This window comes from Pseudoclavibacter helvolus (assembly GCF_014191305.1).
GTDB classification, from domain to species: Bacteria; Actinomycetota; Actinomycetes; order Actinomycetales; family Microbacteriaceae; genus Pseudoclavibacter; species Pseudoclavibacter helvolus.
Genome location: NZ_JACHWJ010000004.1, coordinates 1 through 56804 on the forward strand (window position 1 = coordinate 1; position 56804 = coordinate 56804).

Below are 56804 nucleotides of genomic sequence, written 5' to 3' on the forward strand. Positions count from 1 at the left end.
TGTGCCTGGGACCTCGAGGTCCGGTTCGACGGCGGCCCGTCGGCCCGCTGCGGCGGACTCGGAGCCAGCCGCGGGCGGTGGCCTCTCGCGACGCGGGCTGCTCGGGCTGCTCGGCGCGGGCGCGGCGGGCATTGCTGCTGGTGGTGCAGGCGGGTACGGCATCGCCGCCGCAACCGGTGCGGGTGCCACGTCCCATGCGGGCAGCGGCACCCAGTACCCCTTCAACGGCGAGCACCAGGCCGGCATCGTCACGCCGGCGCAGGATCGCCTCCACTTCGCGACCTTCGACGTGCGCGAGGGCACCACCCGCGAGGAGCTCGTCGAGCTGCTGCAGGACTGGAGCTACGCGTCGTCCCGCCTCGTGCAGGGCCTCGACGTCTCCGCCTCCGGCGCCGTCGGCGGATCACCCCTAGCCCCACCTGACGACACGGGCGAGGCCATGGGCCTGCCGCCGTCGGCGCTCACCATCACGTTTGGCTTCGGGCCGACGCTCTTCGTCGACGGTGACGGCGTCGACCGCTTTCGGCTCGCGAGCAAACAGCCGGCGAAGCTCACGCAGCTCCCTCGGTTCTCTGGTGACGCGCTCGAGAGCGAGCTCTCCGGCGGCGACCTCTGCATTCAGGCATGTGCCGACGACCCGCAGGTCGCGGTGCACGCCATTCGCAACCTCACGCGCATCGGCTTCGGCCGCGTGATCCTCCGTTGGTCGCAGTTGGGCTTCGGCCGCACCTCGTCGACGTCGACGAGCCAGGCCACACCGCGCAACCTCTTCGGCTTCAAGGACGGCACTGCCAACGTCAAGGCCGAGGAGACGAGCGCGACCGCCGAGCACGTGTGGGTCGCGCTCGGCGACGGGGCCGACTGGCTGGCCGGGGGTTCCTTCCTGGTGGCGCGGCGCATCCGCATGATGATCGAGTCGTGGGACCGGGTGAGGCTCGAGGAGCAGGAGCAGATCATCGGCCGCGACAAGCGGGCCGGGGCTCCACTCAGTGGGGGCGAGGAGTTCACTGAGCCCGACTTCGTCGTCGAGAGCAACACCACGTTCGGGCAACCAGCAATCGACGCGAACTCGCACGTCGCCCTCTCTCACCCCACGAAGAACGCTGGAGCTCGGCTGCTGCGCCGCGGCTACAACTTCGTCGACGGCAACGACGAGCTCGGTCGACTCAACGCCGGACTCTTCTTCCTGTCGTACCAGCGGGACCCGGAGCAGTTCATCCGCGTGCAGCAGTCGCTCAGCACCGACCTGCTCAACGAGTACATCAAGCACACGGGCAGCGGAATCTGGGCGATCCCTCCCGGCGCCCGCGAAGGCGGCTTCGTGGGGGAGACTCTGTTCGCCTGAACAGCGCATAGCCGCCGCCCAGGCTTCTCATAGGCTCTTCATAGATGAACGAGGAGACTAGAGGCATGCCTGCAACCGATCAGTCGAGCTCACGGCTCGGCCCGATGCTCAAGGCGGCCGACGGGTCCGCCATCCGAGTGCTTGTCGTCGACGACGAGCCCTCGCTCACCGACCTCCTCAGAATGGCTTTGCGCTACGAGGGGTGGGAGGTTCGCACGGCAGCGGACGGTGCATCCGCTGTGAAGGTCGCGCGCGAGTTCAAGCCGCACGCCGCCGTGCTCGACATCATGCTGCCCGACACCGACGGGCTTACTCTGCTGCACCGCATCCGCGCCGACGACGAGACGCTTCCCGTGCTGTTCCTCACCGCGAAGGATGCACTCGCCGACCGCCTCGCCGGGCTCACGGCGGGTGGGGACGACTACGTCACGAAGCCCTTCAGCCTCGAAGAGGTCATCGCGCGCGTGCGCGGCCTCGTTCGGCGCTCCATGCTGACGCAGGGTGGGGCGAACGACCCGGTCCTGCGCGTCGGCGACCTCAGCCTCGACGAGGAGAGCTACGAAGTTCGCCGGGGTGAGGACCTCATCGAGCTCACCGCCACCGAGTTCGAGCTGCTGCGCTTTCTCATGCGCAACCCGCGACGCGTGCTGTCGAAAGCGCAGATCCTCGACCACGTGTGGAGCTATGACTTCGGCGGACGCGAGACCGTCGTTGAGCTCTACATCTCCTACCTGCGCAAGAAGGTGGATGCTGGCCGCGAGCCCATGATCAGCACCGTGCGCGGTGTGGGGTACATGCTCAAGGCCGCGGAATGAGCTCTGCAGGGGGAGCGCCTGAGGCGACCCCCTCAGCGCCCGTTACAACCTCGGCGTCCTCGCGCGCCTCGACCTCTTCGCGCGCGCCGCTGACGCTCCGGCGTCGCCTCGTGCTGGGGCTCGTCGCGACCCTCGTCATCGTGACCGCCACCATCGGCGCCGTGAGCGTGACGCTGCTGCACAACGTGCTCGTCGACCGGCTCGATCAGCAGCTGTCGTCGGCGAGCGACCGCGGGCGGGAGGGGGCTGGAGGGCCTGGCGGCTCCGGCGGGCCGCTCTCGATCACCCCCAACGCGACGTTCGTGCTGAAGCTGCCAGGGCAGGCGGAAGGGACCGTCGGTGCCGTCATCGACAGCGGCACAGTCATCTCGGCCGGCGCACTGAACAGCCTCGGCGAAGTCGTCTTGATCTCGGAGAGCATCGCGGAGTCGCTCGCGACCGTGCCGCAGGACGGCCAGGCGCACACGGTGACCGTCGACGGCATCGGGGAGGTTCGCGCGCAGGCAAGTGAAGGGCCAGCCGGCTACGGCGTCGTCATCGCGTTGCCGTTGGGCGACGTCAACGCGACCACGACCACGTTGAGTCTCATGATCGCGCTCATCGGGCTGCTCGGCATCGCGCTTGCCGCGCTCTTCACGTCCAGGTGGATTCGCGCATCCATGGCCCCGCTCGAACGAGTTGAGCACCTCGCGACGAGCATCTCGAAGCTGCCGCTCACGTCGGGCGACGCGGCCCTCGACGTGCGAGTCGAGCCCAGGGACGCCGACCCCCGGACCGAGGTCGGTCGAATGGGGCAGGCCTTCAACACGATGCTCGGGCACATCTCGCGCGCGTTCACCGCGCGGGAGGCGAGCGAGGCGAAGATGCGCCAGTTCGTCGCGGATGCGAGCCACGAGCTGCGCACGCCGCTCGCTTCCATCCGCGGTTATTCGGAGCTGACCCGCCGCAGCCGCGCCGACCTGCCAGAGGACACGGCACGGGCGCTGGAGCGCATCGACTCGGAATCGGTGCGCATGACGGCGCTTGTCGAGGAGCTGCTGCTGCTCGCTCGACTCGATGAAGGCGTCGAGACGGAGCACGTCCCTGTCGACCTATCGCTCATCGCGCTCGAGTCGATCGGCGACGCGCACGCCGCCTGGCCGGATCACAAGTGGAACCTCGACATCCCAGGGGTCGCCATCGAGGTGGCAGGCAACGAGGCGCAGCTGCGTCGAGTCGTGTCGAACCTGCTGGCCAACGCCAACGCACACACCCCGGCCGGTACCAACGTCTCGCTGACGCTCGGCGTCGACGGCGGGCAGGCGGCGCTGAGCGTTGTTGACGACGGCCCAGGCATCGACCCCGGCGTGCTCGAGCACCTCTTCGAGCGCTTCGTGCGTGGCGACGTCTCGCGTACGCGCGGCGAGACGGAGGCCAGTGCCATCCCGGTCACGCGGGGCACGGGCCTCGGCCTCTCGATCGTCAAGAGCGTCGTGGATGCGCACGGCGGCACGATCGCCGTCGACAGCAAGCCAGGCGAAACACGCTTCACAGTGCGGCTACCTCTGGCTGGTCCGCCCCTGAAGGCGTAGCTCAAGCCACCGCCGTTATCGATCGCTGCCAGTCAAGTTGCCCTTTCCGCGGCGCGCTGAAGGGCGAATCGACTGGCAGCGATCTGCTTCCGTGCGCGGGTCGGCGCGGCGCCTCACCTCGCGGCGTCGACCGTGTGGCGGCTCGAGTCGAGGCGGTCAGGCGGAGCGGGTGAGGCTCAGGAAGCGGTAGCGGATGCCCGTGCGGGACTCGAGCCAGCCTTCTGACGGCTCGCGAGCATCCACCCGCCACTCGTCGCCAGACCAGTCGGGGGCGTAGGCGTCGCCAGCGACCTCGAGGTCGATCTCGGTCACTTCGAGGCGGTCGGCGCTAGCGATGGCCTCGCGGTAGAGCTCGCCGCCGCCCATGATCCAGGCTTCGGTGGGAGCGCCCACGGTGCTGCCGTCAAGGGCAGAGCCAGCTCCGTCGGAGTCGGAGCCGGAGCCGGAGCCGGAGCCGCTGAAGCTCCCGGCCAGGGCGATCGCATCCTCGAGCGACCCTGCACGCTCGGCGCCCGCGGCAACCCACTCGTCCTGCCGGGTCACGACGATGTTGCGCCGCCCGGGCAGCGGCCGGAATCGTTCGGGAAGCGAGTCCCAGGTCTTGCGCCCCATGATGACGGGGTGCTTCACCGTAACGGCTTTGAAGTGCGCCAGGTCCTCAGGCACATGCCACGGGATGCCGCCCTCGGCGCCGATCACACGGCCATTCGCCTGCGCCCAGACCAGCCCGACCGTCAGGCCGTCGCCGGCGACGCCCTCTGTCTCCGCACGGACAACATCCGCCGCCCAGGTCGCGCCTGCCGCGTCGCTCATACGGCGATCGCCGCGCGGATCGTGGGGTGGTGCTGGTAGTTCGCGACCTCGAAGTCCTCGAACTCGTAGTCGAAGATCGTGTCAGGCGTGCGGTGGATGCGCAGCTGCGGGTACGGGTACGGGTCACGCGTGAGCTGCTCCCGCACCTGCTCCTCGTGGTTGTCGTAAATGTGGACGTCGCCGCCCGTCCACACGAACTCGCCGGGCTCGAGGCCCGTCTGCTGCGCAACCATGAGCGTCAGCATGGCGTAGGAGGCGATGTTGAACGGAACGCCGAGGAAGAGGTCGGCGCTGCGCTGGTAGAGCTGGCATGAGAGCTTGCCGTCGGCGACGTAGAACTGGAACAGCGCGTGGCACGGGGGCAGTGCCATGGTCGAGATCTCGGCGGGGTTCCAGGCGGTGACGATGTGTCGGCGCGAGTCGGGGTTGGCGCGGATCTGCGCGACGACCTGCTCGATCTGGTCGATGTGCCCGCCCTCGGGGGTGGGCCAGGAGCGCCACTGCACGCCGTAGACGGGGCCGAGGTCGCCGTTCTCGTCGGCCCACTCGTCCCAGATCTTCACTCCGCGCTCTTGCAGCCAACCGACGTTCGAGTCGCCGCGCAGGAACCACAGCAGCTCGTAGGCGATCGACTTGAAGTGCACGCGCTTCGTCGTGATGAGCGGGAAGCTCTCCGACAGGTCGAACCGCAGCTGGCGGCCGAACACGCTGCGCGTCCCCGTGCCGGTGCGGTCGGACTTGTGCGCGCCGTTCTCGAGGACGTCGCGCAGCAGGTCTTCGTACGGGGTCAGGATCTCCGAAGTCACGTCCCGAGGATACGCCCCGGCGGGTCTCTGGTGACCCGTTGTGCACAGGTCAAGTCGCCAGGTGACATTCTCGGCTCATCCACCGTGAGCCGGCGCCGATGGGCACCCTCGACCTCGGATGGGCGACCGGTTCGGGAGACTCGAGGGAGGGGCACCTACGCTCGTGGGATGAGCGTTCCCGCCACGAACCAGTCCGCGCCCGCCCGCCTCCTCATCGCTGGCTTCGGCAAACTCGGGGCGCGTCTGGCCGAGCGTTATTCGGCCAGGGGCACGCAGGTGTTCGGTGTGCGCCGCGGCGAAGTCGACGGCGGGCCAGGCGTGAAACTCCTTCGCGCCAACCTCGCCGACCCCGAACTGCCGCCCCTCGCCCTGCCCGGCGTCGACGCGCTGGTGGTCACCCTCCCGCCGCCCGTCATCGACGGGGAAATCGCCCCCGCCGGGTATTTGCGCTCGCTCGAGAACCTCGCGGCTGGTCTGCCGAGCATTCCTGGGCGGGTCGTGTTTGTATCGTCCACTCGCGTATTCGAAGGGCGCGGCGACGGCACCGAGATCAGCGAAGCGGACGCGCCCGCACCGACCTCCGTGAGGGCCCGTTCGCTCGTGAATGGCGAACGGAGCGCGGTTGACTTGTTTGGCGCATCCATCATTCGGCCCTCGGGGATTTACGGGCCGGGCCGGGACAGCCTCATCCGGCGGGTCCTAGCGGGGGACCCGATCCAGTACGCGCGCCGCACGAACCGGGTGCACGAGAGCGACCTCGTGCGCGCGATCGAGGCGATGCTCGACCGCGCCGACGCCCCCACGCTCCTGCACGCGACCGACGCCGGACCCGCGCCCCTCGGCGACGTGGCCACCTTCGTGGCCGAGCAGCTTGGGGCCCCCGCGCCCCCGCGCATCCACCCCGAAGAGCCGAGCGGCACTCTCCTGAGCGGCAAGCGGATGCACGCCCTCCTCTGCTCGCTTGACTACCCGAGCTACCGGGACGGGTACGCGGAAATCATCCGCGCGCGTGGGCGGCACTAAGCGCGGCTAGCCGGTCCGCGCCTCAGGCGCTTGGTGCCCGCGTCGCCTCCTCAAGCAGCTCCACGACGTGCCGGTAGCTTTCACCGGTGGCTCGGCTCATGCCCATCTCGCAGGTGCGGTTGCAGGAGGCGTGCGCATCGGCGCCGAGGCTTGCCACTTCGGCTGCCTCCGCCACTGTGGCCGAGGCGGTCAGCTCCGGGTGGAGCATGCCGCGGTCGCCGGCGAACCCGCAGCAGCCCCACGAGTCGGGCACGGTGACGGTGCTGGCGACGGCGGCGCCAACCGCATTCAGCGCAGGGTTGAGACCCATCTGCGTTGAGGAGCAGGTTGGATGCAGCACCAACGACTCGACGACCGGCTCGACGGTACCGAGCTTCGGCAGCACAACCCTCGCGACAAACGAGACGAGATCTTCAACCGAGGCACTGAGCCCGGCCCCCTCGACGATGTGCGCGAAACCCTCGGTGCAGCTGGACGCGTCGCTGATGATCGGCAGGGCGCCGTCGTTGCTCGCGACGCGGATCGCCTCGGCAACCCGCGTCGACATCGTCTTGTGGCCGCCCGTGTACCCCTTCGACGACCAGGGGGTTCCGCAGCAGAGCGACTCGATGCCCTGCGGGACCAAAACGCGCACCCCGGCGCGCTCGAGGAGACGCTCGAACGCGCTCGCGACGCCGATTCCGGTGCCCTCCGCCCCGAACATGCTGTTGACGCAGGCCGGTAGGTACACGGCGACGGGGTCGCCGTTGCCGGCCCCGATCGTCCCGGCGAGTGGTCGCCTGGCGCTCCCGCCTGCGGGCAGGTCGTCGGCGTACTGCGGCAGCATGTCGGCGCCCACGAGGGCGCGACCCACGTTCGTGGTGCCGGTCACGAGTGGCGCTGGCAGTGCATCCGCGACGGTCAGCGCCATCGAACCGGCACGCGTTACCGGCCCCCAGGCCTTCGCCGCGAGCTGCCAGCCAGCCGCCAGAACCGGGTTCTGGCGCTCGCGGCGCAGGCGCTTCACGAGCTGACCGGTGTCGATGAGCACCGGGCAGGCCGTCACGCACATGCTGTCGACGGCGCAGGTGTCGATGCCGGAGTAGTCGTAGTCGCGCTCGAGCTCGGCGAGCAGCTCGCGGCTGCCGTCAGCCTCAGCGCGCGCCATGGCGCGACGCGTGACGATGCGCTGCCTCGGCGTGAGCGTCAGGTTCTTGCTTGGGCACACCGGCTCGCAGTACCCACACTCGACGCAGCGGTCGGCCTCAACCTCGATGGTCTCGGCGTGCTTGAGGTCTTTGAGGTGGGCGTTCGGGTCGTCGTTGATGATGACCCCCGGGTTCAGCATGCCAGTCGGGTCGCACAGCCGCTTCAGCTGCACCATGACGTCGTAAATCTCGTCACCGTACTGGCGGCGAACATAGGGTGCCATGACGCGCCCGGTGCCGTGCTCGGCCTTGAGGTTGCCGTGCGCGCCAAGCACAAGCTCGACCATGTCTTCCGTGAAGTCGACGTAGCGCCCAAGCGCCTCGTCGCCTTCGAAGCGGTCAGTGAGCATGAAGTGGATGTTGCCGTCCTTCGCGTGCCCGAAGATGACGCTGTCGCGGTAGTTGTATTTCGCGAAGAGGTCCTGCAGGGCGTCGCAGGTTGGTGCCAGCGACGGCACCGGCACAACGATGTCCTCGAGCAGCGCCGTCGTGCCCGTCGGGCGGGCCCCGGCGACCGAGGCGTAGAGCCCCTTGCGGAGCTTCCACGCGGTGGCCCGCTCCACCGGGTTTGTTGAGAGGCGCACCGGGGAGCGGAGGTCGAAACCGCCGAGCGCACCCTGGCCGCCTGCGGCAAGCTCGTCCAGCTCAGCGCGGCTGTCGGCGTGGTACTCGATCAGCAGGGCGGCCTCGCCCGCCACCTCGAAGCCACGGATCTCGGCCGGTGCGTCGTCGAAACTCTGCCCGACGCGGATGCTCGTGGCATCCATCAGCTCGAGGGTTGCGGCCCTCGTCGCCACGAGTTCCGGGAGCGCCCTGGTCGCCTCGTCGAGAGACGAGAAGATCGCGAGCCCCGTCGTGATCTCGCGGCGGATGGGTACGCAGCGGTACGTTGCCTCGGCCACAAACGCGAGTGTGCCCTCGCTGCCGATGATGAGGTGCGCAAGCAGTTGCACGGGCGACTCGAAGTCAAGGAAGGCGTTGACCGCGTACCCCATCGTGTTTTTCATCGCGAACTGCCTCGCGATGATCGACACGGAGGTCGGGTTGTCGAGCACACGCCGCCGCAACCGCAGGAGCCCGTCAACGAGCGCGGGTTCCTGGGCCCGGAGTTGTGCATCCGCGTCCGCCGCCGCCGTGTTGATGGTGGTGCCGCTCGGAAGAACGATGATCATCGATTCAAGCGTCTGGTAGGTGTTCTCGGTGATGCCGCAAGCCATGCCGCTCGAGTTGTTTGCCACGACGCCCCCGATTGTGCACGCCGCCTCGCTGGCCGGGTCTGGCCCAAGTCGGTAGCCGTGCCGCAGGAGCCGACCGTTCACCTGACGGACGGTTGCCCCCGGTTGCACCCGCACGCGGGCGCCGCCGTCGAGGACTTCGATGCGCTTAAACCGCTGGCGCACGTCAACCAAGAGGTCGTCACCCGATGCCTGCCCGGAGAGGCTTGTCCCACCCGATCGGAACGTGACGCGCGTCTGGGTGGCGCTCGCCGCGCGCAGAATCGCAGCAACCTCAGCGGTGTCGGCCGCGATGACGACCGCCTGCGGGGTGAGGAGGAAGTGCGAGGCGTCGCTCGCGTTTGCAACCCGGTCGATCGCGCGCCGCTTGATGCGCTCGCCGTCGCCCACGGCGGCAGCAACCAGCGAGTGGATGCTCCCATCGCCGGCCTGGACGGGCGTCGACTCGCTTGGGGTCAGGGTCTGGGTCACGGCCATGCCGGCACCATCCAGCTCAGGATCGGGGTGGACTGCAGGTAGATGAAGCCGGTGAAGAGGACCAGCATCCCGAGGCTCCACCCGATGAGCTTCCGGAAGATGTCGCCCTCCTTGCCCGCCATGCCGACCGCGGCTGCCGCAACGGCGAGGTTCTGCGGCGACAGCATCTTGCCGAGCACACCCGCCGACGAGTTCGCCGACGCCATGAGCACGGGGTCGAGCCCGGCCTGCGTCGCCGCCGTGACCTGCAGCAGGCCAAAGAGGGAGTTGGAGGAGGTGTCGGAGCCGGTGATGGCCACACCAACCCAGCCGATGAGCGGCGAGAGCAGCGCAAAGAATCCGCCGGCAGAGGCGAGCGCAAAGCCGAGGCTCTGCGTCTGCCCGGAGAGGTTCATGACAAAGGAGAGGGCAAGCACGGCGACGACGGTGATGATCGTGAAGCGCAGCTGGTGGATGGTCTCCGTGAAGGCGCCGAGGGCCCGCCGCGGCGAGATCTTGTAGAGCGCCGTGACGATGATGCCCGAAAGGAGCAGGAGCGTGCCCGTGGCGCCGATGTGGCCAAGCTTGAAGGTCATCGCGCCGACGGGGTCGCCGGCCGGGCTGACCACGTCGAGGCCGGGCCACTGGAACACAAACGTGCCGTTGACGCTCAGCCACTCCTTGATGACGGGGATCTGGCTGACCGAGAAGACCGCGATGATGACGACGTACGGCAGGACCGCGTACCAGGTCAGCTTGCGCTCGCTGTACTTGCTCTTGTCGATCGTCTGCTCGCTCTCCGAGGCGAGCACCGTGCGCGTGACCGTGGTTGTCGTGGAGCCGCCACCCCGGTTTGGCGTTGCGCCGGCGTTGGTTCCGCCGCCGTTGTTGCTCGTGCCGGAGGCTGTGCGGCCTGTCGTGTGGCCAGCGGATGCGGCCGGCTCGGTGCCGTCAGCGGCTCCGGCAAGCGACTGCTCGCCTTCCCCGTCCTCGGGGAACGAGAGCGGCACCTTCGGCTGCCAGACGCGCAGCATGAGGAGCACCGCGGCCACCGTCACGACTGCGGCGACGATGTCGGTGATCTCGACGGCGATGTAGTTCGCGGTCACGAACTGGGCGAGGCCAAACACGACACCAGCGACAAGCGCGACGGGCCAGGTCTGCCGGACCCCGCGCATCCCGTCAACCAGGAAAACAAGGATGAGCGGCACGATGACGGCCACAAACGGCGTCTGGCGGCCGGCCATCTGCGAGAGCACGTCGATATCGATGCCGGTGACCGCGCTGAGCGTGATGATGGGGGCAGCCATCGCGCCGAACGCCACCGGGGCGGTGTTCGCGAGGAGGGAGACAACCGCGGCCTTGAGGGGCTTCATGCCCGCTGCCATCAGCATGGCCGCGGAGATCGCGACCGGGGCGCCGAAGCCCGCCAGCGATTCGAGGAGCGCGCCGAAGCAGAACGCGATGAGGATCGCGAGTACTCGCTGGTCGTCGCTCACGGCACGCACCCGCTCGCCGAGAACCTCAAACCAGCCGGTGACAACGCTGAGGCGGTACACCCAGAGCGCGGTGACCAGGATCCAGAGGATCGGGACGACGCCGTAGAGCGCGCCCTCCGCGGTGGCGCTAAGTGCCTGCAGCGGCGGCATTTGCCAGACCGAGATGGCCAGGATGATCGAGAGGGCCAGGCTGACCAGTGCGGCCTTCCACGCCTTCACCCGGAACACTCCGAGCAGCACAAACAGGGTGACGAGTGGCACGACGGCAACCAACGCCGAGAGGCCAAGCGACCCGAAGACCGGGTCGAGAATCTGTTGGAACACGCGTGTCTCCTCATTGAGCGGTGTGTGTTGTTGGCGCGGAACCGATGACCGATTCGCGACAAGTCATATTGTTAGACAAGTTTGCATGTTAGTCAAGTGTGCGTTCAGGGTTCGCTGGCGTACGCTTCGGTCCGAGGCTCGCGAGTGCCGGCCTCATGAAACCCGTCTCGTGGAATCCGCCTCGTGAAACGCAAGGAGCAGTCGTGCCGTCACTCCTGGGAGTCGTCTCGGTCATCGAGGCCGTCACCGCCGATCTGCGGCAGCGCATCCTCACGGGCGAGCTGCAGCCGGGTGCGCCCCTCGCCGAGGTTGAAGTCTCAATCGAGTACGACGTTGCACGTCCCACCGCCAAGGCGGCCATTGAAAACCTCGTGCGCGACCGGCTCCTCGAGCGGCGCGCGCACAAGACCGCCCGCGTGCTGCGCATGAACCCAGAAGACGCTCGCGATATCTACCGAACTCGAGCCATCGTCGAGGCTGAGGTGCTGCGTGAGCTTGCAGAAAAACGCCTCGTGCCGAGCCACGCACGCGAAGCGAACGAAGCCATCAAGGCGCTCGCGGGCGCATCGCCCCGCGACATTGTCGAGCCAGACATGCGCTTCCATCGCTCGTTGGTCGACGCGCTTGCTAGTGAACGCACCAGTCGTATGTACGACTCGCTCGCCTCCGAAGTGGTCTTCTGCATGTCGCAGGTGCAGGGCGCTGAACTCCTGCCCGCGGGACTGATCGCCGCCGAACACGAGCACCTCCTCGAACTCATCGAGGCGGGTGAGGGAGATCGTGCAGCCGAGGTCCTCCGCGTGCATATCGGGCGTGCGCGCGAGCGCCTCGCCGAGCGCCTCGGCGGCGAAGCCGGCCCGGAGGCCGCCGCGCCGCCCGCTACCGAGGTTGTGTTCACGCAGTAGCGCTCGCGGGTCGCGGCGCGACGCGACGCGGTAATACTGGTCGGGGCGCCATCTGGCGCAACGCTCCGCCGCAGTCGACTCACCCGAAGGAGCCAGGTGTCCGATCTCATCCTCATCGCAGGCACGATCGTGACGATGGATGCGCAGCATCCGCGCGCATCCGCCGTCGCCGTCTCGGACGGCAAGATCGTCGCCGTTGGGACCCTCGCCGAATGCGCCGAAGTGCTGCCGGGCGCCCGGGTCGTCGACAGCGGCGTGCCCGTGCTCATGCCCGGCTTCGTCGACCCGCACAGCCACCCGTTCCTGAGCGGCCTCGCGACGCAGCTCCCCGCCCTGTCGATCGCGCCGTGGAAGGCGCCGACCTGGGGCGAGGTGCTGAGCATCTTCTCGCAGGCGATGGCCGAGCACGACGCGGATGCTCCCCTCCTCTTCAACGGCTTCGACGCGCTCCTGCACGGCAAGCCAGCCCCGACCGCCGCAGACCTCGACGCGATCTTCGGCGACCGCGTCGCGGTCGTCGTCGACAACTCTGGGCACGCCTGCTCCTTCACGTCGGCGCTCGTCCGGAGTCGCGGCTGGGACGCGAACCCTCCCGCAGACCCGGTCGGCGGCTCCTTCGCTCGAGACGCCGAGGGCGCCCTGACCGGCATCTCGTTCGAGATCCCCGCGAATACAGCGGTGCTCGGACCCGTCTTGCAGCAGCTCGGCGGGAACCCGCTCGGCAGTGCCGCCGAGTACTACGCGCTCATGGCGCGCGCCGGCATCACCTCGACCTCCGATATGACCTTCTCGGGCGATCTCGCCCCCGCCTACGAAGCGCTCGCTGCCATGCCGTCTTCGCCACTGCGCGTGAGCCTGTGGGAGGTCTCGACGGCACCTGCCCCCGGGGCCAAGGCCACGTTCGCCGCGGGGGAGGAGCGCCTCGTCAAGCAGGGGGTGAAGCTCTGGACGGACGGCTCCCCGTGGATCGGCAACATCGCGATCTCGTTCCCGTGTATTGCGAGCGACGCGACGAAGCGGGCCGGCATCCACCCCGCGACGGCGGGCGGCGCATCCGCCATGAACTACTCGCGAGAGCAGGTGAATGCGACCCTTGACGCGTGCGCGCCGCTCGGCTGGCAGATGTCCTTCCACGCCAACGGCGACCTCGCCATCGACTTCGCGCTCGATGCCTACGAGCGAGCACTCGCCGAGCATGGCCTGCTCGGCACTGACCATCGCTGGCGAATCGAGCACGCGGGGGCTGGCCGCCGAGACCAGTTCGAGCGGGCCGCGCACCTCGGCGTACACGTGTCGCTCGCGCCGTTCCAGTACTACTACTGGGGCGACCTCCTCGACGGCGAGATGTTCGCTCCCGAGCACGGGTCCCGCTGGCAGGCGTTCGCAGACGCGGTCGATGCGGGAGTGGTCGTCTCGCTGCACAACGACGGATCCGTGTCGCCGCCTACGCCCATCCTGAACGTGCAGACGGCCACGACCCGCCGCACGAGCAGCGGGCGCATCCATTCCCCGAACCAGGCGATCTCCGTGGATGCGGCGCTCAAGGCGCACACGATCGACGCGGCACGTACCCTTCACCGCGAGCATCTCGTCGGCTCGATCGCGGTGGGCAAGCTCGCCGACTTCGTCGAGCTGAGCGCGGACCCGTACGCCGTGACGCCCCGCTACCTGGATGAACGGGTCAAGGTGCTCGGAACCTGGGTCGACGGCTCGCGGATCGAGCTGCCGGAGTTCCTCGCCGCGGCCCACGCCAGCGACCCTGCCCCGCACGCGCACCACGCGGCGCGCGGTCACACCGGGCACGGCTGCTGACTCGCGCGGGCCCGCCTGACGAGAGCGGTGGCTCAGAAGGTGCCGCCCGCTTCGTCAATTTAGGGGCGATTTGACGACGGCGCCTCGATGGCGGGGCCGGCGCCCCCGGAGTGAGGAGGCGGCCCGTGGGGGCGGCGCCCGCTTTGCCCCTAAATTGGCGCGGACAGCGGACAGCGGACAGTGGACGGCGGGGCGAGGGGAGTTGCATGAACGTTGAGACGGCGGGCGGCCGAGGTGGGTGTGCCCGGAAGCATCCGTCTAGCCCCTAGCCCCTAGCCCCTAGTCGCGGATGCGGCGACGTTCCCAGGCGAGCGCGATGTGGTCGCGCATCTCGCGGGCGGCTGCGTCGCTGTCGCCCGCCTCGATGGCGTCGTACACGCGCTGGTGCTCTTCGAGGGTGAGCCGCACGGCGTCGGCGCCAGGAGCTCCGTAGTAGCGGCTGCTCTCGCCGGCGCGCTTCGAGAGGCTGCGGGCGATGCCGGAGGCGAGGCGGTCGCCGGCGACATCCATGACGGCGAAGTGGAAGGCGACGTCAGCGGCTGCGAACGCGTCGCGCTCTTCCGCTGTGGCGTGCATGGTGTCGAGGTGGTCGTGGATGACGCGCAGCTCGTCGTCGCTCCTCGCGCTCGCAGCGGCCGCGGCGATGCTCGACTCGAGCTGCCCGCGCACGACGGCGAGCTCGTCGAGGATGCCGAGCGTCTCGTCGTTCTCGATCATGGTGCCGAGGACAACCTTGTCGAGGATGTTCCATTCCGACTGCGGGGCGATCTGCGTCCCGCGCCCTTGCACGACGGAGACCATCCCCTTTTCCTCGAGCCGCTTCATGGATTCGCGGATGACGGTGCGGCTCACGCCGAAGTTCTCGCAGAGCTCGGTCTCGGTGGGGAGGAGGTCGCCTGGTGCGACCTCTCCGGTGACGATGGCGGAGACGAGGTCGTGCACAACTTGCACGCCGAGCCTCGCGGCGGGCGTGCGGTGGGCGCCGAGCCGGGGCGTCGTGGTGCTGGACATGCGGCGATTGTAGTCACGAACCCGCGCCTGGAGAGGCGCACACGGGCAAAGTGACGAAAAACATATGACGAATAAATCATGTGATGTATGCTGAATGTCCCATCTGAAGATCAAGGACGATATGAAGATCACCGGCTTCCGTTTGCTCACGACCAGGCACGACTGGGGGCGGTCCATCGGCGACGTCAACGGCCACATCCGCGCCGCGGTCACCGACGTCCCCATCGTGATCCTCGAGACGGACGAGGGGGTCGAGGGTATTGGTATCGGCTCGCACGCCGACGTCGCGAGGCTCTTCCCGGCGCTCGAGGGTGAGGGGCCGCGCGGGGTCTCCGCGCTCTTTGACCGGATGCTCGCCCAGGTCTTCAAGTCGGGTCACGCGGGCGCGACCTACGGTGGCGTCGCAACGCTCGACGCTGCACTCTGGGACCTCAAGGCGAAGCTCGCCGGCGGACAGCTCTGGCGTCTGCTCGGCGGTCGCGACAGGTTCGTGCCCGGGTACGCATCCGGCCTCGATATCGCGCTCGACGACGGCGAGCTCGTCGCCTTCTACGAGGACTTCGCCGAGCGCGGCTACGTGGCAGGCAAGCTCAAGGGCGGCGTCGACCCGGTCGCCGACCTGCGCAGGCTGCGTCTCCTGCACGGAGTGCTCGGACGCAACACCCCGAGCCCAGGCCTCATGCTCGACGCGAACGAGTCGTGGCAGGTGAAGCAGGCCGTGCGCTACGTGGCGGCGATCGAGAGTGAGATCGACCTGCTCTGGGTCGAGGAGCCGTTGCGGCGGTGGGATGCCCTTGGCCACGCCCGCCTGTCGGCGGCGGTGCGCGCTGCGGTCGCGACGGGGGAGAACCTGACGGGTGTTGACCAGTTCCGTCCGCTCTTCGACGCTGGCGCTCCGGACATCGTGCAGGCCGGCGCGATCTGGGGCGTCACGCATGTGCTGCGACTCGCCTATGCCGCGAACGCGCGAAACCTGCCCGTGAGCCCTGTTGGCTACAATACGAACCCCGCCGTCGCGGCGGCCATGACGGCCGTGCCCAACCACCTCACGACCGAGGTGCAGGCGCTGCACTGGGCGCACGGTATGAGCGTCGACCAGGAGTTCGCCGATGGCGGCATCGTGCTCGGTGACGCGGTCGGGGCAGGTATCTCGATCGACGAGGCTGCGATCGTGGATGCTGGGCGTGGCTGGGCGGAACCAGCCGGCCCGCACATGCGCCCGTCTCGCGCGGGCCTCAGGGTTGTGCTCGACGGCATCGAGCGCTGAGCGGATGCGCGCTCCGCGACTCCCGAAGAACCCGCCGCGCGGGACTTGCGGCGCAGTCGCCACATCGATACATTAGATGCAATGGCAGCGCTACCAGTAGCGCTCACATGGCTCGGACTTCCCCGGTCCAGAAGCACACGCTCACGCAACGGCGCGAAGGAGTCGCAGTGTCCACGAGTTCCCTTGAAGCACAGGCTCAGGAGGCCGAGGTCGGCAGCGGCGCGCTCCTCCCGGACGGCCCCGTGCGTGCCCGCTCCGCGAAGATCGGCGCCATCGGCGCTGGCGCCATCATGGCAGACCAGCATCTCGCCGCCTACAACGAGGCCGGATTCCCCGTCGTCGCCATCGCCTCCCGCACGAAGGGGAACGCCGAGCGCGTCGCCGAGCGGTGGAACATCCCGACCGTGCACGACACCCCGGAGCTCCTCATCGAGGACCCGGACGGCGCGGTGCTCATGCTCGGCACGATGTTCGCTCCCATCGTCGACCGCGACCAGCCGGACCACGGCTTCACGCACCACGCCGGTGACGTCGTTCGCATCTCTTCGCCAGCCCTCGGTAGTCTGGTGGGCCAGGTACAGAGCAGTGAGGGGTGTGCGCCGTGGACATTCGGGGTCGCAGCGCTCATGCGCAATCTGGCGGCCAGAAGGCTCCTGTGACCAGGCGGTCGACGCAGAAGGTGACGCTCACCGACGTCGCCGCGTCTGCGGGAGTGTCGCCGCAGACCGTCTCCCGCGTGCTCCGGACGCCGGAGCTCGTGTCGGCTGACACTCTCGAGCGCGTGCAGTCGGCGATCGGTGCGCTCGGCTATGTGCCGAACCTGGCGGCGTCGAACCTGGCGTCGAACCGCTCGATGACGGTCGCGGCGATTGTCCCGTCCATCTCTGCATCGGTGTTCGCCGATGCGTTGCACGGCCTCGAGGCGACGCTCTCGCCCTCCGGCTACCAGCTCTTCATCGGTACGACCGGGTACAGCCCGGAGCACGAGGAGGAGCTTGTGCGGGCTTTCCTCGGGCGGCGACCGGATGGCATGTTCATCGTCGGCGCCCAGCACACGGATGCGGCGGCAACGCTGCTGCGCGCGTCCGGCATCCCGGTGGTCGAAGCGTGGGACTCGAGCGAGAACCCCGTCGACAACCTCATCGGCTTCTCCAACGAGGATGCGATCCGGGCGCTGGTCGAATATGTGCAGGGCAAGGGATACGCGCACCCGACGTTCGCTGGCTCGTTCCAGTCGGGCGACTTCCGTGCGGCCGCGAGGCGCGCGAGCTTCGAGGCGTCCGTCGCCGAGCTGTATCCGGGTGAGACGGTGCGCGTCGTCGACTCCGGGGTCGCCGCCGTCGACCTCGAGACGGGACGCGACCTGCTCGACGCGGCGCTGCGCGAGCATCCCGAAACCGACGCGCTCATGTTTGCGAGCGACGTGTTCGCCGCCGGCGCCGTGCTGGAGTGCGCCCGCCGCGGCGTTTCCGTTCCCGGCGAGCTTGCAGTGACGGGCTTCGGCGACTTCGAGCTGTCGTCGCACCTCACGCCGACGCTCACGACCGTCGCGGTGCCCAACCGCGAGATCGGCACGAAGGCGGGCGAGTTGCTGCTGGCGCGCATGAGCCGTGGCGGTGCGGATGCGCCCCAGGGCGAGACGGTCGACCTCGGCTTCGAGGTCGTAGCCCGCGAGAGCGCGTAGCCGCGAGCGAGCCGCCGCCGCGTCCGGGCCGTCGCCTACGCGCCGCTGCCTATGCGCCGCCGCTGCCTACGCGCCGAGCGGGGCCAGTGTTGTGGCGTTGTGCACCCGGGGGACGCGCGGACAGCGTTTTCCCACAACCCTGTCGGCGCTGACGTCCGGCGCTGACCTTCCGCGAGGCCCTCGGGCGGCGAGGCCCTCGGGCGGCGAGCCCCGCCGGCAGAGAGTTGTGGCGGATCGCGCTTGGCGCGCGCGCTAACTGCATTCCGCCACAACTCTGCGCCTTGAGGTGAGCGCCCCGCCTCGCCTCAGCGGCCGCGGAGATCCTTGCGCAGGATCTTGCCAGACGTCGACTTCGGGATCACGTCGATGAACGCGACGGCCCGCACCTTCTTGTGCGGCGCGACGTGCTCGGCGACAAACGCTTCGACGCCGGACTCGTCGAGCGACGAACCCTCGCGGCGCACGACAAACGCCTTCGGGATCTCCTGACCATCCGCATCCAGCGCCCCGACGACGGCCGAGTCGGTGATGTCGGGATGCGTGAGCAGCAGGGCTTCGAGCTCGGCGGGAGCGACCTGGTAGCCCTTGTACTTGATGAGCTCCTTGAGGCGGTCGACGATGGTGAACTCGCCGAGCGGCCCGACCGTGGCGATGTCGCCCGTGTGCAGGAAGCCGTCGTCGTCGATGGCCTCGTGGGTCGCGTCGTCGCGTCCGAGGTAGCCGAGCATAATCTGGGGGCCGCGCACCCAGATCTCGCCTGGCTCACTCTGCGCGCCTTCGACAGCGTCGATCTCCTCGCCCGTCTCGGTCGAGACGAGCTTCACTTCGGTGTTGGCGATCGGCACGCCGACCGAGCCGAGCGGCATGCCGTTCTCTTCGAGCGGGAGCACGTGCGTGACGGGGCTCGCCTCGCTCATCCCGTAGCCCTGACGCGTGCGGGTTCCGAGCCGGTCGGCGACCGCCTTCATGAGGGTAGAGTCGATGGGCGCTGCGCCGGAGAAGACCGTCCGCACGCTCGTCAGGTCGAAGGTGTCGATAAGCGGATGCTTCGCGAGCGCGACGGCGATGGGCGGCGCGATGAACAGGTACGTGCATCCATGGGTCTCGATGATGCGGAGGAACTCCCCGAGGTCGAACTTCGGCATGGTCACGAGGCGGGCGCGCTTCTTGATGGCGATGTTCAGCAGCACGGTCATGCCGTAGATGTGGAAGAAGGGGAGGAGGGCCAGCACGACGTCGTCGTCCTCGACGTCGAGCACCGGGTAGGTCTGGACGACGTTCGCGACGAGGTTGGTGTGGCTGAGCTTCACGCCCTTGGGTTTGCCGGTTGTGCCGGAGGAGTAGGGGAGGACGGCGACGTGGGTGGCCGGGTCGAAGCTTACGTCTGGCGCGGGGAGGCCCGCACCGAGGAGCTCGCGGAGGTTGTGGTACCCGTCGGCGCCGTCGAGGACGATGATGGCGTCCTGCTCGAGGCCCGCCGCTATCGCGCCTTCGTGGGCCTGCGCGAGCAGCGGGCTCACCGTGAAGAGCAGCTTCGCGCCGGAGTCTCGGAGCTGCGTCTCGATCTCCTCCGCGGTGTAGAGCCCGTTGATGGTCGTGGCGGTTGCGCCGGAGCGGAGGATGCCGTGGAACACCGACGCGAACGCGGGAACGTTCGGACAGTGCAGCGCGACCACGTCGCCGATTCCAAGTCCGCCGCCTGCCAGTGCCCCTGCGATGAGCTCGATCTGCTGCTTGAGCGCGCCGAAGGTCGTCTCGGCGCCGCTTGTGCCGTCGACGATGGCGGTCCGGGCGGCATCCGCTTCGCTCAGCTCGGCGAAGAGGAAGTCGAAGACCGAGACGTTTGGGATCTGCTCGTCCGGGTAGGGGCTCTTGAACACGGCGATCTCCTTTGATCGAAATGCAGGCGGCCTGGCGGTCGGGTTGTGCCCGGCCTGGCCGCGTCTGGCGGATGCACGTGTCGCATCCGCTGCCCATACTGCGCACCCCACATGGGAGTGACCTCAGCGCGGCCGCGACAGCCCCCGAACGGCGGCGCGCGTTACTCCCTGGGCGCGCTACTCCCGGGGCGCGACGGGCGCGACGGCGGCGACCGCCTCGATCTCGACGAGCTGGTCGTCGTAGCCGAGGACGGTGACGCCGAGGAGCGTGCTCGGCACGTCGTGGTCGCCGAAGGCGTCGCGGATGACCTCCCACGCGGTGACAAGGTCGGCCTGGGAAGTGGATGCGACGAGCACGCGAGTGCTCGCGACGTCCTCGAGGCGAGCCCCGGCCTCGGCGAGGGCGACGCGCAGGTTCTCGACGCACTTCGCCGCCTGCCCCGCGTAGTCGCCGACCGCGGCGGTTGTGCCGTCGTCGTTGAGCGGGCACGCGCCCGCGGGGAAGACGAGGCGCGCACCCGGCACGACGGTGGAGGCGTAGGCGTATTCAGCGGTGTCGCTGAGTGTGCTCGCGCGGATGAGGGAGACAAATCCGGACATGGGACCTCCTAGTTGAAGTTCGGGGAGCGGATGCGGGAGCTACGCCGGCGAGGCCGGCGTGACGGATGCCTGGCGCCCCGCGAACCTTGGCAGCACGAAGAGCGCATCCACGACCCGGAAGCGGCGCAACCAGCAGGCGAGGAAGGCGACCGCGAGGGCACCGAAGAAGCAAGCAGGCAGGGAGATGTTGGGGTTCGTGACGCCGAGGTTGATGAGGATGTTCGTGATCCACACCTGCGTCGGGAAGTGCACGAGGTAGAACACGACCGAGTTTCTGCCGATGTACTGCAGCCATCTCGCGCGGTCGTGGCTCTGCGCCTCATGCGCGCCGGTGACTCGGCGCACGGCCATTACCGTTCCCGCGATGCCGGCGATGACGACGGGCAGCAGCTCGAGGCGGTGCGCGTCGAAGCCGGCCGTCATGGCGTTCGTGTAGCCGCGATTCCCGGCGATGATGAACGCCCCGAAGCCAGTCGCGACGGCCAGGCACACCCACATGAGCGTTCGCGTCTCGAAGCGCGACAGGCGAGAGCCGAGCCGCACGCACAGGTGGCCGGCGAAGAAGAAGCCGCCGTAGTAGCAGAGGTTCGAGAAGTCGCCGTCGGGGATCGGCCAGCTCGCGAGCCACAGCGCGGCCGGCACAACCGCGAACCATGTGCCCGGGATGCGCGCGAGCAGGGGAGCGGCCGCGTAGTAGGCGGCGAGGAAGAAGATGAACCACAGCCAGTTGTTCGGGATCCAGAAGAACGGGTCGCGCAGGTCGGTGTACCCCTCGGTGAGCATCCCGATGACCATCCATACGAGGTACGGCCAGATGAGAGTGCGCACCTTGTTCCAGTAGTAGGTGCCTGGCGGCTTCGCGAGTGAGCGCGTCAGCAGCACGCCGGAGAGCAGGAACAGGAGGCTCATGCGGTAAGGCGCGAAGAACGAGTTGACGTCGTTGACGACGTGCCCGGAGGTGATGCCCGCGAACATCCAGGGGATCGCGGTCGCGTGCAGCAGCACGACGAGCAGGATCGCGCCGCCGCGAATGAGGTCCATCCAACGGGCCCGGGATGCGCCGCTCGGGGTGCGGCTGCCTTCGGGGGGCTTGGACTGCGAGGAGGGTGGAGTCATTGCGGATGCGCGTCTGGTTGGGATCTGCCCAGGCGCGACGGCGGCGCCTCGGCAGTGTCCGACCCTACGCGACTCCCGGCGCTCGGCGTCCCGCCTCGCCATGTTCCGCGAAGGTGAGGCGCCCGCCCGCCCCCGCCCGCCCCGCATCCGCCCGCCCCGCCCCCGCATCCACCGCGCACAGAGTTGTGGCGTGTTGCGCTTCCCGTTCGGGACAACAGCAACACGCCACAACTCTGCGGGCCTGCGGGCCTGCGGGCCTCCGGGCGCCAGCCGGGCGACGGCGCCGGACTTAGCCCGCGCCCATCGTCACCGACCGCGGCGGCGCCTGGTCGCTGTGGAAGAACCTCGCAGCCCAGGACCCGGCGTTCGGACGCCCGGAGAAGTTCTGCGAGAACATCCCGGAGGCCAACTGGACGATCTCGGCCACCGTCACCCTCACCGACGACAAGATCGTCCCGTACATCCAGAAGATCACGGGCCGCGACCCCCGCGACGGGAAGATCGTCACGGGCGGACCCTGCAACTTCAAGGACTCGTCGTGGCTCTACGGCTACACCATGAGCCGCCAGCCGCACTTCGAGGCGCAGGACCCTCAGAAGGAGCTTGTTGTCTGGCTCTACGGCCTGTTCTCCGACAAGGAAGGCGACTACATCAAGAAGACGATCCGCGAGTGCTCCGGGTGGGAGCTCACCGCCGAGTGGCTCTACCACATGGGCGTTCCGGTCGACCAGATCGACGACCTCGCCAAGAACTCCGCGAGCACCCTGCCATGCAACATGCCGTACATCACGTCGTACTTCATGCCGCGCGCTGCCGGCGACCGCCCGCTCGTCGTGCCGGAGGGGTCGAAGAACCTCGCGTTCCTCGGCAACTTCGCCGAGACCGAGCGCGACACCGTCTTCACGACCGAGTACTCAGTGCGCACCGCCATGGAGGCCGTCTACACGCTCCTCGAGATCGACCGCGGAGTGCCAGAGGTGTTCGCGTCGTCGTTTGACGTGCGGACCCTCCTCAGCGCCGTCTACTACCTCAATGACCGCAAGAAGTTGCACGAGGTGAAGCTGCCGTTCGCGGCGCGCGTGCTCGAGAAGGCCGCACTCGCGAAGGTCAAGGGCACGTACGTGGAGGAGCTCCTGCAGGACGCGAAGCTTATCTAGGCGCCCGTCTCTCGCCATCGCTGCCAGTCAAGTTGCCCTCTGAGAGGTGGGCAGAAGGGGTAAATGACTGGCAGCGATTGGCGGGTGGGGCTCTCGAAGCGGTCACTTGACTGGCAGCGATGGTTGCTTCGCTGGGTAGGGTGAGCGCAACGAGGGGATGCGACGTGGGATCACTTGCGCAAGTTTCAGAGGCCGTCGGCACGAGCACACGTGCACGACTCGAGGAGACGCTCGCGCGGCGTGCCGAGCTGCTCGGCGGCGGGGATGCGCGTGACGGGGCGAACGGGCTGGCTGGCACCGCCGCATCCGCCGCATCCGCTACAGATGCACCCGAGGCGGCGACCGACCGGGATGACGCCAGGCACGACTGGGTCGCGCAGCCCATGCATGCGGACGCGGCCATCCGGGCGCAGACCGGCCAGGGCTGGGATGACTGGATCGACGCGATCGATGCCGGTGTTGGCCGCGGCGCCACGCATCCGCAGATCGTCGAGTGGGTCATGGCCAACTCGGCGCAGAACGGCTGGTGGAGCCAGGGCATCGCCGTCAGCTTCGAGCGCATGACGGGCAGGCGCCTCGCAGGACAGATGCCGGACGGGACGTTCACGGCCAACCGCACGCGGACGCTCGCCGTCGACCGGGAGGTGCTGCGCGAGCTCATCGCGTCCGACGGGACGCGGGATGAGCTGCTCGGCTTCGAGACGGAGTTCCGCTCGAAGCTCGCGTCGAAGACCTACAAGGTGCTCATCGCGCGCGGCGACGAGCCAATCGGCGGCCTGCTCTTCACCTTCGACGTAGCCAGTAGCGGCCGCACCAAGCTCGCCATCATGCACGAGAAGCTGCAGGTGCTTGACGAGATTGAGCTGTGGAAGGCGTACTGGGGTGACTGGCTCGACGCGCTCGAGGCGGCGCTGGCGTAGCCGTCGCTTCACGCCCCGAACGGGAACGGCGGCTTGTGAGCTCGGTACGACTCGATTCGGTCGGGATGCTCGCGGGCGACGAGAATGCGGCTCTCGTCTCCGGGGTTCGTGGGGTCGTAGATGACTGTGACGGTGTCCCCGGCCACGGGTAGCGAGTCCTCGTGGAACAGCCCCCACGGTGTGGTCCAACGGGTCTGCCCGTGGGGGTCGGTGAACTGGATCGTCCAGCGGCTGATGACGCGACTGCTCTCGCGGGGACGCTCGACGCCCTGCGTCACGAATCCGGTTGTTCGCGTGCCGGTCGCGAGGGCCGACGCGAACCTGGCCTCGGCACGGCGGCTGCGGTTGGCGCGGGCGAAGCGCCGCCAGACGGACACCGCGAGGCCCAGCGTGAGCAGCGAGGGGAGCACCCAGGGCAGCACCGTGATGGCCCAGGGGGTTTCCTCGACGACCGGAGTCCCGTCGCCGTTCGACAAGAGCGGGCCCACGTTGATTGTGGTGAGCAGGAGCAGGGCAGCAAGCGAACCCCACGCGCCCACGGCGGCACCGGCGAACCAGATCGGCTGCCCGTCGGCAAGCGCACGGGTGAAGTCTGGGGCTCCCGTGTAGGCGCGGCGGGCGAACGCCTGCGCGATGAGGAACCCGACTGACATGAAGATCCCGACCGGGATGAGGAGCGGCAGGAGGGCGACGAGCGGGAAGGTGCTGGTCTCCTCGATCCTTGCGATGAAGAACAGCGAGCTCAGCCCCACGGCCCCGAGGAAACCCCCTGCAGCCAGGCCGAAGTCCGTCAGCAACAGCGCGGCAAGGCCGCGGCCGCTGCCGACGCGTGCGGCTCGGGCGGCATCACGCTGCACGACAAGGTCAAGAGGGTTGTTGGTGCTCATCTTGGTCAGCTTTCCGCGATCACAGGTGCCCAGTGAAGGCGCTTGGCGCATCCGGGTTGCCGCGGGCCACGAAGATGCGCGACTCGTCGCCGGGATGCGCGGGGTCGTGAAGTACGGTCACGCGCTCGCCCGTCAGCGGAGGGTTCTTGCCGCGGAACATGCCGCGGCGACGCACCCAGCGGGTGGTGCCCTGCGCATCCACGAACCGGAAGGTCCACGGCCCGGACACGAAGACGGATTCGTCGTTCATGCGGATGCCCTGCGTGACGACGCCTCCTGTCGTGACGCCACGCTGGCGGAGACGGGCGACGAACTGCTCGACCTGGTCGAGTCGCCGGAGTCTGAGGAGACGCAGCGCAGCCGCGGCCGTGGACGCTACGGACCGCACGATGGGGACGGCGCGCGGAACCCAGTAGAGCATCCACTCCCACGTCGACCATTGGACTGCGGAACCGTCGTAGTCGAGCTTCGCGCCGATGGTCTCAGGCGCGGTCCAGAAGGGTGCGAAGGCCCACGCGCCGAGCGCGGCCCCGATCAACCAGAGTGTCGTCGGGCCGAGGCCGGTCAGGCGATGCGGGTCGCCGCTCGTCGCGTGGTTCGTGATGACGTGGCCAGCGATGGCAGCGATGCTCGCGAGCACCCCTGTCGTCATGAGCAGGTAGATCCAGACGCCGGGGGACCCGCCGAACCCGCCACTGAGCGCCGCGTACCTGAGCTGATCCGACATGCCGCCAAGCGCGCCGACGATTGTCGCCGCCGCCGCGCCGACGATTGCGACCCCGGTCAGCAGGATCAGGATGCGCATGCCGGGGCTGCCGACTCGAGCGGCCGCCCTCGCCTCCCGCATCCGGGCCGGGTCGACGGTGCTCATGCGTAGTCCTCCGCCCGACCCGGCGACGACCGCGACACGAAAATCCGCGACGTGTCACCCGGGTTCGCGGCGTCGAACAGTACCCACACGCGCTGGCCCGGCTTCGGGGCGGTATGCCAGTCCACGGTGCTGGTGCGCTTCACCCAGCGCTGCACGCCCTGCGCGTCGGTGAACGTGAAGCGCCACGACGCGATCGTGCGCGTCCCCGGGGAGATCGCGACGCCCTCGGTGACCGTGCCGGCTACTGGGCGGCCCGCCGCGAGCATCCGCCGCACCGAATCGCCTCGCCGCGAGGATCGAAGCCGGAGCAACGTGCACGTCACAAACGCGGCAACGGTGAGCAGCGCTGCGAGTGCCGGTAACCACACCGGGAGCCAGTAGGACACCCAGGCGCTGGACGACCAGGATGTGACGGTCTCGAAGTGCTCGTTGCGCGTGTACCCGACGTGCTGCGGCTGCGACCACAGGCCGGTGAAGGCGAGCAGCCCGATTGTGGTGCCCGCAAGAGTGATCGTGAACGGGTCGACCGGCGGGAGCGGCTGCGCGGTGCCGATGAGTCTCGCGTAGACGAAGAAGTAGAGCGGCAGCGCGCCGAAGAGCAGCAGAAACGCCGCGGGGAGCGCGTACCAGGCTTCGTTGATCCACGGCTCGGCGTCCCAGTCGCGGATCCCCAAGGCCATCTGGCGACCCGAGTTCCGCTCGGCGATGACGCCGAAACCGAGGCCGGCGCCCAGGCCGAAGAGCAGGATGCCGACGCCCCACAGCTGCGCGAGCGCGCGGGGGCTGCCAACGAGGTGCTCCGCTCGCGCTTGCCGTGCTTGGACCGGGTCGATGGTGCTCATGGCTGGATAGTGGCAGGCGGATGCGCGCGGCGACAGTCCCGGATGCTTCGACTTCGCCGCGCAGGTGCCCGGCAGGGGGAGATGTCGAAGTCGTCGCATCCCCGGTCTGAACTCGAAAGCGGACTTGTGGTCGTCAAACTTCGAGTTTGACGACCACAAGTCCACTTTGGAGACTGCGGCGTAGGTGGGGAGCGGGGTTGAGGTCGTTACGGGGCGGGATGCGCGACTGGGCCCGGATGTGTCGCCTGGCCCGGGATGCGCGGCTTGGGATGCGCGCGGCGGCTAGCGCGTGCCGCGCTCCGCATCCGCTGCCCCGTCGGCCCCGGCGACCAGGTCTTCGCCCGCGTCGTCGGCGTCGGATCCGCGGAGGCGGGCGATGCCGTTCATGAGGTGGTAGACGACAAGCGTCGCGACGGTGCCGAGCACGATGCCGCCGAACGTGACCTGGCCGCTGTTGATCGTGAAGTCGCCGATCGCGACGATGAGGCCGACACCCGCCGTGAACTGGTTGGTCGGCGATGAGAAGTCGACCTTGTTCTCGAGCCAGATGCGCACGCCGATGATGCCGATGAGGCCGTAGAGCGCGGTCGTGATGCCGCCGAGCACGCCGCCGGGCACGCTCGCGATGAGCACGCCGACCTTCGGCGACAGGGCGAGGAGGATCGCGGCGATCGCGGCGACCCAGTAGGCGGCCGTCGAGTAGACGCGGGTCGCCGACATGACGCCGATGTTCTCGCCGTACGTGGTGGTGGGGGAGCCGCCGCCGAAGCCGGAGAGCACCGTCGCGAGGCCGTCGGCGAGGAGCGCCCGACCGGCCATGGGGTCGAGGTTGCGGTTCGTGAGCTGGCCGACGCCCTTGACGTGGCCGACGTTCTCGGCGATGAGCGCGAGCACGACCGGCACGAACATGAGGTAGACGAGCAGATGCTCGGCGGCGAAGACGGGAGCAGTGAAGGTCGGAAGGCCAATCCAGGCGGCGTCGTCGAGGCCCGCGAGGTCGACCTGGCCCGTGAAGGCGGCGACGATGTAGCCGACGACCACGCCGATGAGGATCGACAGGCGGCCGATCATGCCCTTGAACGCCACCGCGACGACGATGACGGTCAGCAGCGTGATCGACGCGACGAGCGGAGACGCCTCGAAGTTGTTCTTCGCGGCAGGGGCGAGGTTGAAGCCGATGAGCGCCACGATCGTGCCCGCGACGACTGGTGGCATGAGGAGGTTGATCCAGCGCGTGCCCGCGAAGTTCACGATGAGGCCGACGACCGCGAGGAGCGCGCCGACGACGATGATGCCGGCGAGCGCAACGCCCTGGCCGTCGGAGGCGACGGCCGCGAGGATCGGTGCGATGAACGCAAACGACGAGCCGAGGTAGCTGGGCACGCGGTTCCGGGTGATGAGCAGGAACAGCATCGTGCCGATGCCGGAGAAGAGCAGCGTCGTCGACGGCGGGAAGCCCGTCAGCAGCGGCACGAGGAACGTCGCGCCGAACATGGCGACGACGTGCTGCGCGCCGAGGCCGATCGTGCGCGGCCAGGTCAGCCGCTCCTCGGGCAGCACGATGTCGCTTGCGGGGACGTTCTTTCCGTCTCCGTGCAGTTTCCAGGGCAGTGCCACGGCGGTCTCGCTTCCAGGTCGTTCGGCGGGGATCGGCCTGCGCTGGGGAGCGGCGCGTGACCTCTACGAGATTAGGGGATCGCATGACCGCGCTCGCGCGCCAACCGTGGTGGCGTCTGCGCTGCAGCCGCCGCGCGAAAACTTCGGTGACGACTCCGGTGACAACTTCGGTGACAACTTCGGTGACAACTCGGCCAGATCTGTCGCCGAATCGGGCGATACGCGTCATCCGTCACCGAAATTCTCGCGCGGGCAGAGAGACGCTGCCGCGCCACGGGCATCCCGCGCGCTGACTACGCTTGAGCCTGTACCGCGAGCAGCACGATCAGGGGAGCCGCATGAGCGACAGCCACGAGTCCGCAGTGGATCACGAGCAGGCGGAAGCGGGCGACCTCGGTCACGCTGCAGCTCCTGCACGGGCGACCCAGGTGGCGCCGACGAAGCGCGGCAGCGGGTCGACGTTCAAGGAGCGCCTCGACACGTTCTTCGAGATCACGCACCGCGGCTCGAACGTGCCGCGCGAGATCCGCGGAGGCCTCGTCACGTTCATGACGATGGCGTACATCGTCATCCTGAACCCCCTGATCTTGGGCGGTTTCTCGCAGGACCAGGCGACGCTCGACGTCGAGGGTGGCTGGCTGCAGGCGTCGCAGGTGGCCGCGGTCACGGGCCTCACGGCAGGCGTCATGACGATCCTGTTCGGCGTCATCGCGAATCTTCCGTTCGGGCTCGCTGCGGGCCTCGGCATCAACTCGTTCCTCGCAGTGAACGTCGTGCAGCAGGTGACGTGGGCTGAGGCGATGGGGCTCGTTGTCATCAACGGCCTTGTCATCGTGGTGCTGTCCGCGACCCGCCTGCGCGAGATGATCTTCCACGCCGTGCCGCCGCAGCTGAAGACGGCGATCACGGTCGGCATCGGCCTGTTCCTGGCGTTCATCGGCCTCGTGGATGCTGGCTTCGTCACGTCGTCGGGAAACGCGTCCCCGCCGGTCCAGCTTGGTGTCGGCGGCTCGGTGACGACCGTTCCGACGCTCATCTTCGTGGTTGGCCTCATCGTGATGGGCGTGCTCATGGCGCGCCGCGTGAAGGGCGCGCTGCTCATCGGCATCGTCGGCAGCACGATCATCGCGGTGGTCGTCGAGGCGATCATGAAGCTCGGGCCGGCGTTCGAGAACGAGGGCGGATGGTCGCTCAACGTCCCGATGCTGCCGACGCAGATCGTGTCGGTTCCCGACCTGGGCCTCATCGGGGCGTTCAACTTCGGTGCGTTCGAACGCATCGGCATCCTGGCCGGCGTGATGCTCGTCTTCACGCTTGTGTTCACGAACTTCTTCGACGCGGTCGGCTCGCTCACCGGCCTGACGCGGGAGGCTGGCCTGCAGGACAAGGAGGGCAACTTCCCCCGTCTCAAGTCCTCGCTGGTTGTCGAGGGCATCGGCGCCGTCGCCGGAGGCGCGACGTCGAGCTCGTCGAACACGATCTTCGTCGACTCCGCGGCCGGCGTTGGCGAGGGCGCCCGCACTGGCCTCGCGAGCGTCGTGACGGGCGTCATGTTCCTGCTCGCGATGTTCTTCACGCCGCTGACGCAGATCGTCCCGCTCGAGGTGGCGGCCGCGGCGCTTGTTGTTGTCGGTGTGCTCATGGTGTCGCAGGTGCGCGAGCTGAAGTGGGACGACTTCTCGGTCGCCCTCCCGGTCTTCCTGACAATCGTCATCATGCCGCTCACCTACTCGATCGCGAATGGCATCGGCGCGGGCTTCATCTCGTGGGTGGTTGTCCAGACCCTCACGGGCAATGCGCGCAAGGTCTCGCCGCTCCTGTGGATCGTCGCGGTCGGCTTCCTGATCTACTTCGCCCGCGGCCCCATCGAGGGCATGTTCGCGTAGTCGCTCTGGCGGACGTCCGCTCGCCTGTGTGACGTCCGCCACCGGAACATGAGGCCCGGTTGCAGTGCGTGCATCCGCGTGACTTCAACCGTTCGAGTCGAGGGGGTTTCTCGGCGAGAGTGCGGTGCATGACGCATCCCTATGCTCCTCGCCGTGTGCCGCTGGCCGTGCTCGATCTCGTGCCGATCGTCGAGGGCGGTACCGCCGCTGAGGCGCTTGCGGATGCGCTCGAGCTCGCGCGATCGGCCGAGCGGGCCGGCTATTCGCGCTTCTGGCTCGCCGAGCATCATCTGAACCCGGGCGTGGCTGGAGCCTCGCCGCTCGCGCTGCTTGGCGTGCTGGCCGGGGCGACGGAGAGCATCCGCATCGGCACGGCCGCGACGTTGCTCGGCAACTACAACCCGATCCAGGTGGCGGAGGCGTTCGGGACGGTCGCGCAGCTCTTCGGCGCGCGCTTCGACCTGGGGCTGGGCCGCTCGTCGTTCAAGCACCTGATCGCTGCGGCCGTCGCTGCTGAGGCCGGCGCCGACTCGGGGGCCGCCCCGGAGCCCGGACCCGAGCAGGCACCGGTCGAGAACCGTGTTGTCGACGGGCTTGTCATCCCGCCGAGTCGCCGCCTCTTCCTCCGTCCGGAGCGCTTCCTTGTCCAGGCGCGGCTCCTTGGCCGTTCGGCCGATGTCGAGGACACGTTCGCCGACGATGTCGCCGACCTGCTCGCCTTCTTCGCCGACGACTACGAGGCGGTGGATGCGGTGGCTCCCGTGCACGTGCAGCCGGCGGCGGGTGCGCCCGTCGAGGTGTGGGTGCACGGTTCGTCTGCGGGCCCGAGCGCACGCCTGGCGGGGGCCCGCGGTCTGCGGTTCGGCGCGAACTACCACGTCGCCCCGCACGCGGTGCTCGACTCGATCGCCGAGTACCGGGCGCACTTCCACCCGAGTCCCGAACTGACCAAGCCCTACGTGACGGTGTCCGCCGACGTGCTTGTCGCGGAGACGGAGGAGGAAGCGCGTCGACTCGCCGGCGGCTACGCCGAGTGGGTGCTCTCGATCCGCGAGGGGCGTGGCGCCATCCCGTATCCGACCCCCGAGCACGCGCGCGAGATCTCGTCGCTCAGCGACGAGGAGCTGCGCACCGTCATCGACCGCCTCGACACGAGATTCGTGGGAACGCCGGAGCAGGTCGTCGCGCAGCTCGAGACCCTCCAGCGGGTGACTGGCGCCGACGAGCTGCTGCTCACGAGCATCACCCACGACAGTGCCGCGAGGCGCCGTTCGCAGGAACTGCTGGCCGACGCCTGGTTCGCCGACGGGGTGAACGCGCCGACGGATTCAGTGGGGCTCGGCGCGTTGGTCGGATAGGCACCGCGGCAGCACCGAGCAACCGAGCCTCGGCCCCGCCTGGCGCACGGAACGCCGCATCTGGTGCCAGCGGTGGGAAGCTGGCGGTCACGATTCCCCCACCTGAACGCCGGAGTTCCTCATGGTTCCAACCGCAGAATCGCACCCGTCAACCCTGCAGCAGCCGCGACCCGTGCATCCGCTGGTCGAGACGCCGAACGGCGTACTTCGCGGCGTCGCAGACGGAGCTACCGAGCGCTGGCTCGGCATCCGCTACGCCGAGCCGCCCACGGGCGAGCGGCGCTGGCGGGCCCCGGTTCCCGTCGGCGCCTGGAGCGGGGTCGTGGATGCGCGCATCCCGGGACCGATCGCGCCGCAGGCTCGCGTCAAGGCGATGGATGTCGGCGAGACCGCCATCACCGACGAGGACTGCCTGTTTGTCAAGGTGTGGCGGCCGACCACGGCACGGGCGCCCGCCGCCGAGCCGCGCGCCGTCATGGTGTGGGTGCACGGCGGCGCCTACGTGCTCGGCGGCCCGACGCAGCCGGTGTTCGACGGAGCAGCGCTGGCCGACCGCGGCGACGTCATCGTCGTGACGCTCTCCTATCGCCTCGGCGGCCTCGGGTTCCTGGAGCTCTCGACGCTCGACGGCGCGGAGGGGCAGTTCGACTCGAACCTCGGGCTGCGCGATGTGCTGTGCGCTCTGGAATGGGTGCGGTCGAACATCGGCTCGTTTGGCGGTGACCCGGCAAGGGTCACGGTGTTCGGGGAGTCGGCGGGCGCCGGCATCGTGTCGACGCTGCTCGCCACCCCCTCCGCCCGCGGGCTGTTCTCGGCAGCGATCGTCGAGAGCTCACCCGCGACGAGCGTGTACGGGCTCGGGCGGGCGAAGGTCGTCTCGGAGCGATTCGTCCAAAAGCTCGGCATTACGGCACACGACTGGGCTGCCCTCCGCGCCCTGTCCGTCTCGAGCATCGTCGAGACGGCCGGCGAGCTGTTCGCTGAGATCCCGACCGAGTTCCCGGGCACGCTCGCCTTCGCGCCGGTCGTCGACGGCGAGCTGGTGCCTGAGCATCCCGTGACGGTGCTGAGCGAGGGCCGCGGACTGCCCGTTCCGCTCATCATCGGCACCAACAGGGACGAGGCGACGTTCTTCAAACTCGCCAAGTCGCCGCTCCTGCCCGTCGGGGAGCAGGCGCTTACGACGATGATCACCGAGATCGCCCGCGAGAACCCGTCGGTCGAGATGCCAGACCGCGAGCACATCCTCGACGCGTACGAGGGCGTTCGGCAGCGGATGGTCGGGCTCGGCATCGCGCGCGACGTCGGCTTCCGCATGCCGACGGTGTGGATCGCGGAGGGGCACGCGCGGATCGCTCCGACCTACCTCTACCGGTTCGACTTCGCGACACCCCTGCTGAAGGTGCTGCGCCTCGGCGCCACGCACGGCACCGAAGTCGCGTACGTGTGGGGCAACCTCGACACCGACCCTCGCGGGCTCGCCTACAAGCTCGGCGGACGCAGACAGGCCGGTGAGGTTTCCGATCGGATGCTCGCCCTCTGGACGTCGTTCGCTCGCTAAGGACAGCCGACCGACGGAGGCCTGCCAGGGGCGGTGCCGTCGCCGGCGTTCGGGGAGGCCCGTTCGACGTTGGTCATCGACCATGCCGATCGGGTGGCCGACGACCTCGACGCGGACCTGCGCGCGGCGTGGGGCAACCGGGCCTTCTCGCTGAGCTGAGCTGAGTTGGGTTGGGTTGGGTTGGGCTGGGCTGGGCTGAGCTAAGCCGAGCCGAGCTAATGCCTAGACCCTGCCCGGGCTCAGGAGCGCCGGAAACCCGAGAGTGCCCGTGGCTCAGTACCGACCTGGATATTGCCCGCCGCCAGCCGGCCCGTATCCCTGGTTCGCGGCGTAGGCGCTGGCCGACGCGAGGCGAGCATTCGCCTCTCGCACGAACTGCGGGATGAGGAAGAGCTCGACGATGACCCAGATCGCGACTCCGAAGACCAACAGCAGGCCGATGCCGAGCCATGACGTCGCGAAGCCGACCAGGTAGAGCACAAGCTGCGTAATGGCGATGCCAGTGCGTCCGAGGTAGAAGTTGTGGATGCCCAGCCCGCCAAGGAAGATCGCGAGCACGTACGTAATGCCGACTTCCTTGCCGCCACTGACGACAACCGTCTGCTGGTACAGCACGGGCGCGTTGGCGGCTGGCGCCTGCGACGGGGCGTAGTGGCCCCATTGGGCGCCATCCCAGTAGCGCTGCCTGCCCGTCGGGTCTGGGTACCAGCCGGCGGCCGGCGACGATGGCGCGTTGCTCGCGTGCGAAGAGCCGTAGGGGCCGTCCTCCGGTTGCGAGGCGTATGGATCCGTTGGTACGAGGCTCATCGGGCACTTCCCTGCTGTCGAGTGGATGCGGGACTCATGCTAGCGAGCACTACCGACATTCGACGGGCCTGTGGAGTATCCCCGGGATTAGAGGTGTGGATGGGCGTCCGGCGCCTTGCGGAGGGCGCGGCGGACGAGAAGCCCTTCGGAGATGAGGAGCGCGGCGACGATCGCCGCGCCGAGCAAGAACCAGAGCACGGGGCCGACGACGTCCCCCGAGGCCCAGAGCAGTTCGCGGTCGTCGGTCTGCCACGGCCCCACAGGGCGCGCAGCGATCCGGCCATGAGGCCCGTCATGAGCGCGAGGGTCACGCGGCGGTGCTTCGAGAGGAGCCAAAGCAGGACCTGTACGAAGAGGGCGAGGCCCGTGCCTGCGCCGACCGCGAAGAGCGCGATGTAGCCCAAGTCGAGGGAGTTGAGCGCGCGCAGCGTCGGCTCGTACATGCCCGTCGTGACGAGCACAAACGAGCCCGAGACCCCGGGGAGCACCAGCGCGCAGACGGCAACGGCGGCCGATACGAAGATCGCGACGGGGGATGGGTCGGCGTCGTTTGCAGAGGGCAGCCCAGTCAGGACGAAGCTCAGGACCGCAGCAGGCACCGCGATCGCGTAGTCGCGAAGCTGCCAGCGTGCCCCGAGCATCCGCGCAGGAACGATGAGCGAGACGGCGATGAGCCCAGCGAAGAGGGCCCTCGAGGGGATGGGGTGCGCCTCGATCAGGGGAGCGACGAGGCGGGCCGCGATGACCAGCGCGACGAGCATCCCAATGCCGATGGGAAGCACGAGGCCCCACTTGACCTGCGAGAAGTGTTCGCGCGCCCGGTTCAGGCCCCTGCCGCGCACCGTGTCGACGGCCGCGCGCACGACGCCGAGCACGAGGTGCCCGGCGGAGTCGATGAGCGTCTCGTAGACGCCGATCAGCAGTGCGATGGTGCCGCCGCTGACGCCCGGGATGATCTCGGTCACGCCGATGAGCGCGCCTCGGAAGAGATTGACGAGGACGTTGAGCGCTGACGAACCGGCCCTTCTCGGGCGCCGGGGTCGTGGACGGCGCCGGATGCACGTGCGCCCGGGGGAGGCGGCACAAAGCCACCATTCCGCCAGGCGCGACCCGCGAGTGCGCCCGGCCGCGCTGCGCTCCCGGTCTGCGGCAGGAGGCGCGTTGACAATTCGGGTGACGATTTCAGCTCTGCGGTATAAACTTCGTCTTCCGCCGCGCTTCCGTCACCGAAATTCGCGCGGCCACGTCTCGGCACGAGATCGGTGGGCTGAATTAGAGGTCCGGGGCAAGTGTTCTCACAGCGGATTCACGCAATCCACCCGCACTCAGCCCGGCCGGGTTTGGCGCGCGTACCGTATCCGCCATGTCCCTCGAACCCAGTACTGCGGCGGCCGAATCGCGCGGAGACCGCCTCCGCGGCGCGGCTCCTGCAGGCCTCGCAGGAATCGGTGCCGCGGCGCTCGGCGTCGGCCTCGGCGAGCTCGCCGCGGCCTTCCTGCAGACCACCGCGAGCCCGATCGTCGCGGTCGGGGCGCTGCTCATCGACCTCGCGCCGCCATGGGCGAAGGACACGGCGATCGCTCTCTTCGGGACTGCAGACAAGATCGCCTTGATCGCCCTCGTCGCAGTTGTGCTCATCGTCGTCGCCGCGGTTGCCGGCGTGCTCGAGCGACGCCGCCCGCCGTGGGGGCGCGTGCTCATTGGCCTCATCGCGGCGATTGGCGCGGTTGCCGTAGCCACCCGCACCCCCTTCTCTCCGCTCGACACCGTGCCGCCGCTCCTCGCGATGGTCGTCGCCGTGCTGACGCTCCAGTTCCTCGCCAAGACCCTCTTCGAGGCCGAGCTGCGGGCCAGGCAGCGAGCGAGCGAGTCCGAGCTCGCTGCAGCCCGGAGTTCGGCGATCGGTGCGACGAGCCGGGCCGCAGCGGCCGGATCGGCGCAAGCCACTGAAGCCACTGAGACCCCCGAAATCTCCGAAACTACGGCTGTCCGTGAAGCCACCCCGCCCGTCGGCGTCGACCGCCGCCGCTTCCTCGTCTACGCGGGAGCATCCGTTGTCATCGGTGCCATCGCCGCAGCCTCAGGGGCCGCGCTCTCGGCTGGGACCCGCGCCGTCACCGCGGTCCGCGAAGCCATCGCTCTGCCGAAGGCCGCGGTCAAGGCCGCCGCCGTTCCAGCCGGCGCGCAGTTCGAGATCCCCGGCCTCCCACCGGTCGTCACCCCGAACGACGAGTTCTACCGAATCGATACCGCGCTCAGCGTGCCGCTCGTGAACCCAGAGGGGTGGTCACTGCGCATCCACGGGCTTGTCGACAACGAGGTGACCCTCACGTGGGACGAGCTCCTCGCCCTCCCGCTCGAGGAGAGCATCACGACCCTCATGTGCGTCTCCAACGAGGTCGGCGGTGGCCTCATCGGCAACGCGCTCTGGCTCGGCTACCCGCTGCGCGAATTGCTCATGCGCGCGGGCCCGCAGGCGGACGCCGACATGGTGCTGTCGAAGTCGGCGGACGGCTGGACCGCCAGCACGCCGATCGGTGCGCTCACCGACGACCGCAACGCCATCCTCGCCGTCGGCATGAACGGCGAGCCGCTGCCCGCCGAGCACGGCTTCCCCGTGCGGATGGTCGTGCCGGGGTTGTACGGGTACGTGTCGGCAACGAAGTGGGTCGTTGACCTCGAGGTGACGCGCTTCGACCGCGTGAACGCCTACTGGACCGACCGCGGCTGGAGCGCGGAGGGGCCGATCAAGATCGGCTCACGCATCGACGTGCCGAGCAGCGGAAGCATCGGCGCGGGGCCGACGACGATCGCCGGTTTCGCCTGGCAGCAGCACGCTGGCATCGAGACCGTCGAGGTGCAGATCGACGACGGCGAGTGGCAGCAGACCGAGCTCGCCGCGCCCATCTCCGACGACACATGGCTGCAGTGGAAGCTCGACTGGGACGCCCCCACCGGCGAACACTCCGTCCGCGTCCGGGCGACCTCGAGCGACGGCGAGGTGCAGACCGAGGCGCGCGCCAACGTCGTGCCAGACGGCGCGACCGGCCACCACGAGATCAAGGTCAACGTCACGGCGTAGCGCGGCTGTCGGCGGGGCCTGCCCACATCCGCTCGCACCACACCTTCCCCCTCCGCAGAGGTGCGGGAAGCGCATCCTCGTTCCGGGATGAGCCTGCAATTCCCAAAGGTCTGCGCCGTGTCTCAGACGTATGCACCGCGCAAGACGCCCCGATAGCCTGGTCGGGATGCCTCCAACCTCCCCCGAAGAGCGTCCCCGTCCGTCGACCCTGCGCGATCTGCCGCGCGCCGCGTGGATCTCGGCACGCGCATCCACGCCGAACAGGCCGCTGGCGGTGCTCTCGGTGCCGATCTACGCGTTCTCGATCGTGCCCATGACGCTTCGCGGTGGGCTCTACCTCGACGAGTCGCGCACGGGAACGGTGCTGTTCGCGCGGCGCCGGCCCATCCGTGACGGCCTCGTGATCGGGCTCTGGACGGCCGCGGCGTTTGTGCTCTGGGTCGCGAGCATTCTGATCGTCGACGCGGTGGTCATGCTGTTGCTCGGGATGCTCGGGATGCTCGTCTACGCGGCTCTGCTCGTTGGCGCCGTCATCGCACTGGTGCAGCCGGGTGGGACGACGCTTTCGGCGTGAGGGCCGGAGACGCCGAAGGGGGACAGATGGATGGTCGCGGCCCTTGCGCAGCTCCCTGGCACCCGAATGACCGCGGTGATGCTCGCGAGGCGCTTGATCGAGCAGACGCCGCCCGGTTCGATCATCGTCGCGGCGGCGGCAACGGATGCGCTCCTCGCGCGGTACGTGCGGGCCGGCTTCACGGCGGGTCGGGCGCGCCGCGTCTACCGCGTCGTGCCGGTCGAGGCCTGAGCGGAGAACCGCAGAAGTGCGGGAGATGCGGGCGCGGCCGCAGAGGCGGGGCGGAAGGCCCGCAGACGTAAAGAAACCCCTGTGCGTAGAAGCCGCACAAGGGTTTCAGTGGCTCCGACGGGCGTCGATCCCGTGACCTCACGATTTTCAGTCGTGCGCTCTACCAACTGAGCTACAGAGCCGGAGGCTGATGCCTCATGGCGACTCACTGATGTTTGTCGCCCTTGCAAATTGCCCTCTTCGAGAAGAGGGCAAGATGCTTGGCGACCCTGACGGGACTTGAACCCGCGACCTCCGCCGTGACAGGGCGGCGCGCTAACCAACTGCGCTACAGGGCCTTACTTTGGTGTCTCAGCCTGGGCTGATTCATCCGTATTCGATTGCGACAGTTCAATGTACAGCATCCCAGCACCTGGTGTTGTCACGACCGTGACCCCAACGGGATTCGAACCCGTGTTAACGCCGTGAAAGGGCGCCGTCCTAGGCCGCTAAACGATGGGGCCGAGTGCTTGTAGCTGACTTGACTACCGAGAGAAGAGCATAGGGGCGATTTCCGATCACGGCAAATCGGGCGCCGCCTCCGCGCGCGTTCGGCGTGTCGCGCTTCGACGGGTCGGGACCGAGCGCAGGCTTCCTCGTATCCGGATGCACCCCGCGAGGCGCGTAATTCCGGCCCACACGACGACCCGGTACAGCTTTCATCACCCGGGTCTCTGTGACGCGCTAGGCAGATGTTGACAAACTTGTTACTGTTTCTCGTGTTGTTGGTGTGAAACAAGTGACTGCAGTGGTAGATGCAGTCTCGTGTTGCCGCAGAGGCGTCCGCCTCGTTCCGCACCCGAGATTCACCACGAGGAGAGCGAATGCCCGCCACCAGGAGCCGAAAGCCCCTGCGACTCCGCGACCGCTGGCGTACCCCGCTCGTCGGTGCAGCATCCGCCGCCGTTCTGGCCGCGCTTGCGCTCTCCGCTGGTCCCGCGTTCGCCGCGGATGACGACTACGCCACCTGGGAGGATGTCGTCGCCGCCGAAGGCAACGTCGACCGCCAGGAATCGCTGATCGCCGAGATCGAGCAGCAGATCGCCGACCTCGACGCGAAGGTCACCACCGCCGCAGCCCAGGCCAAGGCCGCCGGTGAAGAGCACGGCAAGGCGCAGACCGCGTCGAGCGAGAAGTTCGCCGAGGTCACGATCCTGCAGGAGCAGGCGGATGCGGCCGAAGAGAAGGCCTCGACGTCTCGTGAGAAGGCCGGCCAGCTGGCCGCCGCCATGAGCACGCGCGGAGCTGGCGACCCCAAGCTCGCCCTCTTCCTCAACCCGGGCGACGCCGACACGCTGCTCTACCAGCTCGGCACCATCAGCAAGCTTTCCGAGCAGACCGACGGCATCTACAACCAGGCCGTCACCGAGAAGAACACCGCAGATGTCCTCGGAACCCAGGCGACCGCCGCGCACGACGAGCTCGCGAAGCTCGAAGCCGACACGAAGACGAAGTTCGACGCGGCGCAGGCCGAGCAGGTTGTCCTCCAGAACGAGAAGTACCTCGCTGACGACAAGAAGGCCGACCTCCAGGCCATGCTCGCGCCGCTCAAGGAGAAGCGCGACGTCACCGCCAGCGACTACGCAGCCGGCGAGAAGCTCCGCCAGGAGCAGGTCGCGCAGACGAACCGCGAACGTGCAGAAGCCGCGGCCGCCTACCAGGAAGAGGCGTACCAGCAGGCCGTCGCCGACGCTGAGGCAGCAGGCGTCCAGGCGCCGGCCAAGCCCGACATCTCCACCGACGTGCCAGAGGCATCCGCCCCGCTCGCGCCAGCCGACCCGACCGATCCTTCTGTCGCCCCGGAATCGCTGCGCCCGCCGGCACAGGCCGCACCTCCTGGCCAGCCTTCTGCCCCGCCGACGGCCACGGCGGACCCGACCGCGCCGGTCGCGCCGCAGCAGCCGACCGCTCCCGCCGAGTCGCCCGCCCCGAACCCCGACCCCGTCACGCCGGCACCGACCACGGCCCCGGAGCCGACGACCGCCCCGGAGCCGACGCAGGCGCCCGAGCCGGAGCCGACGACCGCGCCGACCACGGCGCCCGAGCCCGACCCCACGAAGCCCGACATCGAGATCCTCCCCGAGGAGCCGCAGAAGCCTGACGTCGAGCTCGAACCGGAGCCCGAACCCGAGCCCGAAGTCGTCGCACCGACCACTCCGGAGACCCCGAGCGGAGTGCTGGCCGGCTACTACGGGCCGATCAGCAGCGGCGTTGTCACCGACGAGTACGGCATGCGCCTGCACCCGATCTTCGGCACCTACCGCATGCACAACGGCCTTGACCTCGGCGTCAACGGTGGTACCTGCGGCGCTCCGCTCTACGCGGTGCACAGCGGCACCATCACCTACGCCGGCTACAACGGCGGCTTCGGAAACCACGTTGTGCTTGACTTCGGCAACGGCACCGAGGTCTCCTACTCGCACATCATGGACGGCGGCATCAACGTCTACGTCGGCCAGACCGTCAACGCAGGCGATGTGCTCGCCTACGCCGGGACGACAGGTTCCTCCACCGGCTGCCACCTCCACTTCGAGCTGAAGTACTGGGGCACGCTGATGGACCCGAAGCCGTGGCTCGCCTCGGCAGGCATCTACTACTACTGATTCTGATTCGCACGCACGTCAGCTGACGTCAGCGTGAGCGAAGGGCGGCTCCTCGCTTCGGCGGGAGCGGCCCTTCTGCGTGCTGACGCCGCGCGTGTCAGTTGACCTTCAGGCTGCATCTTCGGCGGCTAGCTGTCCAAGTTCCGTGATGATTCGCGTGCCTGGGCACGTGTCAGTGGCCTACGTCCGCTCTCGTCACGGAAGTTGGTCAAGACCACCCGACCGCTCCGCCCCGACCGCTCCGCCCCGACCGCTCCGCCCCGACCGCTCCGCCCCGACCGCTCCGCCCCGACCGCTCCGCCCCGAACGCTCCGCCCCGAAGGCTCGGCCACCGCGTGTTGGCAGGCACCGCGCGCACGAAGAAGCCCCGCATCCACCGCTGAACTCGTCAGGGGATGCGGGGCTTCGTCAGCCTGTCGCCGGTCGAGCCGGCGGACGCTGCCTATTCGGCGGGCTTGTACTGCGCGATGGAGCGCTCGATGATGGCCTCGGCGGCGGCTGCGTCGCCCCAGGCCTCGACCTTGACCCACTTGCCGGGCTCGAGGTCCTTGTAGTGCTCGAAGAAGTGCTTGAGCTGGTCCTTGGTCGAGTCGTCGACGTCGCCGAGGTCCTGGATCTTCGCCCAGCGGGGGTCCTTCGCGGGGACGCAGAGGATCTTGTCGTCTCCGCCTGCCTCGTCTGCCATGTTGAGCACGCCGACGGGGCGCACCTTCAGGCCGACGCCAGGGAAGAGCGGGTACTCGAGGAGCACGAGCGCGTCGAGGGGGTCGCCGTCGTCGGCGAGGGTGTGCTCGAAGAAGCCGTAGTCCACGGGGTACACGAACGGCGTGAAGAGCACGCGGTCGAGGAAGACGCGGCCGGTCTCGTGGTCGACCTCGTACTTGTTGTGGCTTCCGCGCGGGATTTCGATGACGACGTCGTAGCTGCCCATGGCGCTCCTTCGTTGCGCCTGGTGGCGCTCAATCTGTGTGGCTTGTCGGCGGGGCCCAGTTTGGCGCTGCTCGCCGCACGAAACCGTTGGTTTCGTTCGGGTTCAGGGTAGTGGATGCGCCCCGGCTGGGGGTGCGGATGCCTGGTTTCCGTCACCGGAGTCCTGGGTGCGTGGCGTGGATCGTCGTGTGACTCCGCGCTGTGGCCGTGGGGTGATCCCGTGGCATGCTGGTCTGCATGCCTGATCTCAAGGAAGCGCTGCATGTCGACCCGTTCATCCCGCTCCGCGAGGGGACTGGTCAGGCGCTGCCGCACGCGCTGTCACTGGGTACGGCGCTGGTTGCCGGTGTGCAGTTCACGCTGCTCGGTGCGGCCCTGGTGAGCCTCCTGCGTCGCAAGCCGAACGAGGTTCGGGGTTCGCGACTCGCGTGGGGTGTGTTCTCGCTGGTGAACTTCATCGGCCCGATCTCGTACTTCCTTTTCGGCCGCAAGCGTTGAGGTTGCTGCCAGGGGCGGCCTCGCGACGGCCGGTCCTTGAGGGATGTTCTGGCTCCGAGCGTGACGGTTCGCGCGGGCGCGTTTAGGCTGTACCTGTGTCAGATCGCCCTCGCCTCACTCCAGCAGTCGCCGACCTTCGTCGAGCCGTCCGTGGTTCGCTCCTCGGGCGTGTGCAAAAGGGTGACCGAATTCTGGTTGCGCTGAGCGGAGGGCCTGACTCGCTGGCGCTCGCTGCAGCCGCGGTTTTCGAGGCGAAGCGCCTCGAGGTCGAGGCTGGCGCGATCATCATCGACCACGATCTGCAGGAGGGCTCCGCGAAGATCGCGGAGCACGCTGCTGAGCAGGCGGCTGAGCTTGGCCTCGCCCCGGTGAGCGTCGTGCGCGTCAACGTCGAAGATCTTGGTGCCGGCCCCGAGGCGTCCGCCCGGGTGGCCCGCTACGAGGCGATCGAGGCCGTGCGCATCGAGACCGGAGCATCCTGGGTGCTCCTCGGGCACACGCTCGATGACCAGGCGGAGACGGTGCTCCTTGGCCTCGCTCGCGGTTCCGGCGCAAAGAGCCTGCACGGAATGGCGCCCGTCACGGGAACGCTGCTGCGTCCGCTGCTTGGCCTGCACCGCCAGGTGACGGTTCAGGCGTGCGAAGACCAGGGCCTCACGCCGTGGATCGACCCGCACAACAGCGACCCCGCCTACACGCGTGTTCGCGTGCGCGACACCGTTCTGCCGCTTCTCGAGAAGGAGCTCGGCCCCGGCATCTCGGAGGCGCTCGCCCGCACGGCGACGACCCTGCGTGAAGACTCTGAGACGTTGGATGCGCTTGCCCTCGAGTGGGCACACGAGATCGTCAACACAGATGCGGATGGTCGCATCTCACTCGACGTGGGCGGCATCGTCGCGCAGCCGCCTGCGCTGCGTCAGCGCATCTGCCGAATCGTCGCCGAGCAGGGCTTCGGCGTCTCGCTGACGCGCCGCCACACGATGGCGGTCACGGCCCTCGCAACGGAGTGGCGCGGTCAGGGACCAGTCGACCTGCCCGGTATTCGCGTCGAGCGTGAGAAGGGCCGCATCCTCTTCGGTGCGACGGCCTCCGCGCACGACGACCACCTCGACGAAACCGCCTAGCTTCACCCGTTCCGCACACCACGTTCGTTTTTCGAGCGTTGATCCACCCAGGGAGCCAGGATGCGCGCCACTGATATTCCGAACGACGTCCGCGAGGTCCTCATCACGGAGGAGGAGATCCAGGCGAAGCTCGCCGAGATCGCCCGCCAGATCGAGGTCGACTATGCCGAATGCGAGCCGCTGCTGATCGGCGTGCTCAAGGGCGCGGTCATGGTCGTGTCCGACCTGTCGCGCGAGCTGACGATCCCGCTGAAGATGGACTGGATGGCCGTGAGCTCCTACGGTTCCGGTACCGAGTCGAGTGGTGTTGTCCGCATCCTGAAGGACCTGGACACCGACCTCACGGGCCGCCACGTGCTCATCGTCGAGGACATCATCGACTCGGGCCTGACCCTGTCGTGGCTCAAGAAGAACCTCGAGTCTCGTGGCCCAGCGTCCGTTGAGATCTGCACGCTGCTGCGCAAGCCGGAGCGCCTCAAGTCGGACGTGCCCGTGCGTTACGTCGGCTTCGACGTGCCCAACGAGTTCGTGGTCGGCTATGGCCTGGACTACGACGAGCAGTACCGCCACCTGCGCGACATCATCGTGCTGCAGCCGCACGTGTACGGCGGCGAGTAGGCGCACACGAACGACGAGTTCGAGGCGAGGGCACCGCTTGGTGTCCTCGCCTCGTTCCGTTCCGAGGGACTTAAGCGCGGATGCTCCGAGCGCCTTCAGCGAACACTGGACACCCGTGTCGGTGGTGCCGAGTACCATGACTTTCGATTGCGCGCCCTGGTGCGCTGGCGAAGAACCGGCTGAAAGGCACCGAGCACGCCACTCGAGTCTCGACTTATGAAGCAAGTTACCAAGATCCTCAAGAGCCCGATCTTCATCGTGGTGCTCGCCGTGCTGGTCATCGGCCTCGGTTTCAGCCTGATCAACGGCAGCGGCACCCGCGAGGTGACGACGCAGCAGGGCCTCGAGCTCCTCCAGGACAAGAAGGCCGACAAGGTCGTCATCGTCAACGGTGACAACCGCGTTGATATGGAGCTGACGGCTGCCGACCCCGAGTACGGCCAGAACGTCCAGTTCTACTTCGTGGATGCACGTGCCGCGGACGTCGTCTCGGCCGTTGACACGGCTGCTCCCGCCGGTGGCTACGACGACGACGTGCCCCAGCCGAGCTGGCTGCTCTCGGCCGTCAGCATCCTCTTCCCGCTGCTGCTCATCGGCTTCTTCATCTGGATCCTCTTCGCCGGCGGTCTCGGCGGCGGCGGTGGCCGTGGCGTCATGCAGTTCGGCAAGTCGAAGGCGAAGCTCGTCTCGAAGGAGAGCCCGCAGGTCACGTTCGACGACGTCGCGGGCGCCAACGAGGCGCTCGAGGAGCTGCAGGAGATCAAGGAGTTCCTCAAGGAGCCGGCGAAGTTCCAGGCAGTCGGCGCTCGTATCCCGAAGGGTGTGCTGCTGTACGGCCCTCCGGGAACGGGAAAGACGCTGCTCGCTCGCGCTGTCGCGGGTGAGGCCGGCGTGCCCTTCTACTCCATCTCCGGCTCCGACTTCGTCGAGATGTTCGTGGGTGTCGGCGCGAGCCGCGTGCGCGACCTGTTCGAGCAGGCGAAGCAGAACTCGCCAGCCATCATCTTCGTCGACGAGATCGACGCCGTCGGGCGTCACCGCGGTGTAGGCATCGGCGGCGGCAACGACGAGCGCGAGCAAACCCTCAACCAGCTGCTCGTCGAGATGGACGGCTTCGACGGCTCGACGAACGTCATCCTCATCGCCGCGACGAACCGTCCGGACGTGCTCGACCCAGCCCTGCTCCGCCCGGGCCGCTTCGACCGCCAGATCGGCGTCGACGCACCGGACCTCGACGGTCGTGCCCGCATCCTCGGCGTGCACGCCAAAGGCAAGCCGCTGTCGCAGGACGTCGACCTTCGGGTCATCGCGCGCAAGACTCCCGGCTTCACGGGTGCCGACCTCGCGAACGTGCTCAACGAGGCCGCGCTGCTCACGGCCCGCTCGAACGCGCAGATCATCGACAACGAGGCCCTCGACGAGGCGGTCGATCGTGTCATCGCCGGCCCTCAGCGTCGCAGCCGCGTCATGAACGACCAGGAGCGCCTCATCACGGCGTACCACGAGGGTGGCCACGCTCTCGCCGCCGCCGCGATGCGCCACACCGACCCGGTGACGAAGATCACGATCCTGCCGCGCGGTCGCGCCCTCGGCTACACGATGGTGCTCCCGCTCGAGGACAAGTACTCGGTCACCCGCAACGAGCTCCTCGACCAGCTGTCCTACGCCATGGGCGGCCGAGTCGCAGAGGAGATCGTCTTCCACGACCCGACGACGGGCGCTTCGAACGACATCGAGAAGGCCACGAAGACGGCTCGCAAGATGGTCACCGAGTACGGCATGACCGCATCCGTCGGCTCCGTGAAGCTCGGAGAATCCTCCGCCGAGACCGTCTACGGCCAGCAGGCTGGGGCCGGCCGCAACTACTCGGAGTCGGTCGCGGAGACCGTCGACCGCGAGGTGCGACTCCTCATCGAGCAGGCACACGACGAGGCGTGGAAGGTCATCAACGACAACCGTGACATCCTCGATCAGCTGGCGGCTGAGCTCCTCGAGAAGGAGACGCTTGATCACGTCCGCCTCGACGAGATCTTCAAGCCAGTGCGCAAGCTCCCTGAGCGCCCCCAGTGGCTGTCGAGCCCCGACCGCCCCGTGAGCGCGCTGCCGCCAGTGGCGCTGAAGCCGCACATCCCGGTCGACCAGATGGACCCGATCGAGCACGCGCAGGACGGCGGCGCCGAGCTCGGCTTTTAGCCGCTCGACCCACCTCGTACCAACGTAAAGAATGCAGGCTCCCAGCGATGGGAGCCTGCATTCTTCGTCTGTCTTGCCGCCACGGAGCAGAATCTCCTAGCCAGGTCCGCCTCGCGACTTCTTCAGCGCTGCGACGGTAACGGCGATGCTGACGGTCGCGAGGGGCACGATCAGCATGGCGAGCTGTAGCGAGTTCCAGCCCAACGCGAGGAAGAGCGCCGTCGCACCGACGGTGGCCAGCCACAGCGCTACGGCGAGCGGAGTGGATGCGAAACTCCGGAACCCGGGTCGTTCAGTCGTCATGAGAACTGCTTCGCTCGTCGAATCCTTGGGGGGCCATCACACGGGGGCGACGTGGCCGTCGTTCGAGCTTCTCGAGCCTCGTCGTTGCCTGTCAACCTGAGGAGGGTCTGACCAGGGAACGCGGACGAACCGCGCCGCCCGCGCCCAGCTCCGCGCTGCGCGCGCCCAGCTCCGCCCCGCTTCCCGCCCGACCCAGTTCAATTTTCGGGCGAACTGCCGTGACGCAGGATTGTGAGGCCCGGAATTCCGGGGGCGCTGGAACGCGAAGGTTCCATTTCGCCCGATAATTGGCGAGGTTTACCGGAGAGCGAGTGCGCGAGCGGGCGCGAGCGCGAGCGGCCGCGAGGGGCCCGGATCTGCACACGGCCGCGACGCGCGCGAGTGGTTCGGGGATGCGCGGCGCCTTCGTTTCGCGGGAGGATGGAACCGTACCCGCGTCGCGGGCGGTTCGGAGTGAGGACTTGCAAATGAACGATGTCGATTCCGGGTCTGCGGATCGGGTCGATCTGGGGCGCGCGCAGGCGGCGGTTCGGGAGTTCCTGGCGGCGATCGGTGAGGACCCAGATCGTCCTGGACTTGCACGCACCCCGGAACGGGTGGCCGAGGCGGCCCTCGAGCTGTTTGGGGGGACAGGAGTCGACCCGGTCGCGCCGCTTGCTCGCGCGAGGTTCCCCGTGGCCGACACGGCGGCTCCGTCCGGGGCTGCAGTTGGCGGCGCCGAGGCTGCGACGGTCTCGCAGCCGGTTGTGCTGCGCGACCTCGCGTTCCGTTCGATGTGCGAACACCACCTGTTGCCGTTCTCGGGCCGCGTGCACCTCGCGTATGTGCCTTCCGGCTCGATTGTCGGCTTCGGTCGACTCCACACGCTCCTCGAGACCCTGTCCGCACGCCCGACCCTGCAGGAGCGCCTCGGCGACGAGCTGGTCGACGCCATGATGACCGCGCTCGACGCCCGGGGGGCACTCGCCGTCATCGAGGCGAGCCATGCCTGCGCCGGGCTCCGCGGCTCGCGGCAGCAGGCTGGTGTTGTCGTGACCGTGTCCGCGCGGGGCGAGCTCTCGGAGCCCATCGCTCGCGCCGAGATCATCGCGCTCATCGGCGCCCAGCCGATCGTCGCAGTGGATGCGGCAGCCGCCGCGATCCCCAACGCGACCGGGCAGCCAAGCACCGCCCCGGCCCCGGCCCAGGCCGCCGCGCTAGCTCCTGTCGTCGGCCACGTGCTGCGCGGCGCGCGCTTCGACCCCCGCGTGGGAACTCAGGCGAGCTCCGCGGCGGCTGACGACGCGGCTGATACTGCTGAGGCGCCTCAGGCCGCGCCAACAACCCAGGCACCAGCCGAGGTCACCGAGGGCGCCGCCCAGCTCGACGCAGCGACGGACGAGCAGTGGGCGGAGGACTCCGGCCCGGTGAACACGCGCCCGTTCGAGCTGCCGCAGCGGTTCACGAACCTGCTGCAGCCCGCGATCCCGAAGCGGCCGCGCATCCTGGGCATTCTCAACATCACCCCGGACTCGTTCAGCGACGGCGGCAAGTTCGAGGATCTCTTCAGCCAGAACCGCAGGACCAAGCGCGCTCTGCGTCGCGCGAGGGAATTGGTCGCCCAGGGCGCGGACATCATCGACGTCGGCGGGGAGTCGACGCGTCCGGGTGCTGTTCGGGTGCCGCAGGAGGAGGAGGCCGCTCGCGTCCTGCCGGTCATCAAGGAACTGGCGGCGCTTGGCGTGCTCGTCAGCATCGACACGATGTACGCGAAGACGGCCGAGGCGGCGCTGGCCCTCGGCGCCGAGTACGTCAACGACGTCTCTGGCGGCCAAGCGGACCCTGCGATGCTCGGACTTGTCGCCGACAGCGGAAATCCGTTCATTCTGAGCCACTGGCGCGGGCATTCGATCCGGATGAACGAGCTCGCCGACTACCGCGACCCTGCGGCCGAGATCCTTGCCGAGCTTGCCGGGGCCCGCGACCGAGCGGTCGATGCGGGACTGGACCCGTCGCAGATCGTGCTCGACCCGGGTCTCGGGTTCGCGAAGAGACGCGACGACAACTGGGCGGTGCTGCGCGAGCTGGAGCAGTTCGTGGCGCTCGGGCATCCGCTGCTGGTGGGCGCGTCCCGGAAGCGGTTCACGGGCGAGGTGCTGCAGCCGGACGCCGACGTGACCGAACGTGACCTGCCGACGTCCGTCATCACGGCGCTGGCTGCGAAGGCCGGGATCTGGGGCGTGCGAGTGCACAACGTTGAGGCGAACCGCGTTGCGTTGGACGTCGTCGACGCATGGCGCGAAGGAGCACAGGATGACTGATCACACGAGCGGCCACGAACCAGACCTCGACGGGCGGAGGGCGGCGGATGCACGGGCGGCCGCGCACCTGGCTGCGGGTGGCGAGGCCGCGCGTGGGCACGCGCACGAGCACGCGTTTGTGCGCGAGCCGGTCGCGGGCGCGCCAAGTGTCGCTCCCGGCCCGGTAGCGGCTGAGCGGACTGCCTCGGCCTCTCTGCACGCCCCCCGTCGCGTGGGAGTCCCGGAGCCAGAGCTCGACCGCATCATCATCACGCGCATGCACGCGCGCGGACACCACGGGGTGTTCGAACACGAGCGCCGGGACGGCCAGGACTTCTACGTCGACGCCGAGGCGTGGGTCGACGCGGCCACCGCATCGTCAAGCGACCACATCGGTGACACCCTGCACTACGGCGAATGGATGCATGCGCTGCACGCCATCGTCACGGGTGACCCGGTCGACCTCATCGAGACGCTGGCCGAACGGCTCGCGGCGGCGACGTTCGGCTTCGACGACGCCGTTGCCGTGCGCATCACTGTGCACAAGCCCCAGGCGCCCGTGGCTCTGGATTTCCAGGACGTCGCGGTGAGCATCCTGCGGCACAGGCCAGCCGCTCCGGGGGAGTACCTCGAGTCGGAGGCCGCGCACGCGGTCGCGGCGCCAGGGCCGGCGGGGCCCTCGGAGCCCGCTTCTGGCTCTCCCACCGTTTCGCCGGCGCGCGCTGAGTCTGGGAGCGCGGAGGACGACTTCCATGCTCGGGAGGCGGCAGCGGCCGCGCACGCGGCGTCCGACGCTTCGATCGTGCTCGACTCTGGAGGGGCACCCAACGTCCCGTTGCCTCGGGTGGGTGCTGCGAGCGACCTGTTCTCGCCGATCGCGCAGCGGGAGCAGGATGAGCGCTCGCCCTCGGACGCCTCCGTCGTGAGCCGCTCCGGCGGTTCACCCAACGCGTCCTCGGCCGAGCCGGCGCCGCGCGTCCGCCAGGCGGTCATCGCGCTTGGCGCCAACCTTGGAGACCGCGACGCGACGCTCTCGTCGGCGCTGCGCAGCATCACGGAGCTGCCCGGCACGAAGCTTGTGGCCGCATCGAGCCTGTACGAGACGCCTGCCCTCACCCTCGAGGGGGTGAGCGAGGAGGCGCCGGCCTACCGCAATGCGGTGGTGCTCGTCGACACTGAGCTCCCGGCCGCTGACCTCATGCGCGCGCTGCACGACATCGAGGACACCCATGGCCGTACCCGCGAGACGCGCTGGGGGAGTCGAACGCTCGACCTCGACCTGATCCAGGTCGAGGGTGAGCTCAGCAGCGGAGAGCTCCAGCTGCCGCACCCGCGCGCGCACGAGCGTGCGTTTGTGCTTGCCCCGTGGCTTGAGATCGACCCCCGGGCGCAGCTCGCTCCGTTGGGGAGCGTCGCCGAGCTGCGGGCGGCGGCGTCCGACCGCGTCGAGCGGGTCGTGCGGTGAACCTCGCAAGCAAGACACGACCCGGCCTCCTGGTGGGGCTGGTCGTCATCGGTGGAGTCCTTGCCTGGTGCGTGGAGACGTGGCTCGTGACCTCCGGCCGAGCCGTGATGGCTCCGCCGCTCACGATGCCGCTGACGCTGGTGGTGCTCGCCGGGCTGCTGCTGTGGCTCGCGTGGCCGATCCGTGCATACACCCGCCGACTGTGGCGCGAGCGCCGCGAGGCCGAGTCGCGTCGACGCGCGCCGGGGCTCGAGCGCGACACGAAGTCTGGCCACGAGCTCAGCGACCGAGGCTCGCGAGAGTCCGGACGCGACTCGAGAGGCAAGCGCGTCGACCCCCAGTACGCGTTCCGCGTGCTGGCGTTCGCGCGCGCCGCGAGCCTCGCGTCGTCCCTTATGGCGGGAGTCGCGCTGGGTGTCCTGGCCTTCGCCGTGACTCGCACGGTGCCGCCGGAGGAGCCGATCTGGCACGCCGTGTTCTCGCTCGTCGGCTCGCTGGTGCTGCTGGCGGTCGGGCTCGTCGCCGAGTCTTGGTGCCGCATCCCACCAGGAAACGAAGAGACCTCGACCTCGCAGGACCCCGTCGCCGCGTAACTCTTACGCTCGCCGCCCTGCCCGCTCCGCGAAGCGGTCGAGCGACTGCAAGATCTCAGGGGATCGCCAGAAGGGGCCCGACTGGCGGTACTCGCGCTTGGAGACCAGGATGCCGTGCTCGGTGAGCGCCCGGAGCGGTGGGTAAGCATTCGGGGTTGCGACGCCGAGCTCCGCTGCGGTCGTTACGGCGTTGACCACGGGCCGTCGACTGATGATGTCGAGCAGCGGCCATGCGTTGCTATCTGACCTCGCTTTGAGCTTGCGGCGCCAACCAGCCGTGATTTCGTCGATCTCATCGACAAGGATCCGTGCGTTCCAGACCGCGTGCTGGGCGGCATCAGTGAAGGCTCTGACGATCTCGGTCGGTTCGCCGGTCCTGAACGCGGTGAGCGCGCTGTGGTATCCCTCGATATTGCTGAGGAGTCCGGCAGAGACTGGCACGGCGACGTTGCGGGTTGTGCCTCGTGCTCGCAGAAGTGACTGCGCGAGGGCACGCCCGGTACGACCATTGCCATCGGTAAACGGATGAATCGTCTCGAATTGCGCGTGCGAGAGAGCGACATGTGCGAGCGCGGGAACATCGCGGCGATGCATATACGTGACCAAGTCGTCGATGAGGTCAGGTACGCGGTCGTGGTGCGGAGCGACGTAGGTTGCGCCGCGCGGGCTGTCTGAGCGTGTTCCGATCCAGACCGGCTGCTGTCGCCACAGTCCGGGTGTGTGGCGATCCTGGCCATGCATGAGGACTTCGTGGACGCGCCTGATCCCGTCTGGTGTGAGGTTGTCGGCGAGATCGATAGCGGCGCCCATGGCCGAGGTGTTCGCGGCGATCTCGATTGCGTTCCGGTTGGACGTAGCGCCGAGCTCTGCGGTGAAGATGGACCGCGCGCTTGCTGTCAGGTGCTCGATCTGCGAAGAGCTTGCCGATTCGGATCGGAGAAGTACGGGCGCGAACGCTGCAACTCGGTCACCGAGGTGGGCATCGAATCGAACGAGTTCGGCACTTGCGGCCTCCGAAGCAGCCAGCACGTCGGCCGACAGGGCTGCGCCAGCTTCGGCGATAAACGGAGGGACTGCGGCTCTGTACGTCGTGAGAGTCCGCCAGCCTTCGCCGGCGGCGCCAGGGCCGTAGCTGGCCTCGACTGGTCCGTCCCAGGGGAGGTCCTCGTAAGTGAGTTCTGGCCAGGAGCGTTCTCCGTTACCCGCAGCTCGCATTGGGTCTCCTAACGCAGAATCGACGACCGACGACTTATGACTTAGGAGTCTAAGTCATAAAACTGAGCACACTACTTATGCGTTGGGTCCAGCTCACACCCAAGAAGAACCCGCGCATGAAGGCCCGTCAGGGGTAATCTCCCCTCGGCCGCGCGCGCGACACCTAGAACTGCCAGAATGTTGGATGGCGCTTAAAAGTTGCGCCTCCTGAAGCCCGGCGCAGACGCGCGGCGCTGACGCACCTCTGAGGAGATTCACCATGACTGTGCTCATCACCGGTGGCGCCGGCTACATCGGCGCTCACGTGCTCGCGGCCCTTGAGGCGCGCGGCGACAAGGCTGTCGTGGTCGACGACCTCACGACTGGCACGCCCGAGAAGGTCGGTGCGACGCCGCACTTCAACTTCGACATCTCGACGACGGGTGCTGCGGATGCGCTTGCCGACATCATGCAGGCCCTCGAGGTGACGAGCGTCATCCACTTCGCCGCGAAGAAGCAGGTGGGCGAGTCGGTGGCGAAGCCCGCGTGGTACTACCAGCAGAACATGGGCGGGCTCGCGAACGTGCTCGAGGCGATGCAGCGCGCCAACGTGAAGAGCCTCGTGTTCTCTTCGTCGGCGGCCGTGTACGGCCTTGGTACGGGGTCGGACGAGCCGATCCGCGAGGACGACGTCAAGAACCCCATCAACCCGTACGGCCAGACGAAGCTGGCTGGGGAGTGGCTTGTGCAGGCAGCGGCGAAGGTTGCTGGTATCTCTGCGGTCTCCCTGCGCTACTTCAACGTGGCGGGCGCCGGCAGCGACGAGCTGGCCGACCGCTTCGCACTCAACCTCGTGCCGATGATCTTCGAGAAGCTGGCCGAGGGGAAATCGCCGCTTGTCTTCGGCGACGACTACCCGACGCCGGATGGCACGTGCGTGCGCGACTACGTGCACGTCGTGGATCTGGCGGATGCGCACCTCGCGGTCCTGGATGCGATCGCGGCGGGCACGCCGGTGTCATCGGAGTACAACGTTGGTCGCGGTGAGGGCTACTCGGTCTTCGAGGTGGTGGATGCGGTGCGTCGCGCGAGCGGGCAGCAGTTTGAGGTTGAGGTGGCACCACGTCGCCCGGGCGACCCCGCGCTTCTGGTCGCGGACGCATCCCGGATCAAGGATGAGCTCGGCTGGACGGCGAAGTTCTCGCTCGACGACATGGTGACGTCTGCCTGGTCGGGCTTCGAGCGCAATGGAGCCCCCGTCAAGGCGTAGCGGCTTTTCTCTGGGCGCCGGGCACCTCGATTTCAGGGGCCCGGCGCCCTTGCTCGCAGCCTGACCGCGATCGGCGCCTGATTAAGAGTCTTTTTGCGCGTTTGAGCACACGATTTGCGACAGACAAGGCTTGCGTATGTCGCGGGCCGTATGGTCAGTCTCGGTTCTTGTGCGCGCCATCGGCGCGGTGGCCGTCCGCTAGCGGCCATAGATCGAGTGCCTGGGCCGGGCGGTCGGGGGAACTTCCGCCTGGCCCCTCTTTCAATCAGCTCCGCTTCGCGCGTCGTAGCTTCGGGAATACGAACAGTGCGTCTCCCGCCGGCCAGCGGCGAAGCCAGCAGAAGAGGTAGCTGAGGCCCATGGCGACGGCGGTGTTGATGATGAGCAGCCAGGTGGGGTCGAGGATTCCCCAGTCGCCCATCCACGAGGTGATCATGATCTGCGCCGGGTAGTGGACGACGTAGAAGACCACGGAGTTGCGGCCGATGTACTGCAGCCAGCGCGCCGAGTCGCCGTCCCCGCCCCGTCGCACGCCGGCGAGGCGGCGAGTGCTCATCATGACGGCGGCGACTCCGGCGAGGACCACCGGGATCCACACGAGCTCGTAGCGGTCGATGATGCGGGTCGCGGCGGTGACGGAGCCGTCCCCGGGGGCGGTTGCCGTTGCGTTCGATACCCAACGCAGTGCTCCGTCCAGGCCGAAGTAGGTGCCGTGCGTCTGCCCGATCAGCAGCGCGCCGAAGCCGGCGGCCAGGGCCGTGCATCCGATGAGCAGCGGCCAGCTCTCGATGCGGGCCAGCGCGCCACGGTAGCGGGCGACGAGGTGTCCGGCGAAGAAGAAGCCGCCGTAGTAGGCCAGCTCGCCCCACATCTCGACTGGCCCGATGCCGCGGGCCGAGAAGAGGGCGCTGAGGCCCCAGAGGGTGAGCGGTACGACGGCGAACCAGGGCCCGCGGATGCGTGTGAGCAGCGGCGCGGCGACGTAGTAGACCGCGAGGTAGAGGATGAACCAGAGCCAGCTGAGGGGGAACCAGTTGCTGAGGTTGGTCCATCCGTCTTGCATGGTGACGAGCCAGTAGACGGTGCCCCACAGGAGGTAGGGCCAGGCGAGGGCTCGGAGTTTGCTGGTGTAGTAGGTGGGGCCGGTTTTCGCGAGGGAGCGGCCGAGCAGCATGCCGGAGAGCAGCAGCAGAGTGCTCATCCGGTAGGGGGCGAAGAAGGTGTTGATGTCGTTGATGATGCCTGTCGGGGCAACGTTGATGACGAAGAGGGGGATCGCGCTCGCGTGGAACGTGACGACGAGCAGGATCGCGGCGCCTCGGACGAGATCCATCCAGTGTTCGCGTCGTTTGGCCGGCGTTGGAGCGGATTGGGGCGTCACATCCAGGTGCTGGTGTGGAGCCGGGCGCTCGGTGGGTGCTGGTGTGGTCATCGGGCTTTGCTTATCTGGGGAAGGCGAAGAGTGCGTCCGCGACGCGGCTTCGGCGTCGGAGTGCAACAGCGCCGAACGATACGGCAAGTGCGGCGAAGATGCACGCGCTCATCATGACGGGCTGTGTGGTGACGCCGCACGCGTCGAGCAGCTTCACGACCACAATTTGCAGCGGGTAGTGGATGAGGTAGAACACGATCGAGTTACGGCCGATGTACTGCAGGAAGCGGGACACGGCGGGTTCTCGACGTTCGTCCCGCGAGCCTCGGATGCGCCTCGCGAGGAGCATGGTTCCTGCGATTCCGGCGAGGACGATCGGAACCCAGAGAAGCTCGAAGCGCTCGATGGTGCCGGTGTCGTTGGTGCCTGGCTCGTCGCCGCTGCCGAGGGCCAAGCCGTGCTCCTGCAGCACCAGGAGCGCCGCGAACACGGAGCTGCCGATGAGCAGCACCACCATGGTCGGTGCGGTGGCGAAGCGGCGCAGCGCGTGCCGGTGCTGCGAGATGAGGTAGCCGGTGAAGAAAAAGCCGCCGTAGTAGCTGAGGTCGAAGAGCGTGCCGACGGGTGCGGCCGTACTCAGCATCCAGAGCGCGACCGGAACGAGCGCGAACCACGGTCCCCGGATGCGCGTGAGCAGGGGAGCGGCGACGTAGTAGGAGAACAGGCAGAGGATGAACCACAGCCAGCTACGGGTGGCCCAGCCGTCTGGGCGCATCCACTCTGTCGGGTTCTCGGTGGCGATCCAGAAGATGACAAGCCAGACCACGTATGGCCAGGCGAGGGTGCGGAGCTTGCTGGTGTAGTAGCGGCCGAGTGGCTTGGCGAGCGCGAGGGGGAGGAGGAGGCCGGAGAACAGCATGAGCGATGACATGCGGAACGGCGCGAAGTAGAGGGTGATGTCGTCGACGATGGTGCCCGGCTGGATGTCCGCGATGTGCATCGGAACGTCGATCGCGTGGTTGGCGATGACGAGGAGGATCGCGGCGCCGCGGATGAGGTCGATCCGACGCTCGCGCTGGCGTGGCAGGGTCGCCGGCGGGCGTGCTGCCGCGTCTTGTGTTGCCATTGGTTTCCCGTCTCGCCGTGTCTCGACGCTACACTTGCCCTCTTTTTGGGCTCAGACATGGCGAATCTGCGGGAATCTGAAATGACGTCCAGGGCTAAATCCCGCGGATCTGCGCGTGTCGGAATGGCCTTCGGTTCTCCGGGGAGTACAAGGTGCCGTGCTGGGCCGGTACGATCACATGGAAATGAAAACACGCAACCAGAGTGCGCGTCGTTGGCCCCAGCTGACACTGCTCGTGGTCGTGGCTCTCGCTGCGGCTGCGTTGGTGGCTCTGGCGTTCATGCCTCGACAGGCCCCCACCGGTGCCGGCGCTGACCCCGTTCTCACGATCTCCAGTTCAGAAGACGCCGCTTCGGCGACGAATTCCGCGAGTGCCCCTGCCGGTTCCGCACCGTCGGCGACCCCCGCGGGCGCCGGTCTGACGGTCGCCTTCATCGGCGATTCTTACACGTCCGGTGTCGGAGCGAGCGACCCGTCGCTGCGCTGGTCGACCCTGCTGGCGAACGCGAACGGCTGGGAAGAGCTGAATCTTGGCGTGAGTGGTTCGAGCTACGGCCAGGGGCTCGACGAGTGGAACTCGTACGCGCTCCAGGTTGAGGAAGCCATCGCGGCGCAGCCAGACGTGGTGATCGTCTCCGGCGGTCTGAACATGTCGGAGCTCGATCAGGAGCTTGGCGTCGAGTCGGTCTTCACCGATCTTCGTGCCGGGCTGCCGGATGCACGCATCCTGGCGGTCTCACCGTTCTGGGTGAGCACGGCGTACCCCGCGCAGCTGACCCTCACGGCGAACCTCATCAAGTCGGATGTGGCTGCGGTCGGCGGTGAGTACCTGGACATCGGGCACCTCTTCGAGGACGAGTTCCAGTACTTCGAGCTCGACGGTCTGCACCCGGACGATGCCGGCCACCAGCTGATCGCCAACGCTGTGGACGCGGGCTTGCCCGTGGAAATCGGCGGCTGATACGCGTTCTGCGCCACGGTGTGCCCGATCTGCGACTGATTCGGCACATTTCATGAATTTACAGCCCAATAACATGACACCAGTAGTATGAGGCCGGGCTTGCCCCAGCTTGCCTGAGATACCCCCTGCGCTCCGAACCGCGAGCCACCCGTTTCGTGCCTGCCGCGAAAGCGGCAGCGGCACGAGCGCGAGAGACACACGGACGGACCTATATGGAACTGCGCGACTACTTGCGAATCCTGCACAAGAACTGGATCATCATCCTGATCTGCACGCTGGCGGGTGTGGCGGGCGGTGCTGGGGCGTCGATGCTCATGACCCCCAAGTACGAGGCCACCGCTGAGCTTTACGTTTCGGTGCGTTCCTCAGACAGTTCCGTCGCCGGTGAGCTGGTCCAAGGCACCAACTTTGCTCGGCAAGCGGTTCAGTCGTACACGACGGTTGTGAACAAGGAAATCGTCACAAGCCGCGTCATTGAGGAACTCGGGCTTGACCGCAGTCCGAGCGAGCTCGCCAAGCAGATCACAGCGACGAACCAGCTCGACACGGTGGTCATCGAAGTGACGGTCACGGATGAAGATCCAGCACTGGCTGCATCACTCGCGAATTCAGTGGCGAGCAATTTCATCGATGTGATTGTCAACGAACTCGAAAAGCCTGAGGGAAACTCACCGAGCCTGGTGAAGATCGAGCCGGTTCAGTCAGCGCAAGTTCCGCAGTCTCCCGTCGCGCCTCGCGTGTCCCTAAACATTGTGTTCGGCGCTCTGCTGGGGCTTGCCGTCGGACTTGGCATTGCCGTTCTGCGCCAGTTCACGGACAGTAAGGTCCGGAGCACACACGACATCGCGCAGATCACCGACCGCCCCGTTATCGGAACGATCGCGTTCGACCCAGACGCTGGCAAGCGCCCTCTCATCGTTCATGAGGAGCCCAAGAACCCCAAGGCGGAGTCGTACCGCGCGCTGCGTACGAACCTCCGCTTCATGGACATTGAGAACACTCGTCACAGCTTCGTGGTGACGAGCTCGCTTCCGTCTGAAGGTAAGAGCACAACGTCAGCCAACATCGCAATCGCACTCGCTGAGCAGGGTGCC

The 56804-nt window shown here is 68.2% G+C and carries 47 protein-coding genes and 3 tRNA genes (1 of these 50 running past the window's edge); 28 read left to right on the top strand and 22 right to left on the bottom strand.

What is annotated here, in order from left to right:
• Position 1: 1 nt before the first annotated feature.
• From efeB to FHX72_RS12285, 3 genes are all read left to right on the top strand, one after another.
• Positions 2-1345, top strand: coding sequence for an iron uptake transporter deferrochelatase/peroxidase subunit (gene efeB, locus FHX72_RS12275; protein ID WP_183625468.1), 1344 nt, complete (start codon positions 2-4; stop codon positions 1343-1345).
• A 65-nt stretch (positions 1346-1410) separates the two neighbouring features.
• Positions 1411-2160, top strand: coding sequence for a response regulator transcription factor (locus FHX72_RS12280; RefSeq protein ID WP_068476746.1), 750 nt, complete (start codon positions 1411-1413; stop codon positions 2158-2160).
• Entirely contained in the window at positions 2157-3731 is a 1575-nt protein-coding gene (locus FHX72_RS12285) for a sensor histidine kinase (protein ID WP_183625470.1), read from the top strand. Before FHX72_RS12280 ends, FHX72_RS12285 begins: the two co-directional genes overlap by 4 nt.
• 156 nt (positions 3732-3887) lie before the next feature.
• On the opposite strand, the gene FHX72_RS12290 is transcribed toward FHX72_RS12285, so the two are convergent.
• Positions 3888-4544, bottom strand: a complete 657-nt coding sequence (locus tag FHX72_RS12290; RefSeq protein ID WP_183625472.1) for a dihydrofolate reductase — start codon at positions 4542-4544, stop codon at positions 3888-3890.
• Entirely contained in the window at positions 4541-5350 is an 810-nt protein-coding gene (locus FHX72_RS12295) for a thymidylate synthase (protein ID WP_068494105.1), read from the bottom strand. The genes FHX72_RS12290 and FHX72_RS12295 overlap by 4 nt, the downstream gene beginning before the upstream one ends.
• A 168-nt stretch (positions 5351-5518) precedes the next feature.
• On the opposite strand from FHX72_RS12295, the gene FHX72_RS12300 reads away from it, so the two are divergent.
• Positions 5519-6373: a sugar nucleotide-binding protein gene (locus tag FHX72_RS12300; protein WP_183625474.1), complete on the top strand. Its 855-nt coding sequence runs from the start codon at positions 5519-5521 to the stop codon at positions 6371-6373.
• Between the two features lie 22 nt (positions 6374-6395).
• Here the strand turns inward: FHX72_RS12300 and FHX72_RS12305 are convergent, their stop codons facing one another.
• Both FHX72_RS12305 and FHX72_RS12310 read right to left on the bottom strand, forming a co-directional pair.
• On the bottom strand, positions 6396-9272 hold the full coding sequence (locus tag FHX72_RS12305; RefSeq protein WP_183625477.1) for an FAD-binding and (Fe-S)-binding domain-containing protein: 2877 nt from the start codon (positions 9270-9272) through the stop codon (positions 6396-6398).
• Positions 9263-11074, bottom strand: a complete 1812-nt coding sequence (locus tag FHX72_RS12310; RefSeq protein ID WP_068476753.1) for an L-lactate permease — start codon at positions 11072-11074, stop codon at positions 9263-9265. Before FHX72_RS12310 ends, FHX72_RS12305 begins: the two co-directional genes overlap by 10 nt.
• Positions 11075-11277: 203 nt before the next feature.
• On the opposite strand from FHX72_RS12310, the gene FHX72_RS12315 reads away from it, so the two are divergent.
• On the top strand, positions 11278-11979 hold the full coding sequence (locus tag FHX72_RS12315; protein WP_338110126.1) for a GntR family transcriptional regulator: 702 nt from the start codon (positions 11278-11280) through the stop codon (positions 11977-11979).
• Positions 11980-12075: 96 nt separating this feature from the next.
• Positions 12076-13791 carry an amidohydrolase gene (locus FHX72_RS12320; RefSeq protein ID WP_183625483.1) on the top strand — a complete coding sequence of 572 codons (1716 nt, stop codon included), beginning with the start codon at positions 12076-12078 and terminating at the stop codon, positions 13789-13791.
• 279 nt (positions 13792-14070) lie between these two features.
• Here the strand turns inward: FHX72_RS12320 and FHX72_RS12325 are convergent, their stop codons facing one another.
• Positions 14071-14802, bottom strand: a complete 732-nt coding sequence (locus tag FHX72_RS12325; protein ID WP_183625485.1) for a FadR/GntR family transcriptional regulator — start codon at positions 14800-14802, stop codon at positions 14071-14073.
• Between the two features lie 94 nt (positions 14803-14896).
• Between FHX72_RS12325 and FHX72_RS12330 the strand changes: the two genes are divergently transcribed.
• From FHX72_RS12330 to FHX72_RS12340, 3 genes are all read left to right on the top strand, one after another.
• On the top strand, positions 14897-16069 hold the full coding sequence (locus FHX72_RS12330; RefSeq protein ID WP_244964235.1) for a mandelate racemase/muconate lactonizing enzyme family protein: 1173 nt from the start codon (positions 14897-14899) through the stop codon (positions 16067-16069).
• Positions 16070-16236: 167 nt separating this feature from the next.
• Positions 16237-16728, top strand: coding sequence for a Gfo/Idh/MocA family oxidoreductase (locus tag FHX72_RS12335; protein WP_221186938.1), 492 nt, complete (start codon positions 16237-16239; stop codon positions 16726-16728).
• Positions 16725-17753 (top strand): substrate-binding domain-containing protein, encoded by a 1029-nt coding sequence (locus tag FHX72_RS12340; protein ID WP_221186939.1) that lies wholly within the window; start codon positions 16725-16727, stop codon positions 17751-17753. Before FHX72_RS12335 ends, FHX72_RS12340 begins: the two co-directional genes overlap by 4 nt.
• A 305-nt stretch (positions 17754-18058) precedes the next feature.
• On the opposite strand, the gene FHX72_RS12345 is transcribed toward FHX72_RS12340, so the two are convergent.
• The 3 genes from FHX72_RS12345 to FHX72_RS12355 all read right to left on the bottom strand — a co-directional run bounded on the left by FHX72_RS12345 (position 18059) and on the right by FHX72_RS12355 (position 21349).
• Positions 18059-19633, bottom strand: coding sequence for an AMP-binding protein (locus FHX72_RS12345; protein WP_183625489.1), 1575 nt, complete (start codon positions 19631-19633; stop codon positions 18059-18061).
• Between the two features lie 177 nt (positions 19634-19810).
• Positions 19811-20233, bottom strand: coding sequence for a RidA family protein (locus FHX72_RS12350; protein ID WP_183625491.1), 423 nt, complete (start codon positions 20231-20233; stop codon positions 19811-19813).
• 39 nt (positions 20234-20272) lie between these two features.
• Positions 20273-21349, bottom strand: coding sequence for an acyltransferase family protein (locus FHX72_RS12355; RefSeq protein WP_183625493.1), 1077 nt, complete (start codon positions 21347-21349; stop codon positions 20273-20275).
• A 332-nt stretch (positions 21350-21681) separates the two neighbouring features.
• On the opposite strand from FHX72_RS12355, the gene FHX72_RS12360 reads away from it, so the two are divergent.
• Both FHX72_RS12360 and FHX72_RS12365 read left to right on the top strand, forming a co-directional pair.
• A complete protein-coding gene (locus tag FHX72_RS12360; protein WP_221186955.1) occupies positions 21682-22506 on the top strand; it encodes an oleate hydratase in 825 nt (274 codons plus the stop codon).
• Between the two features lie 164 nt (positions 22507-22670).
• Positions 22671-23426, top strand: coding sequence for a hypothetical protein (locus tag FHX72_RS12365; protein WP_183625495.1), 756 nt, complete (start codon positions 22671-22673; stop codon positions 23424-23426).
• Positions 23427-23434: 8 nt separating this feature from the next.
• Here FHX72_RS12365 and FHX72_RS12370 read toward each other — a convergent pair whose 3' ends face one another.
• From FHX72_RS12370 to FHX72_RS12385, 4 genes are all read right to left on the bottom strand, one after another.
• Positions 23435-24313: a DUF3592 domain-containing protein gene (locus FHX72_RS12370; RefSeq protein WP_183625497.1), complete on the bottom strand. Its 879-nt coding sequence runs from the start codon at positions 24311-24313 to the stop codon at positions 23435-23437.
• A 19-nt stretch (positions 24314-24332) separates the two neighbouring features.
• Positions 24333-25184, bottom strand: a complete 852-nt coding sequence (locus FHX72_RS12375; RefSeq protein WP_183625498.1) for a hypothetical protein — start codon at positions 25182-25184, stop codon at positions 24333-24335.
• On the bottom strand, positions 25181-26026 hold the full coding sequence (locus tag FHX72_RS12380; RefSeq protein WP_183625501.1) for a hypothetical protein: 846 nt from the start codon (positions 26024-26026) through the stop codon (positions 25181-25183). Before FHX72_RS12380 ends, FHX72_RS12375 begins: the two co-directional genes overlap by 4 nt.
• A 282-nt stretch (positions 26027-26308) precedes the next feature.
• Positions 26309-27643, bottom strand: coding sequence for a solute carrier family 23 protein (locus tag FHX72_RS12385; protein WP_183625503.1), 1335 nt, complete (start codon positions 27641-27643; stop codon positions 26309-26311).
• A gap of 338 nt (positions 27644-27981) precedes the next feature.
• On the opposite strand from FHX72_RS12385, the gene FHX72_RS12390 reads away from it, so the two are divergent.
• From FHX72_RS12390 to FHX72_RS12400, 3 genes are all read left to right on the top strand, one after another.
• Entirely contained in the window at positions 27982-29529 is a 1548-nt protein-coding gene (locus FHX72_RS12390) for an NCS2 family permease (protein WP_183625505.1), read from the top strand.
• A gap of 128 nt (positions 29530-29657) precedes the next feature.
• Complete coding sequence (locus tag FHX72_RS12395) at positions 29658-30887, top strand: LLM class flavin-dependent oxidoreductase (RefSeq protein ID WP_183625508.1); 1230 nt, start codon at positions 29658-29660, stop codon at positions 30885-30887.
• Between the two features lie 121 nt (positions 30888-31008).
• Positions 31009-32448 (top strand): carboxylesterase/lipase family protein, encoded by a 1440-nt coding sequence (locus FHX72_RS12400; RefSeq protein ID WP_244964236.1) that lies wholly within the window; start codon positions 31009-31011, stop codon positions 32446-32448.
• Between the two features lie 273 nt (positions 32449-32721).
• On the opposite strand, the gene FHX72_RS19065 is transcribed toward FHX72_RS12400, so the two are convergent.
• Positions 32722-33255, bottom strand: a complete 534-nt coding sequence (locus FHX72_RS19065) for an NINE protein (RefSeq protein WP_068494078.1) — start codon at positions 33253-33255, stop codon at positions 32722-32724.
• The gene (locus tag FHX72_RS12410; protein ID WP_338110127.1) at positions 33252-34220 is read right to left on the bottom strand and encodes a DUF368 domain-containing protein; all 969 of its coding nucleotides are present in this window, start codon (positions 34218-34220) and stop codon (positions 33252-33254) included. The genes FHX72_RS19065 and FHX72_RS12410 overlap by 4 nt, the downstream gene beginning before the upstream one ends.
• A 398-nt stretch (positions 34221-34618) precedes the next feature.
• Between FHX72_RS12410 and FHX72_RS12415 the strand changes: the two genes are divergently transcribed.
• The 3 genes from FHX72_RS12415 (at position 34619) to FHX72_RS12425 (ending at position 37142) form a co-directional block, all read left to right on the top strand.
• The gene (locus tag FHX72_RS12415) at positions 34619-36337 is read left to right on the top strand and encodes a molybdopterin-dependent oxidoreductase (RefSeq protein ID WP_183625510.1); all 1719 of its coding nucleotides are present in this window, start codon (positions 34619-34621) and stop codon (positions 36335-36337) included.
• Positions 36338-36503: 166 nt separating this feature from the next.
• A complete protein-coding gene (locus FHX72_RS12420) occupies positions 36504-36911 on the top strand; it encodes a hypothetical protein (RefSeq protein WP_183625513.1) in 408 nt (135 codons plus the stop codon).
• A gap of 30 nt (positions 36912-36941) precedes the next feature.
• Positions 36942-37142: a hypothetical protein gene (locus FHX72_RS12425; protein ID WP_183625516.1), complete on the top strand. Its 201-nt coding sequence runs from the start codon at positions 36942-36944 to the stop codon at positions 37140-37142.
• A 109-nt stretch (positions 37143-37251) separates the two neighbouring features.
• Here FHX72_RS12425 and FHX72_RS12430 read toward each other — a convergent pair.
• From FHX72_RS12430 to FHX72_RS12440, 3 genes are all read right to left on the bottom strand, one after another.
• Positions 37252-37324, bottom strand: a tRNA-Phe gene (locus FHX72_RS12430).
• A 79-nt stretch (positions 37325-37403) separates the two neighbouring features.
• A tRNA-Asp gene (locus FHX72_RS12435) sits at positions 37404-37480 on the bottom strand.
• A gap of 92 nt (positions 37481-37572) precedes the next feature.
• Positions 37573-37645 (bottom strand) — tRNA-Glu (locus tag FHX72_RS12440).
• Positions 37646-38005: 360 nt separating this feature from the next.
• On the opposite strand from FHX72_RS12440, the gene FHX72_RS12445 reads away from it, so the two are divergent.
• The gene (locus FHX72_RS12445; protein ID WP_183625518.1) at positions 38006-39784 is read left to right on the top strand and encodes a peptidoglycan DD-metalloendopeptidase family protein; all 1779 of its coding nucleotides are present in this window, start codon (positions 38006-38008) and stop codon (positions 39782-39784) included.
• Positions 39785-40226: 442 nt separating this feature from the next.
• Here the strand turns inward: FHX72_RS12445 and ppa are convergent, their stop codons facing one another.
• A complete protein-coding gene (gene ppa / locus FHX72_RS12450; protein ID WP_068479635.1) occupies positions 40227-40715 on the bottom strand; it encodes an inorganic diphosphatase in 489 nt (162 codons plus the stop codon).
• A 236-nt stretch (positions 40716-40951) separates the two neighbouring features.
• Between ppa and FHX72_RS12455 the strand changes: the two genes are divergently transcribed.
• From FHX72_RS12455 to ftsH, 4 genes are all read left to right on the top strand, one after another.
• Positions 40952-41212, top strand: coding sequence for a PLD nuclease N-terminal domain-containing protein (locus FHX72_RS12455; RefSeq protein ID WP_082805760.1), 261 nt, complete (start codon positions 40952-40954; stop codon positions 41210-41212).
• Positions 41213-41307: 95 nt separating this feature from the next.
• Positions 41308-42336 carry a tRNA lysidine(34) synthetase TilS gene (gene tilS / locus FHX72_RS12460; protein WP_068479633.1) on the top strand — a complete coding sequence of 343 codons (1029 nt, stop codon included), beginning with the start codon at positions 41308-41310 and terminating at the stop codon, positions 42334-42336.
• Between the two features lie 60 nt (positions 42337-42396).
• The gene (hpt, locus tag FHX72_RS12465) at positions 42397-42954 is read left to right on the top strand and encodes a hypoxanthine phosphoribosyltransferase (protein ID WP_068479631.1); all 558 of its coding nucleotides are present in this window, start codon (positions 42397-42399) and stop codon (positions 42952-42954) included.
• A gap of 216 nt (positions 42955-43170) precedes the next feature.
• Positions 43171-45147 carry an ATP-dependent zinc metalloprotease FtsH gene (ftsH, locus tag FHX72_RS12470; protein WP_068479629.1) on the top strand — a complete coding sequence of 659 codons (1977 nt, stop codon included), beginning with the start codon at positions 43171-43173 and terminating at the stop codon, positions 45145-45147.
• Positions 45148-45243: 96 nt separating this feature from the next.
• On the opposite strand, the gene FHX72_RS12475 is transcribed toward ftsH, so the two are convergent.
• Positions 45244-45450, bottom strand: coding sequence for a hypothetical protein (locus tag FHX72_RS12475; protein ID WP_156479761.1), 207 nt, complete (start codon positions 45448-45450; stop codon positions 45244-45246).
• Positions 45451-45917: 467 nt separating this feature from the next.
• Between FHX72_RS12475 and folP the strand changes: the two genes are divergently transcribed.
• The 3 genes from folP to FHX72_RS12490 are packed head-to-tail and all read left to right on the top strand — an operon-like array spanning position 45918 to position 49787.
• Complete coding sequence (gene folP, locus FHX72_RS12480; protein WP_183625520.1) at positions 45918-47750, top strand: dihydropteroate synthase; 1833 nt, start codon at positions 45918-45920, stop codon at positions 47748-47750.
• Positions 47743-49194 carry a 2-amino-4-hydroxy-6-hydroxymethyldihydropteridine diphosphokinase gene (gene folK / locus FHX72_RS19070; protein ID WP_183625522.1) on the top strand — a complete coding sequence of 484 codons (1452 nt, stop codon included), beginning with the start codon at positions 47743-47745 and terminating at the stop codon, positions 49192-49194. The genes folP and folK overlap by 8 nt, the downstream gene beginning before the upstream one ends.
• Positions 49191-49787, top strand: a complete 597-nt coding sequence (locus tag FHX72_RS12490; protein ID WP_183625524.1) for a DUF3180 family protein — start codon at positions 49191-49193, stop codon at positions 49785-49787. Before folK ends, FHX72_RS12490 begins: the two co-directional genes overlap by 4 nt.
• 3 nt (positions 49788-49790) lie before the next feature.
• On the opposite strand, the gene FHX72_RS12495 is transcribed toward FHX72_RS12490, so the two are convergent.
• On the bottom strand, positions 49791-51002 hold the full coding sequence (locus FHX72_RS12495; protein ID WP_183625526.1) for a Fic family protein: 1212 nt from the start codon (positions 51000-51002) through the stop codon (positions 49791-49793).
• 259 nt (positions 51003-51261) lie between these two features.
• On the opposite strand from FHX72_RS12495, the gene galE reads away from it, so the two are divergent.
• The gene (gene galE, locus FHX72_RS12500; RefSeq protein ID WP_183625528.1) at positions 51262-52251 is read left to right on the top strand and encodes a UDP-glucose 4-epimerase GalE; all 990 of its coding nucleotides are present in this window, start codon (positions 51262-51264) and stop codon (positions 52249-52251) included.
• A 265-nt stretch (positions 52252-52516) separates the two neighbouring features.
• Here the strand turns inward: galE and FHX72_RS12505 are convergent, their stop codons facing one another.
• Positions 52517-53584 carry an acyltransferase family protein gene (locus tag FHX72_RS12505; protein ID WP_183625530.1) on the bottom strand — a complete coding sequence of 356 codons (1068 nt, stop codon included), beginning with the start codon at positions 53582-53584 and terminating at the stop codon, positions 52517-52519.
• Between the two features lie 109 nt (positions 53585-53693).
• Positions 53694-54749, bottom strand: a complete 1056-nt coding sequence (locus tag FHX72_RS12510) for an acyltransferase family protein (protein ID WP_183625532.1) — start codon at positions 54747-54749, stop codon at positions 53694-53696.
• Positions 54750-54933: 184 nt separating this feature from the next.
• On the opposite strand from FHX72_RS12510, the gene FHX72_RS12515 reads away from it, so the two are divergent.
• Positions 54934-55710, top strand: a complete 777-nt coding sequence (locus FHX72_RS12515; protein WP_183625534.1) for an SGNH/GDSL hydrolase family protein — start codon at positions 54934-54936, stop codon at positions 55708-55710.
• Positions 55711-55922: 212 nt separating this feature from the next.
• Positions 55923-56804: the 5' portion of a tyrosine-protein kinase domain-containing protein gene (locus FHX72_RS12520; RefSeq protein WP_183625536.1), read on the top strand. Its footprint extends 582 nt past the window's final position; the window shows 882 of its 1464 coding nt (coding positions 1-882); the start codon lies at positions 55923-55925; the stop codon falls past the right edge of the window.

Bases quoted from the DNA above. Each gene is read 5' to 3' on its own strand.
- FHX72_RS12305 (WP_183625477.1), bottom strand. From the start codon at position 9,272: ATGGCCGTGACCCAGACCCTGACCCCAAGCGAGTCGACGCCCGTCCAG.
- FHX72_RS12510 (WP_183625532.1), bottom strand. From the start codon at position 54,749: ATGGCAACACAAGACGCGGCAGCACGCCCGCCGGCGACCCTGCCACGC.
- folP (WP_183625520.1), top strand. From the start codon at position 45,918: ATGAACGATGTCGATTCCGGGTCTGCGGATCGGGTCGATCTGGGGCGC.
- FHX72_RS12355 (WP_183625493.1), bottom strand. From the start codon at position 21,349: ATGACTCCACCCTCCTCGCAGTCCAAGCCCCCCGAAGGCAGCCGCACC.
- FHX72_RS12475 (WP_156479761.1), bottom strand. From the start codon at position 45,450: ATGACGACTGAACGACCCGGGTTCCGGAGTTTCGCATCCACTCCGCTC.
- FHX72_RS12515 (WP_183625534.1), top strand. From the start codon at position 54,934: ATGAAAACACGCAACCAGAGTGCGCGTCGTTGGCCCCAGCTGACACTG.
- FHX72_RS12395 (WP_183625508.1), top strand. From the start codon at position 29,658: ATGACGCATCCCTATGCTCCTCGCCGTGTGCCGCTGGCCGTGCTCGAT.
- ppa (WP_068479635.1), bottom strand. From the start codon at position 40,715: ATGGGCAGCTACGACGTCGTCATCGAAATCCCGCGCGGAAGCCACAAC.
- FHX72_RS12415 (WP_183625510.1), top strand. From the start codon at position 34,619: ATGTCCCTCGAACCCAGTACTGCGGCGGCCGAATCGCGCGGAGACCGC.
- FHX72_RS12420 (WP_183625513.1), top strand. From the start codon at position 36,504: ATGCCTCCAACCTCCCCCGAAGAGCGTCCCCGTCCGTCGACCCTGCGC.
- folK (WP_183625522.1), top strand. From the start codon at position 47,743: ATGACTGATCACACGAGCGGCCACGAACCAGACCTCGACGGGCGGAGG.
- FHX72_RS12380 (WP_183625501.1), bottom strand. From the start codon at position 26,026: ATGAGCACCATCGACCCGGTCCAAGCACGGCAAGCGCGAGCGGAGCAC.
- FHX72_RS12495 (WP_183625526.1), bottom strand. From the start codon at position 51,002: ATGCGAGCTGCGGGTAACGGAGAACGCTCCTGGCCAGAACTCACTTAC.
- FHX72_RS19065 (WP_068494078.1), bottom strand. From the start codon at position 33,255: ATGAGCCTCGTACCAACGGATCCATACGCCTCGCAACCGGAGGACGGC.
- FHX72_RS12455 (WP_082805760.1), top strand. From the start codon at position 40,952: ATGCCTGATCTCAAGGAAGCGCTGCATGTCGACCCGTTCATCCCGCTC.
- hpt (WP_068479631.1), top strand. From the start codon at position 42,397: ATGCGCGCCACTGATATTCCGAACGACGTCCGCGAGGTCCTCATCACG.
- ftsH (WP_068479629.1), top strand. From the start codon at position 43,171: ATGAAGCAAGTTACCAAGATCCTCAAGAGCCCGATCTTCATCGTGGTG.
- FHX72_RS12280 (WP_068476746.1), top strand. From the start codon at position 1,411: ATGCCTGCAACCGATCAGTCGAGCTCACGGCTCGGCCCGATGCTCAAG.
- FHX72_RS12425 (WP_183625516.1), top strand. From the start codon at position 36,942: ATGGTCGCGGCCCTTGCGCAGCTCCCTGGCACCCGAATGACCGCGGTG.
- FHX72_RS12505 (WP_183625530.1), bottom strand. From the start codon at position 53,584: ATGGATCTCGTCCGAGGCGCCGCGATCCTGCTCGTCGTCACGTTCCAC.
- FHX72_RS12375 (WP_183625498.1), bottom strand. From the start codon at position 25,184: ATGAGCACCGTCGACCCGGCCCGGATGCGGGAGGCGAGGGCGGCCGCT.
- FHX72_RS12330 (WP_244964235.1), top strand. From the start codon at position 14,897: ATGTCCCATCTGAAGATCAAGGACGATATGAAGATCACCGGCTTCCGT.
- FHX72_RS12350 (WP_183625491.1), bottom strand. From the start codon at position 20,233: ATGTCCGGATTTGTCTCCCTCATCCGCGCGAGCACACTCAGCGACACC.
- FHX72_RS12400 (WP_244964236.1), top strand. From the start codon at position 31,009: ATGGTTCCAACCGCAGAATCGCACCCGTCAACCCTGCAGCAGCCGCGA.
- FHX72_RS12285 (WP_183625470.1), top strand. From the start codon at position 2,157: ATGAGCTCTGCAGGGGGAGCGCCTGAGGCGACCCCCTCAGCGCCCGTT.
- FHX72_RS12390 (WP_183625505.1), top strand. From the start codon at position 27,982: ATGAGCGACAGCCACGAGTCCGCAGTGGATCACGAGCAGGCGGAAGCG.
- FHX72_RS12325 (WP_183625485.1), bottom strand. From the start codon at position 14,802: ATGTCCAGCACCACGACGCCCCGGCTCGGCGCCCACCGCACGCCCGCC.
- galE (WP_183625528.1), top strand. From the start codon at position 51,262: ATGACTGTGCTCATCACCGGTGGCGCCGGCTACATCGGCGCTCACGTG.
- FHX72_RS12370 (WP_183625497.1), bottom strand. From the start codon at position 24,313: ATGAGCACCAACAACCCTCTTGACCTTGTCGTGCAGCGTGATGCCGCC.
- FHX72_RS12300 (WP_183625474.1), top strand. From the start codon at position 5,519: ATGAGCGTTCCCGCCACGAACCAGTCCGCGCCCGCCCGCCTCCTCATC.
- FHX72_RS12445 (WP_183625518.1), top strand. From the start codon at position 38,006: ATGCCCGCCACCAGGAGCCGAAAGCCCCTGCGACTCCGCGACCGCTGG.
- FHX72_RS12290 (WP_183625472.1), bottom strand. From the start codon at position 4,544: ATGAGCGACGCGGCAGGCGCGACCTGGGCGGCGGATGTTGTCCGTGCG.